The 56,230-nt window shown below is 67.1% G+C and carries 55 protein-coding genes (1 of these 55 cut by a window edge); 30 read left to right on the forward strand and 25 right to left on the reverse strand.

Annotation, left to right across the window (positions count from 1 at the left end):
- Positions 1-339 precede the first annotated feature (339 nt).
- Positions 340-1,116 (reverse strand): enoyl-CoA hydratase, encoded by a 777-nt coding sequence (locus HWX14_RS34155; protein ID WP_027783444.1) that lies wholly within the window; start codon positions 1,114-1,116, stop codon positions 340-342.
- Between the two features lie 129 nt (positions 1,117-1,245).
- Between HWX14_RS34155 and paaN the strand changes: the two genes are divergently transcribed.
- The 5 genes from paaN to paaK all read left to right on the forward strand — a co-directional run bounded on the left by paaN (position 1,246) and on the right by paaK (position 6,870).
- Entirely contained in the window at positions 1,246-2,952 is a 1,707-nt protein-coding gene (gene paaN / locus HWX14_RS34160) for a phenylacetic acid degradation protein PaaN (protein WP_175886516.1), read from the forward strand.
- An 87-nt stretch (positions 2,953-3,039) separates the two neighbouring features.
- Positions 3,040-4,242 (forward strand): 3-oxoadipyl-CoA thiolase, encoded by a 1,203-nt coding sequence (pcaF, locus tag HWX14_RS34165; RefSeq protein ID WP_175886517.1) that lies wholly within the window; start codon positions 3,040-3,042, stop codon positions 4,240-4,242.
- A gap of 45 nt (positions 4,243-4,287) precedes the next feature.
- Positions 4,288-5,079, forward strand: a complete 792-nt coding sequence (gene paaG, locus HWX14_RS34170) for a 2-(1,2-epoxy-1,2-dihydrophenyl)acetyl-CoA isomerase PaaG (protein WP_175886518.1) — start codon at positions 4,288-4,290, stop codon at positions 5,077-5,079.
- A 1-nt stretch (position 5,080) separates the two neighbouring features.
- A complete protein-coding gene (gene paaI, locus HWX14_RS34175; RefSeq protein ID WP_175886519.1) occupies positions 5,081-5,533 on the forward strand; it encodes a hydroxyphenylacetyl-CoA thioesterase PaaI in 453 nt (150 codons plus the stop codon).
- 38 nt (positions 5,534-5,571) lie between these two features.
- Complete coding sequence (gene paaK, locus HWX14_RS34180; protein WP_175886520.1) at positions 5,572-6,870, forward strand: phenylacetate--CoA ligase PaaK; 1,299 nt, start codon at positions 5,572-5,574, stop codon at positions 6,868-6,870.
- A 285-nt stretch (positions 6,871-7,155) separates the two neighbouring features.
- On the opposite strand, the gene HWX14_RS34185 is transcribed toward paaK, so the two are convergent.
- Positions 7,156-8,280: an MltA domain-containing protein gene (locus tag HWX14_RS34185; RefSeq protein WP_244130402.1), complete on the reverse strand. Its 1,125-nt coding sequence runs from the start codon at positions 8,278-8,280 to the stop codon at positions 7,156-7,158.
- 28 nt (positions 8,281-8,308) lie between these two features.
- On the opposite strand from HWX14_RS34185, the gene HWX14_RS36695 reads away from it, so the two are divergent.
- Positions 8,309-8,452, forward strand: a complete 144-nt coding sequence (locus tag HWX14_RS36695; protein ID WP_244130403.1) for a hypothetical protein — start codon at positions 8,309-8,311, stop codon at positions 8,450-8,452.
- Between the two features lie 21 nt (positions 8,453-8,473).
- Here the strand turns inward: HWX14_RS36695 and apaG are convergent, their stop codons facing one another.
- A complete protein-coding gene (gene apaG / locus HWX14_RS34190) occupies positions 8,474-8,848 on the reverse strand; it encodes a Co2+/Mg2+ efflux protein ApaG (protein WP_006477037.1) in 375 nt (124 codons plus the stop codon).
- 178 nt (positions 8,849-9,026) lie between these two features.
- Between apaG and rpe the strand changes: the two genes are divergently transcribed.
- The 8 genes from rpe (at position 9,027) to HWX14_RS34230 (ending at position 16,329) form a co-directional block, all read left to right on the forward strand.
- Positions 9,027-9,713, forward strand: a complete 687-nt coding sequence (gene rpe, locus HWX14_RS34195) for a ribulose-phosphate 3-epimerase (protein ID WP_011883156.1) — start codon at positions 9,027-9,029, stop codon at positions 9,711-9,713.
- A gap of 4 nt (positions 9,714-9,717) precedes the next feature.
- On the forward strand, positions 9,718-10,482 hold the full coding sequence (locus HWX14_RS34200; protein ID WP_175886522.1) for a phosphoglycolate phosphatase: 765 nt from the start codon (positions 9,718-9,720) through the stop codon (positions 10,480-10,482).
- A 357-nt stretch (positions 10,483-10,839) separates the two neighbouring features.
- Entirely contained in the window at positions 10,840-12,333 is a 1,494-nt protein-coding gene (trpE, locus tag HWX14_RS34205; RefSeq protein ID WP_006477040.1) for an anthranilate synthase component I, read from the forward strand.
- A 13-nt stretch (positions 12,334-12,346) separates the two neighbouring features.
- Entirely contained in the window at positions 12,347-12,946 is a 600-nt protein-coding gene (locus HWX14_RS34210) for an aminodeoxychorismate/anthranilate synthase component II (RefSeq protein WP_175886523.1), read from the forward strand.
- Positions 12,947-12,959: 13 nt separating this feature from the next.
- Complete coding sequence (gene trpD / locus HWX14_RS34215; RefSeq protein ID WP_006477042.1) at positions 12,960-13,991, forward strand: anthranilate phosphoribosyltransferase; 1,032 nt, start codon at positions 12,960-12,962, stop codon at positions 13,989-13,991.
- Between the two features lie 28 nt (positions 13,992-14,019).
- Positions 14,020-14,805, forward strand: coding sequence for an indole-3-glycerol phosphate synthase TrpC (gene trpC, locus HWX14_RS34220; RefSeq protein ID WP_006477043.1), 786 nt, complete (start codon positions 14,020-14,022; stop codon positions 14,803-14,805).
- Positions 14,805-15,431, forward strand: a complete 627-nt coding sequence (locus HWX14_RS34225) for a CYTH domain-containing protein (protein ID WP_175886524.1) — start codon at positions 14,805-14,807, stop codon at positions 15,429-15,431. The genes trpC and HWX14_RS34225 overlap by 1 nt, the downstream gene beginning before the upstream one ends.
- 13 nt (positions 15,432-15,444) lie before the next feature.
- Complete coding sequence (locus HWX14_RS34230; RefSeq protein ID WP_175886525.1) at positions 15,445-16,329, forward strand: uracil-DNA glycosylase; 885 nt, start codon at positions 15,445-15,447, stop codon at positions 16,327-16,329.
- A 120-nt stretch (positions 16,330-16,449) separates the two neighbouring features.
- On the opposite strand, the gene HWX14_RS34235 is transcribed toward HWX14_RS34230, so the two are convergent.
- From HWX14_RS34235 to HWX14_RS34250, 4 genes are all read right to left on the reverse strand, one after another.
- The gene (locus HWX14_RS34235) at positions 16,450-17,046 is read right to left on the reverse strand and encodes an NAD(P)H-dependent oxidoreductase (RefSeq protein WP_175886526.1); all 597 of its coding nucleotides are present in this window, start codon (positions 17,044-17,046) and stop codon (positions 16,450-16,452) included.
- A 147-nt stretch (positions 17,047-17,193) separates the two neighbouring features.
- Positions 17,194-18,996, reverse strand: coding sequence for a PDZ domain-containing protein (locus HWX14_RS34240; RefSeq protein WP_175886527.1), 1,803 nt, complete (start codon positions 18,994-18,996; stop codon positions 17,194-17,196).
- 105 nt (positions 18,997-19,101) lie between these two features.
- Positions 19,102-19,830, reverse strand: coding sequence for a DsbC family protein (locus HWX14_RS34245; RefSeq protein ID WP_175886528.1), 729 nt, complete (start codon positions 19,828-19,830; stop codon positions 19,102-19,104).
- A gap of 90 nt (positions 19,831-19,920) precedes the next feature.
- On the reverse strand, positions 19,921-21,099 hold the full coding sequence (locus HWX14_RS34250; protein WP_175886529.1) for a UbiH/UbiF family hydroxylase: 1,179 nt from the start codon (positions 21,097-21,099) through the stop codon (positions 19,921-19,923).
- A 248-nt stretch (positions 21,100-21,347) separates the two neighbouring features.
- Between HWX14_RS34250 and ychF the strand changes: the two genes are divergently transcribed.
- Positions 21,348-22,442: a redox-regulated ATPase YchF gene (gene ychF, locus HWX14_RS34255; RefSeq protein WP_175886530.1), complete on the forward strand. Its 1,095-nt coding sequence runs from the start codon at positions 21,348-21,350 to the stop codon at positions 22,440-22,442.
- A 73-nt stretch (positions 22,443-22,515) separates the two neighbouring features.
- Here the strand turns inward: ychF and HWX14_RS34260 are convergent, their stop codons facing one another.
- From HWX14_RS34260 to HWX14_RS34280, 5 genes are all read right to left on the reverse strand, one after another.
- Positions 22,516-23,727, reverse strand: a complete 1,212-nt coding sequence (locus HWX14_RS34260; RefSeq protein ID WP_175886531.1) for an MBL fold metallo-hydrolase — start codon at positions 23,725-23,727, stop codon at positions 22,516-22,518.
- 267 nt (positions 23,728-23,994) lie between these two features.
- Positions 23,995-24,408: a lysozyme inhibitor LprI family protein gene (locus HWX14_RS34265; protein ID WP_175886532.1), complete on the reverse strand. Its 414-nt coding sequence runs from the start codon at positions 24,406-24,408 to the stop codon at positions 23,995-23,997.
- A 461-nt stretch (positions 24,409-24,869) separates the two neighbouring features.
- Positions 24,870-26,261 carry a GABA permease gene (gene gabP, locus HWX14_RS34270; RefSeq protein ID WP_175886533.1) on the reverse strand — a complete coding sequence of 464 codons (1,392 nt, stop codon included), beginning with the start codon at positions 26,259-26,261 and terminating at the stop codon, positions 24,870-24,872.
- 380 nt (positions 26,262-26,641) lie between these two features.
- On the reverse strand, positions 26,642-26,986 hold the full coding sequence (locus HWX14_RS34275) for an MmcQ/YjbR family DNA-binding protein (protein ID WP_175886534.1): 345 nt from the start codon (positions 26,984-26,986) through the stop codon (positions 26,642-26,644).
- A gap of 82 nt (positions 26,987-27,068) precedes the next feature.
- Entirely contained in the window at positions 27,069-28,334 is a 1,266-nt protein-coding gene (locus HWX14_RS34280; protein WP_175886535.1) for an MFS transporter, read from the reverse strand.
- A gap of 193 nt (positions 28,335-28,527) precedes the next feature.
- Here HWX14_RS34280 and gcvA point away from each other — a divergent pair, with 193 nt between their 5' ends.
- The 3 genes from gcvA to ettA all read left to right on the forward strand — a co-directional run bounded on the left by gcvA (position 28,528) and on the right by ettA (position 31,690).
- Positions 28,528-29,445, forward strand: coding sequence for a transcriptional regulator GcvA (gene gcvA, locus HWX14_RS34285; protein WP_175886536.1), 918 nt, complete (start codon positions 28,528-28,530; stop codon positions 29,443-29,445).
- A gap of 99 nt (positions 29,446-29,544) precedes the next feature.
- Positions 29,545-29,853 (forward strand): DUF3761 domain-containing protein, encoded by a 309-nt coding sequence (locus HWX14_RS34290; protein WP_124680765.1) that lies wholly within the window; start codon positions 29,545-29,547, stop codon positions 29,851-29,853.
- Positions 29,854-30,022: 169 nt separating this feature from the next.
- Positions 30,023-31,690 carry an energy-dependent translational throttle protein EttA gene (ettA, locus tag HWX14_RS34295; protein WP_175886537.1) on the forward strand — a complete coding sequence of 556 codons (1,668 nt, stop codon included), beginning with the start codon at positions 30,023-30,025 and terminating at the stop codon, positions 31,688-31,690.
- A gap of 130 nt (positions 31,691-31,820) precedes the next feature.
- On the opposite strand, the gene HWX14_RS34300 is transcribed toward ettA, so the two are convergent.
- The 4 genes from HWX14_RS34300 to HWX14_RS34315 all read right to left on the reverse strand — a co-directional run bounded on the left by HWX14_RS34300 (position 31,821) and on the right by HWX14_RS34315 (position 35,158).
- Positions 31,821-32,444, reverse strand: coding sequence for an HAD-IA family hydrolase (locus HWX14_RS34300; protein ID WP_126359507.1), 624 nt, complete (start codon positions 32,442-32,444; stop codon positions 31,821-31,823).
- On the reverse strand, positions 32,441-32,992 hold the full coding sequence (locus HWX14_RS34305; RefSeq protein WP_011546544.1) for a cysteine hydrolase family protein: 552 nt from the start codon (positions 32,990-32,992) through the stop codon (positions 32,441-32,443). The genes HWX14_RS34300 and HWX14_RS34305 overlap by 4 nt, the downstream gene beginning before the upstream one ends.
- 78 nt (positions 32,993-33,070) lie before the next feature.
- Positions 33,071-34,885: an aminopeptidase P family protein gene (locus tag HWX14_RS34310; RefSeq protein ID WP_175886538.1), complete on the reverse strand. Its 1,815-nt coding sequence runs from the start codon at positions 34,883-34,885 to the stop codon at positions 33,071-33,073.
- A gap of 18 nt (positions 34,886-34,903) precedes the next feature.
- The gene (locus HWX14_RS34315; protein WP_175886539.1) at positions 34,904-35,158 is read right to left on the reverse strand and encodes a hypothetical protein; all 255 of its coding nucleotides are present in this window, start codon (positions 35,156-35,158) and stop codon (positions 34,904-34,906) included.
- 171 nt (positions 35,159-35,329) lie between these two features.
- Here HWX14_RS34315 and HWX14_RS34320 point away from each other — a divergent pair, with 171 nt between their 5' ends.
- From HWX14_RS34320 to HWX14_RS34350, 7 genes are all read left to right on the forward strand, one after another.
- Positions 35,330-36,094: a response regulator transcription factor gene (locus HWX14_RS34320; protein WP_175886540.1), complete on the forward strand. Its 765-nt coding sequence runs from the start codon at positions 35,330-35,332 to the stop codon at positions 36,092-36,094.
- Positions 36,095-36,120: 26 nt separating this feature from the next.
- Positions 36,121-37,419 carry a glutamyl-tRNA reductase gene (hemA, locus tag HWX14_RS34325; protein ID WP_175886541.1) on the forward strand — a complete coding sequence of 433 codons (1,299 nt, stop codon included), beginning with the start codon at positions 36,121-36,123 and terminating at the stop codon, positions 37,417-37,419.
- 93 nt (positions 37,420-37,512) lie between these two features.
- Entirely contained in the window at positions 37,513-38,595 is a 1,083-nt protein-coding gene (prfA, locus tag HWX14_RS34330) for a peptide chain release factor 1 (RefSeq protein ID WP_175886542.1), read from the forward strand.
- A 7-nt stretch (positions 38,596-38,602) separates the two neighbouring features.
- Positions 38,603-39,445 carry a peptide chain release factor N(5)-glutamine methyltransferase gene (prmC, locus tag HWX14_RS34335; protein WP_175886543.1) on the forward strand — a complete coding sequence of 281 codons (843 nt, stop codon included), beginning with the start codon at positions 38,603-38,605 and terminating at the stop codon, positions 39,443-39,445.
- Positions 39,446-39,512: 67 nt separating this feature from the next.
- Positions 39,513-39,824 (forward strand): Grx4 family monothiol glutaredoxin, encoded by a 312-nt coding sequence (gene grxD / locus HWX14_RS34340; RefSeq protein WP_006477066.1) that lies wholly within the window; start codon positions 39,513-39,515, stop codon positions 39,822-39,824.
- Between the two features lie 23 nt (positions 39,825-39,847).
- Positions 39,848-40,444, forward strand: coding sequence for a UbiX family flavin prenyltransferase (locus HWX14_RS34345; RefSeq protein WP_175886544.1), 597 nt, complete (start codon positions 39,848-39,850; stop codon positions 40,442-40,444).
- A gap of 204 nt (positions 40,445-40,648) precedes the next feature.
- The gene (locus tag HWX14_RS34350) at positions 40,649-41,440 is read left to right on the forward strand and encodes a class III extradiol ring-cleavage dioxygenase (protein WP_175886545.1); all 792 of its coding nucleotides are present in this window, start codon (positions 40,649-40,651) and stop codon (positions 41,438-41,440) included.
- A 114-nt stretch (positions 41,441-41,554) separates the two neighbouring features.
- Here the strand turns inward: HWX14_RS34350 and HWX14_RS34355 are convergent, their stop codons facing one another.
- Positions 41,555-43,153 carry an APC family permease gene (locus tag HWX14_RS34355; protein ID WP_175886546.1) on the reverse strand — a complete coding sequence of 533 codons (1,599 nt, stop codon included), beginning with the start codon at positions 43,151-43,153 and terminating at the stop codon, positions 41,555-41,557.
- Between the two features lie 419 nt (positions 43,154-43,572).
- On the opposite strand from HWX14_RS34355, the gene HWX14_RS34360 reads away from it, so the two are divergent.
- Positions 43,573-43,776 (forward strand): cold-shock protein, encoded by a 204-nt coding sequence (locus HWX14_RS34360; protein WP_006477070.1) that lies wholly within the window; start codon positions 43,573-43,575, stop codon positions 43,774-43,776.
- 111 nt (positions 43,777-43,887) lie between these two features.
- On the opposite strand, the gene HWX14_RS34365 is transcribed toward HWX14_RS34360, so the two are convergent.
- From HWX14_RS34365 to HWX14_RS34375, 3 genes are all read right to left on the reverse strand, one after another.
- A complete protein-coding gene (locus HWX14_RS34365) occupies positions 43,888-45,138 on the reverse strand; it encodes an Hsp70 family protein (protein WP_175886547.1) in 1,251 nt (416 codons plus the stop codon).
- A 187-nt stretch (positions 45,139-45,325) separates the two neighbouring features.
- The gene (locus HWX14_RS34370) at positions 45,326-45,931 is read right to left on the reverse strand and encodes a nitroreductase family protein (RefSeq protein ID WP_074801443.1); all 606 of its coding nucleotides are present in this window, start codon (positions 45,929-45,931) and stop codon (positions 45,326-45,328) included.
- Between the two features lie 156 nt (positions 45,932-46,087).
- Entirely contained in the window at positions 46,088-47,371 is a 1,284-nt protein-coding gene (locus HWX14_RS34375; protein WP_175886548.1) for an MFS transporter, read from the reverse strand.
- A 219-nt stretch (positions 47,372-47,590) separates the two neighbouring features.
- Between HWX14_RS34375 and HWX14_RS34380 the strand changes: the two genes are divergently transcribed.
- Complete coding sequence (locus HWX14_RS34380) at positions 47,591-48,211, forward strand: TetR/AcrR family transcriptional regulator (RefSeq protein WP_175886549.1); 621 nt, start codon at positions 47,591-47,593, stop codon at positions 48,209-48,211.
- A 76-nt stretch (positions 48,212-48,287) separates the two neighbouring features.
- Positions 48,288-48,860: a DUF1415 domain-containing protein gene (locus HWX14_RS34385; RefSeq protein ID WP_175886550.1), complete on the forward strand. Its 573-nt coding sequence runs from the start codon at positions 48,288-48,290 to the stop codon at positions 48,858-48,860.
- 58 nt (positions 48,861-48,918) lie between these two features.
- On the opposite strand, the gene HWX14_RS34390 is transcribed toward HWX14_RS34385, so the two are convergent.
- From HWX14_RS34390 to HWX14_RS34405, 4 genes are all read right to left on the reverse strand, one after another.
- On the reverse strand, positions 48,919-49,809 hold the full coding sequence (locus HWX14_RS34390) for an SAM-dependent methyltransferase (RefSeq protein WP_175886551.1): 891 nt from the start codon (positions 49,807-49,809) through the stop codon (positions 48,919-48,921).
- Between the two features lie 89 nt (positions 49,810-49,898).
- Complete coding sequence (locus HWX14_RS34395) at positions 49,899-51,032, reverse strand: class I SAM-dependent methyltransferase (RefSeq protein WP_175886552.1); 1,134 nt, start codon at positions 51,030-51,032, stop codon at positions 49,899-49,901.
- Positions 51,033-51,165: 133 nt separating this feature from the next.
- Complete coding sequence (locus HWX14_RS34400; protein ID WP_175886553.1) at positions 51,166-51,498, reverse strand: YegP family protein; 333 nt, start codon at positions 51,496-51,498, stop codon at positions 51,166-51,168.
- Positions 51,499-51,653: 155 nt separating this feature from the next.
- Positions 51,654-52,148 (reverse strand): LEA type 2 family protein, encoded by a 495-nt coding sequence (locus HWX14_RS34405; RefSeq protein ID WP_175886554.1) that lies wholly within the window; start codon positions 52,146-52,148, stop codon positions 51,654-51,656.
- 642 nt (positions 52,149-52,790) lie between these two features.
- Here HWX14_RS34405 and HWX14_RS34410 point away from each other — a divergent pair.
- Positions 52,791-54,959 carry a M1 family metallopeptidase gene (locus HWX14_RS34410; RefSeq protein WP_175886555.1) on the forward strand — a complete coding sequence of 723 codons (2,169 nt, stop codon included), beginning with the start codon at positions 52,791-52,793 and terminating at the stop codon, positions 54,957-54,959.
- A gap of 123 nt (positions 54,960-55,082) precedes the next feature.
- Here the strand turns inward: HWX14_RS34410 and HWX14_RS34415 are convergent, their stop codons facing one another.
- Positions 55,083-56,003, reverse strand: a complete 921-nt coding sequence (locus tag HWX14_RS34415) for a LysR family transcriptional regulator (RefSeq protein ID WP_175886556.1) — start codon at positions 56,001-56,003, stop codon at positions 55,083-55,085.
- A gap of 162 nt (positions 56,004-56,165) precedes the next feature.
- Here HWX14_RS34415 and HWX14_RS34420 point away from each other — a divergent pair, with 162 nt between their 5' ends.
- Positions 56,166-56,230, forward strand: partial view of a zinc-binding alcohol dehydrogenase family protein gene (locus HWX14_RS34420; RefSeq protein WP_175886557.1) — the 5' portion only. 913 nt of this gene lie beyond the right edge of the window; the window shows 65 of its 978 coding nt (coding positions 1-65); its start codon is at positions 56,166-56,168; its stop codon lies beyond the right edge, outside the window.

Here is a 56,230-nt window from a genome sequence, read left to right on the forward strand (position 1 = left end):
TTTCAGCAGCAGAGAAGCGAGATTATGAACCGTGTTTCGCAGTTCGTCAACAACTTTCTGAACCACTTCGTTGCGACTGCGGGGCTCAACTTCCTGCGCCGCCGAGGCTCGCTACAACCCGAACCCCAACAGCACCGCTTCCCTCTCTCCCGCGCTGCGTTTCCGTTAGCGCGAAAGAGGCGTGATTCTAAGCACCCGCCCCCATCCACGCAAGCCCTTTGTGAAGAAAGTTTGAAAAAGCCTCCGTGCGCTGACGCGCACGGAGGCTTTTGAAGAACCGCGCAAAGCAATCGCACCGATGACGGATAGTTATCGGATACCTCGTGCGGCACTGGCCGATCAGCGGTGCTTGAACACCGGCTTCCGCTTCTCGACGAATGCCGCCATCCCTTCCTTCTGGTCTTCGGTCGCGAACAACGAATGGAACAACCGACGCTCGAAATGGACGCCTTCAGCCAGTGTCGTCTCGTACGCGCGGTTCACCGACTCCTTGACCATCATGACCGCCGGCAGCGAAAACTCGGCGATCGTCGTCGCGGCGGCAATCGCCTCGTCGAGCAGCTTGTCGGCCGGCAGCACGCGCGATACGAGCCCGGCACGCTCGGCCTCGGCGGCGTCCATGAAGCGCGCGGTCAGGCACATGTCCATCGCCTTCGCCTTCGATACCGCGCGCGGCAGACGCTGCGTGCCGCCCGCGCCCGGCATGACGCCCAGCTTGATTTCCGGCTGGCCGAACTTGGCTGTATCCGCCGCGAAGATGATGTCGCACATCATCGCGAGTTCGCAACCACCACCCAGCGCAAAGCCCGAAACCGCGGCAATGATCGGTTTGCGGATCTCGCGGACCGTCTCCCAGTTGCGCGTGATGTAGTCGCCCCGATAGGCATCCATATAGGAGTAGGTCGCCATCATGCCGATGTCCGCGCCCGCCGCGAACGCCTTCTCGCTCCCGGTCACCACGATCGCCCCGATATCGTCGTCCGCATCGAACGCCTTCAGCGCAGCGCCCAGCTCGTCCATCAGCGCATCGTTCAGCGCATTCAGCGCTTTCGGACGGTTCAGCGTCACCAGACCGACACGCCCCCGGGTCTCCACCAGGATGTTCTCGTAAGCCATCTATTTCTCCTCGATCAATGAAATGAGAAACGCCTCGCACATGCGAATAGTTTGATGCTACCATTCTCCGACCAACCGGTCGGTTAATTAATCGATCCGATCCCTCTCAATGTTCATCAGGCCGCCGCCATGACCCATGCCCTGTTCACGAAGCACGAAGACACGCTGAAACACGCACTCGCCGCCATCGAGAGCCGCGGGTACTGGAGCCCGTTCGCCGAAATGCCGAGCCCCAAAGTGTACGGGGAAAGCGCCAGCGCGGACGGTGAGGCCGCGTTCAAGTCGCACCTCGACAAGACCTTCGTGCTCGACCAGCCGGCGTCCGGTGAAACGGTCGGCGCCGAGCGCTCGCCGTACGGCATCGCGCTGGGCATCCGGTATCCGAAATCGACGCCCGACGCACTGATCGCCGCCGCAGCCGCCGCGCAACGCACGTGGCGCGAAGCCGGCCCGCGCGCGTGGGTCGGCGTCAGCCTCGAAATCCTTGCGCGCCTGAACCGTGCAAGCTTCGAAATTGCCTACAGCGTGATGCACACCACCGGGCAAGCCTTCATGATGGCGTTCCAGGCCGGCGGCCCGCACGCGCAGGACCGCGCCCTCGAGGCGGTCGCCTATGCGTGGGACGAACTGCGTCGCATCCCGGCCGACGCGCACTGGGAAAAGCCGCAAGGCAAGAACCCGCCGCTCGCGATGCACAAGCGCTATACGATCGTGCCGCGCGGCACTGGCCTCGTGCTCGGCTGCTGCACGTTCCCGACCTGGAACGGCTACCCGGGCCTGTTCGCCGACCTGGCAACCGGCAATACCGTGATCGTCAAACCGCACCCGGGCGCGATCCTGCCGCTCGCCATCACGGTGCGGATCGCACGCGACGTGCTGCGCGAAGCCGGGTTCGATCCGAACGTGGTCACGCTCCTCGCGACCGAACCCAACGACGGCGCCCTCGTCCAGGATCTCGCGCTGCGCCCCGAGATCAAGCTGATCGACTTCACCGGCAGCACGCAGAACGGCACGTGGCTCGAACGCCATGCCCATCAGGCACAGGTCTATACCGAGAAAGCCGGCGTCAACCAGATCGTGATCGACTCGACCGACGATCTGAAGGCCGCCGCCAAGAACATCGCGTTTTCGCTGGCGCTGTACTCCGGCCAGATGTGCACGGCGCCGCAGAACATCTACGTGCCACGCGACGGCATCCGGACGGCCGACGGCCATGCGAGCTTCGACGAAGTCGCGCAAGCGATCGCGGTTGCCGTGCAAAAACTCACCGGCGACCCGGCACGCTCGGTCGAACTGATCGGCGCGATCCAGAACGACGGCGTGACCGCACGCATCGACGACGCGCGCAAGCTCGGCCGCGTACTCGCGGACAGCGTGACGCTCCAGCATCCCGCCTTCCCCGATGCGCGCGTGCGCACGCCGCTCGTGCTGCAGCTCGACGGGGCCGACCGCGAGAAATTCACGCAGGAGTGGTTCGGACCGATCTCGTTCGTGATCGCGACCGACTCGACCGCGCAATCGCTCGATCTCGCCGGTGAAATTGCCGCCGAGCATGGCGCGCTGACCCTCTCCGTCTACAGCACCGACGACGCAATCGTCGACGCCGCGCACGACGCGGCAGTACGTGGCGGTGTCGCGCTGTCGATCAACCTGACGGGCGGCGTATTCGTCAATCAGTCGGCCGCGTTCTCCGACTTCCACGGCACGGGCGCGAACCCGGCAGCCAACGCCGCGCTGGCCGACCCGGCGTTCGTTGCCAACCGGTTCCGCGTGGTGCAAAGCCGCGTCCATGTTGCCCCGAAGGCGGTACCAGCGGAAGCTGGCCAGACGGCATAACCCGAACGGCCGAGGTGCAAACGCCGTCACGTTCTCTACCATGAACGAATCCGCCACCCGGCGGGCTCGTCACTCACCGATACGCCCATGACAGACGCCTACATCTGCGATGCGATTCGCACCCCCATCGGCCGCTACGGCGGCGCCCTGAAAGATGTCCGCGCCGACGACCTCGGCGCGGTGCCGCTCAAGGCGCTGATCGAGCGCAACCGCAACGTCGACTGGGCGGCGATCGATGACGTGATCTATGGTTGCGCGAACCAGGCCGGCGAGGACAACCGCAACGTCGCGCGCATGTCGGCGCTGCTGGCGGGCCTGCCCATTGCCGTGCCGGGCACGACGCTGAACCGGCTGTGCGGCTCCGGAATGGACGCGGTCGGCACGGCCGCGCGTGCGATCAAGGCAGGTGAAGCGCGCCTGATAATCGCAGGTGGCGTCGAGAGCATGACGCGCGCGCCGTTCGTGATGGGCAAGGCCACGAGCGCGTTCGCGCGGCAGGCCGACATCTTCGATACGACGATCGGCTGGCGTTTCGTCAATCCGCTGATGAAGCACCTGCATGGCGTCGATTCGATGCCGGAAACCGCGGAGAACGTCGCGGTCGACTACCACATCAGCCGCGCCGATCAGGACCTGTTCGCGCTGCGCAGCCAGCAGAAGGCCGCGCGGGCGCAGCAGGACGGCACGCTCGCTGAAGAAATCGTCGCGGTCACGATTGCGCAGAAGAAAGGCGACGCCATCGTCGTATCGCGCGACGAGCATCCGCGCGAGACGTCACTCGAAGCGCTTGCGAAGCTCAAGGGTGTCGTGCGCCCGGACGGCTCCGTGACGGCCGGCAACGCGTCGGGCGTCAACGACGGCGCCTGCGCGCTGCTGCTCGCCAATGCGCAGGCGGCCGACCAGTATGGCCTGCGCCGCCGCGCACGCGTCGTCGGCATGGCGACCGCCGGCGTCGAGCCACGCGTGATGGGCATCGGCCCCGCGCCGGCCACGCAGAAACTGCTGCACCAGCTCGGCATGCGCATCGACCAGTTCGACGTGATCGAGCTGAACGAAGCATTTGCGTCGCAAGGTCTCGCGGTGCTGCGCATGCTCGGCGTCGCCGACGACGATCCGCGCGTGAACCCGAACGGCGGCGCGATCGCGCTCGGCCACCCGCTCGGCGCATCGGGCGCGCGGCTCGTCACCACGGCGCTCCATCAACTGGAACGTACCGGCGGCCGCTTCGCGCTCTGTACGATGTGCATCGGCGTCGGCCAGGGCATCGCGCTCGCGATCGAACGCGTGTAACCGACGCGCCGCGCGCCTATAACGAAGTCATGACGGAGATACTGCATGTCCTATCAGGCGATCCAGCTGGATATCGATCAGGCCGCGCGCGTGGCCACGATCACGCTCAACCGCCCCGACAAGCTGAACAGCTTCACGCGGGCGATGCATCGCGAACTGCAGTCGGCGCTCGATGAAGTCGAGGCGGCCGGTGCACGCGCGCTGATTCTGACGGGGGCGGGGCGCGGCTTTTGCGCGGGCCAGGATCTGGCCGACCTCGACTTCACGCCGGGCGCGTCCACCGACCTCGGCACGCTGATCGACGAGCATTTCAATCCGCTGATCCGCCGCCTGCAGCGTCTGCCGATTCCGGTGATCGCCGCCGTCAACGGCACGGCGGCCGGCGCCGGCGCGAATCTCGCACTCGCTTGCGATCTCGTGTTCGCCGCCCGCTCGAGCAGTTTCATCCAGGCCTTCGTGAAGATCGGGCTGGTACCCGATTCGGGCGGCACGTGGTTCCTGCCGCAACGCATCGGCATGGCGCGCGCGCTGGGGCTCGCGCTGACCGGCGACAAGCTCGGCGCCGAACAGGCCGAACAGTGGGGCCTGATCTGGCGTGCGGTCGACGACGACACGCTCGTCGCGACGGCCCGCCAAATCGCCACCCAGCTCGCGCAGCAGCCGACGCTCGCCATCGCATCGATCAAGCAGTCGATGCGAGACAGCGTCACGAACACGCTCGATCAGCAGCTCGACCTGGAGCGCGACCTGCAGCGCAAGCTCGGCCAGTCGCACGACTATACGGAAGGCGTGAAGGCCTTCATCGAGAAGCGCGCGCCGCGCTTCGAGGGGCGTTGACATGACGAACGCCACCGCCACGCTCGACCCCGATTCGCTCGCCCGCGCCACCGCGCAGGCCATGTACGACGCCGATGCCTGCAGCCGCGCGTTCGGCATGGAAATCGCCGAAGTCCGCGCCGGCTACGCCCGCCTGCAGATGCGCGTGCGGCCCGAATTCCTGAACGGGCATCAGACCTGCCACGGCGGGATCATCTTCACGCTCGCCGATTCGACGTTCGCGTTCGCATGCAACTCGTACAACCTGAATGCGGTCGCGGCCGGATGCTCGATCGAATTCCTGCGCCCCGTGCACGGCGGCGACATGCTGACGGCCGAGGCGATCGAACAGGCGCGTGCCGGCCGCCACGGCATCTACGACATCCGCGTCACGAACCAGACAGGCGACACGGTTGCGATGTTTCGCGGCAAATCCGCCCAGATCAAGGGCACGGTCATCCCGGAAGACCGCTGACGTCGACGGGTCGCCCATAACAAACACTGGAGACATGCATGACTACCCCGCTACCGCTCGAGCCGATCGAGACCGCCTCACGCGACGAGCTGACCGCGCTGCAGCTCGAACGCCTCAAGTGGTCGCTCCGGCACGCGTATGACCATTCGCCCGTCTATCGCCGCAAATTCGACGAAGCGGGCGTGCATCCGGACGACCTGAAAACGCTCGCCGACCTGTCGCGCTTTCCGTTCACGACCAAGGGCGACCTGCGCGACAGCTATCCGTTCGGGATGTTCGCGGTGCCGCAGGACCAGATCTCGCGCATCCACGCGTCGTCGGGCACGACGGGCAAGCCGACGGTCGTCGGCTATACGGCCGCCGACATCGATACGTGGGCGAATCTCGTCGCGCGCTCGATCCGCGCGGCCGGTGCGCGTCGCGGCGACAAGGTGCACGTCAGCTACGGCTATGGCCTCTTCACGGGCGGGCTCGGCGCACACTACGGCGCCGAACGCGCGGGCCTCACCGTGATCCCGTTCGGCGGCGGCCAGACCGAAAAGCAGGTACAGCTGATCCAGGATTTCCGGCCCGACATCATCATGGTCACGCCGAGCTACATGCTGTCGATCGCCGACGAGATCGAGCGCCAGGGCCTCGATCCCGTGCAGAGTTCGCTGCGCATCGGCATCTTCGGCGCGGAGCCGTGGACCAACGACATGCGCGTCGCGATCGAACAGCGGATGGGGATCGACGCGGTCGACATCTACGGGCTGTCCGAAGTGATGGGCCCGGGCGTGGCGTCCGAATGCGTCGAGACCAAGGACGGCCCGACCATCTGGGAAGACCACTTCTATCCGGAAATCATCGACCCCGAAACCGGCGAAGTGCTGCCGGACGGCGAACTCGGCGAGCTCGTGTTCACGTCGCTGACGAAGGAAGCGCTGCCGATCGTCCGCTACCGCACCCGCGACCTCACGCGCCTGTTGCCGGGCACCGCCCGGACGATGCGGCGAATGGAGAAGATCACCGGCCGGTCGGACGACATGATGATCGTGCGCGGCGTCAACGTGTTCCCGACGCAAATCGAGGAGCAGTTGCTCAAGCAGCGCGCGCTCGCGCCACACTATCAGATCGTGCTGACGAAGGAAGGTCCGCTCGACGTGCTGACGCTCAACGTCGAACCCTGCCCGGAGACCGCGCCCGATACCGCAGCGATCCAGACGGCCAAACAGGCGCTCGCGTACGACATCAAGTCGCTGATCGGCGTGACGGCCGTGATCAACGTGCTGCCGGTGAATGGCATCGAACGTTCGGTCGGCAAGGCGCGCCGCGTCGTCGACAAACGCAAGGGCTGAGGTCACCTCGCCGCGCAGGCGATGGGGGTGGACTTCGCGTACTCGCCGCGCGCACGCCGCGCAGCGGCGAATCCGAGCCTGCAAACGAAACAGCCCGGTCGGCCAACGCCAATCGGGCTGTTTTACGCCAAGGCGTCGTTCGACACGTGACGCACGAGCATCACGCGAACCGAAATCACATGGGCACACCGGCGATCAGACCGGCACGCGCCTCACGCATGAGACGCGCCGCGGGTGCCGAATCTTATGCACGGGCCACCCTCCGGGCAACCCACGCCGCCCCAATCACGAATTCGGGAACAGCAGCCACATCCGGCCGACCTGCTTCATCCGGCCGGCCTGGTCGCCGGCATCGTCGCCGAGCCCCCAGAAATAATCTGCCCGCACGCCGCCCTTGATCGCCGAGCCCGTATCCTGCGCGAACACGAGCCGGTTCATCGGCGTATTCGTCAGCGGACGCGTGGTCTGCAGGAACACCGGCGTGCCGAGCGGGATCGACGACGGATCGACCGCGATCGAGCGCTCCGGCGTCAGCGGCACGCCGAGCGCACCGATCGGACCGTCCGCGCCGCCGTGCGGCGCATCCTCCTTGGTCGGCATGTCGCGGAAGAACACGAAGCGCGGATTCGTATCGAGCAGCGCGTCGACGCGCGTCGGGTTCGCCTTCGCCCAGGCCTTGATGCCCTGCATCGTCGCCTGCGCGGGCGTCAGCTCGCCGCGATCGAGCAGCCACTTGCCGATCGAACGGTACGGCTGGTTGTTGGTGCCGCCGAAGCCGACCCGCATCACCGAACCGTCGTCGAGCAGCACGCGGCCCGAGCCCTGCACCTGCAGGAAGAATGCCTCGATCGGATCGTCGACCCACACGAGTTCGTTGCCGTTCAGGATGCCGGCGCGCTCGAGCTGCGCGCGTGCCGGCAGCGCGGCGCCCGCGCGATAGCCGGCCGGCCAGCGATAGAGCGCGTACTGATACGGGCCGCGGCGCACGCGCGAACCGTGCAGCAGCGGCTCGTAATAGCCGGTCACGAGCCCGTCGAGCGTTCCGTCGGTGTTCGCGAACTGGAACGGCGTGAAATACGTTTCGAAGAAGGCGCGGGCGCTGCTGACGTCGAGCTCGTCGAGCCGGTCGGCGGCCGCGCAAGCGCGCGCCCAGGCCGGCTGGCGCGCGAGCCGCGCGCAGTTCTGCCGCAGCGCGGCCGTCGCGCCGATCAGCGAATCGTCCTGCCAGCCCGGCACCTGCTGCCACGCGACCGGCGTGAGCCGCTTCGCGGCAACCTGCCCCGGCACGACCGCCGCACCGGTCGGCGGCTTCAGCGCGGAAGTCCGCGTCGGCGCGCCGCCGCACGCGGCGAGCAGCGCCGCTGCCGCGGCTGCGGCCATCCACCCGGCCAGCCGGGGCCCAAACCACATACAATGTCCGTTCTTGATGGAAACCGCCATGTCAGATTTTCTCGACCAATATCCGATGCTCATCTTCGCGCTCGAAGCCTTCGTCGCGCTTGCCCTGCTGATCTTCATCGTCGTGTGGACGTCGTCGGGCAGAAAGAAGCAGGCCCGCCCCAACGACCGCCAGCCGCGCTGACGCGGGCCGCGCGCCGCACGCTCAATGCAGCGTGCGCGGCATGTGCAGGGCGAACTCGTCGACCGGCGCCTCGAAACGCTCGCCGTCCTCCGCCACGCAAAAGTACGCACCGCGCATCGTGCCGACCGGCGTCGCGATCACGGCCCAGCTCGTGTATTCGAAATGCTCGCCCGGCTGCAGCAGCGGCTGGTGCCCGACGACGCCGAGCCCCTTCACTTCCTGCACGTGGCTCTCGCTGTCCGTGATGATCCAGTGACGTGCGATCAGCTGTGCCGCGACCTGTCCCGTGTTGCGGATGGTCAGCGTGTACGCGAATGCGTATTGACGGTGATCGGGGTCGGATTGTTCCGGCAAGTAGCTGGTTTTCACCGAAACGGTGAACTGATACTGACTCATGGTGTGTCCGCTGTAGGTAACCGCGCGCGCCGACTCGAGCGGCCGGGCCGCGGGCGCGCCGCATTGGTTCGGCATTCTATGCGCAATCGGGCCGCAACCGCACGGCCTGCCGCCGCGCACCGGGTCGCCGGACGGTAGAATGACGGTTTTGCGCCGCAACGTCCCCCGCTCCCCTGTCATGACTCAATTCCGCATCGCTCCCAGCATCCTGTCGGCCGACTTTGCTCGGCTCGGCGAAGAAGTCCGCAACGTGGTCGCCGCCGGCGCCGACTGGATCCACTTCGACGTGATGGACAACCATTATGTGCCGAACCTGACGATCGGCCCGCTCGTCTGCGAGGCGATCCGCCCGCACGTGCAGGTGCCGATCGACGTGCACCTGATGGTGCGCCCGGTCGACCGGATCGTGCCCGATTTCGCGAAGGCCGGCGCGAACCTGATCAGCTTCCACCCGGAAGGCTCCGACCACATCGACCGCACGCTGTCGCTGATCCGCGACCACGGCTGCAAGGCCGGTCTCGTGTTCAATCCGGCCACGCCGCTGAACTACCTCGACCACGTGATGGATCGCCTCGACTTCGTGCTGCTGATGTCGGTGAACCCCGGCTTCGGCGGCCAGTCGTTCATCCCGGAAACGCTGAACAAGCTGCGCGAAGCGCGCGCCCGCATCGACGCGTACACCGAGCGCACCGGCCGCGAGATCCTGCTCGAAGTCGACGGCGGCGTGAAGACCGACAACATCGCGGAAATCGCGGCGGCCGGCGCCGATACGTTCGTCGCCGGTTCGGCGATCTTCGGCAAGCCCGACTACCGCAAGGTGATCGACGAGATGCGCGCGGCGCTCGCCACCGTCGAGCGGAGCTGACGCCGTGGCCGACTCGTCGTTCGCCGGCCACGCGCCGGCCGGGGCCGCCACGGCGGCTGCGCCGATCCGCTTCGCCGCGCCGCGCATCGACGCCGCGCTGATCGACCTCGACGGCACGATGGTCGACACGGCCGACGATTTCACGGCCGGCCTGAACGGGATGCTCGCGCAGCTCGGCGCGCCGGCCACGTCGCGCGACGAGGTGATCGGCTACGTCGGCAAGGGCTCCGAACACCTGATCCAGAGCGTGCTGAAGCCGCGCTTCGCGCCTGACGAAGCGCACGCGCGCTTCGACGACGCGCTCGCGATCTACCAGACCGAATACGCGAAGATCAACGGCCGCCACACGCGTCTCTATCCGGACGTGGCGGCCGGGCTCGACGCGCTGCGCGCGGCCGGCATCCGGCTCGCGTGCGTGACGAACAAGCCGCACCGCTTCGCGGTCGAGCTGCTCGAACAATACGGGCTGGCCGGCCGCTTCGGCATCGTGCTGGGCGGCGACAGCGTCGCGCGCAAGAAGCCCGATCCGCTGCCGATGCTGACGGCCTGCGACGCGCTCGGCGTCGCGCCGGACGCGGCAGTCGCGATCGGCGACTCGGAAAACGACGCGCTGGCGGGCCGCGCGGCCGGGATGGCGACGCTGACGGTGCCGTACGGCTACAACCACGGCAAAGCTATACAAACGATAAATTCGGATGGTATAGTCGATTCGTTGCTGGTCGCGGCTCGCGCAATTTCCGCGCACAACGCCGCCCGGCCAACCGTCTGATTATTTCTTCCATCCGCATGTTTCTGAATAAAAAACGGAGTCTGAGCAGCATCGACCGGGGAGCCTGGCCCTGGCGTCGCTGGTCGCGCTAACCTCTTCGATGAGGTACGCTGAAGCACGTCTTCAGCGCCGTTTTTTATCTCGCTGCGCATCCGCGCGCCGACCGTCGCACCACCTCGAGTTCCACCGCGCCCGAACGCTTGCGTTCAGGATCGGCCGCAGGCTCGCGACGTTCACGCCCGGAGTGCCGGCCGGCAACAGGCACTTCTCGATCGACCGCCCTTTCGCCGACGGCCACCCGCGCAGCGTCAAATGATCCCTGGCGCACGCGCCGCTCGTCCCGAACAGGACCGGAACATGACCGAACTCGAATTCCAATCGCTCGCGAACGAAGGCTACAACCGCATCCCGCTGATCGCGGAAGCCCTTGCCGATCTCGAAACGCCGCTGTCCCTCTACCTGAAGCTGGCCCAGCCCGAACGCGCGGGCGCCAACTCGTTCCTGCTCGAATCGGTGGTCGGCGGCGAACGTTTCGGCCGCTATTCGTTCATCGGCCTGCCCGCCCGCACGCTCGTACGTACCCGCAACGGCGTGTCGGAAGTCGTGCGCGACGGCCAGGTCGTCGAGACGCACGACGGCGACCCGTTCCAGTTCATCGAATCGTTCCAGGCGCGCTTCAAGGTCGCGCAGCGCCCGGGCCTGCCGCGTTTCTGCGGCGGCCTCGCCGGCTACTTCGGCTACGACGCGGTGCGCTACATCGAGAAGAAGCTCGCGAACACCGCACCGCGCGACGATCTCGGCCTGCCCGACATCCAGTTGCTGCTGACGGAAGAAGTCGCGGTGATCGACAACCTCGCCGGCAAGCTCTACCTGATCATCTACGCGGATCCGGGCCAGCCCGAAGCGTATGCGAAGGCGAAACACCGCCTGCGCGAACTGAAGCAGCGCCTGCGCACGACCGTGCAGCCGCCCGTCACGTCGGCGAGCGTGCGCACCGAGACGTTCCGCGAATTCAAGAAGGACGACTATCTGGCTGCCGTGCGCCAGGCGAAGGAATACATCGCCGCCGGCGAGCTGATGCAGATCCAGGTCGGCCAGCGGCTGACGAAGCCGTACCGCGACAATCCGCTGTCGCTGTACCGCGCGCTGCGTTCGCTGAATCCGTCGCCGTACATGTATTACTACAACTTCGGCGATTTCCACGTGGTCGGCGCGTCGCCGGAAATCCTGGTGCGCCAGGAAAAGCGCGGCGAAGACCAGATCGTCACGATCCGGCCGCTCGCCGGCACGCGCCCGCGCGGCAACACGCCCGAGCGCGACGCGGAACTCGCGACCGAGCTGCTGAACGATCCGAAGGAGATCGCCGAGCACGTGATGCTGATCGACCTCGCGCGCAACGACGTCGGCCGCATCGCGGAAATCGGCTCGGTGCAGGTGACCGACAAGATGGTGATCGAGAAGTACTCGCACGTGCAGCACATCGTCAGCTCGGTCGAAGGCAAGCTGAAGCCCGGCATGACGAACTACGACGTGCTGCGTGCGACGTTCCCGGCCGGCACGCTGTCCGGCGCGCCGAAGGTGCGCGCGATGGAACTGATCGACGAGCTCGAGCCGGTCAAGCGCGGGCTGTACGGCGGTGCGGTCGGCTACCTGTCGTTCTCGGGCGAGATGGATCTCGCGATCGCGATCCGCACGGGCCTGATCCACAACGGCAACCTGTACGTGCAAGCGGCGGCCGGCGTCGTCGCGGATTCGGTGCCCGAATCCGAATGGCAAGAGACCGAGAACAAGGCGCGCGCGGTGCTGCGTGCGGCCGAACAGGTCCAGGACGGCCTCGATAGCGACTTCTGACCGGAGACTGACCATGCTGCTCATGATCGACAACTACGACTCGTTTACCTACAACCTGGTCCAGTACTTCGGTGAACTCGGCGAGGACGTGCGTACCTACCGCAACGACGAAATCACGCTCGACGACATCGCGCGCCTGAACCCCGACACCATCTGCCTGTCGCCCGGCCCGAGCAATCCGCAACACGCGGGCATCACGCTCGACGTGCTGCGCGAATTCGCGGGCCGGAAGCCGATCCTCGGCGTCTGCCTCGGCCACCAGGCGATCGGCGAAGCGTTCGGCGGCCGCGTCGTGCGCGCGAAGACCATCATGCACGGCAAGGTGAGCCGGATCGAAACCGACTGCCGCGGCGTGTTCGCCGACCTGCCGAAGCATTTCGACGTGACGCGCTATCACTCGCTCGCGATCGAGCGCGAATCGCTGCCGGACTGCCTCGAGGTGTCCGCGTGGACCGACGACGGCGAGATCATGGGCGTGCGTCACAAGACGCTGCCAATCGAAGGCGTGCAGTTCCACCCGGAATCGATCCTGTCCGAGCACGGCCATGCGCTGCTCGAGAATTTCCTGAAGCAGCATCGCGCAGCGGCCCATGCCGCGGCACCGGCTGCCTGACGGGAGACGCACGATGACGATTACCCCGCAGGAAGCGCTGCAACGCACGATCGAGCACCGCGAGATCTTCCACGACGAAATGCTGCACCTGATGCGGCTCATCATGCGCGGCGACCTGTCGCCCGTGATGGCGGCCGCGATCATCACCGGGCTGCGCGTGAAGAAGGAGACGATCGGCGAGATCGCCGCCGCCGCGACCGTGATGCGCGAATTCGCGAACCACGTCGAGGTGCAGGACAACTCGAACTTCGTCGACATCGTCGGCACCGGCGGCGACGGCTCGCACACGTTCAACATCTCGACCGCGTCGATGTTCGTCACGGCGGCCGCGGGCGCGAAGGTCGCGAAGCACGGCAACCGCGGCGTGTCCAGCAAGTCCGGCAGCGCCGACGTGCTCGAGGCGCTCGGCGTGAACATCGACCTGCAGTCGGAGCAGGTCGCCGCGTCGATCGCCGAAACCGGCATGGGCTTCATGTTCGCGCCGAACCATCACCCGGCGATGAAGAACATCGCGGCCGTGCGCCGTGAGCTCGGCGTGCGCACGATCTTCAACATCCTCGGCCCGCTGACCAATCCGGCCGGCGCGCCGAACCAGCTGATGGGCGTGTTCCACCCCGACCTCGTCGGCATCCAGGTGCGCGTGATGCAGCGCCTCGGCGCACAGCACGTGCTCGTCGTGTACGGCAAGGACGGCATGGACGAGGTGTCGCTCGGCGCCGCGACGCTCGTCGGCGAGTTGCGCGACGGCAAGGTGCACGAATACGAGATCCATCCGGAGGACTTCGGCCTGCAGATGGTGTCGAACCGCACGCTGAAGGTGGAAAATGCGGACGAATCGCGCACGATGCTGCTCGGCGCGCTGGACAACCAGCCGGGCGTCGCGCGCGAGATCGTCACGCTGAACGCGGGCACCGCGCTCTATGCGGCCAATATCGCCGAATCGATCGCGGACGGCATCCAGCTCGCCCGCGAAGCGATCGCGAGCGGCAAGGCCCGCGCGAAGGTCGACGAACTCGTGCGCTTCACGCAGCAGTTCAAGCGCTGACCCTCTTACGAATCAAGCAGGAACCCCTATGAGCGACATTCTCGACCGAATCATCGCCGTCAAGCGCGAAGAAATCGCGGCGGCCCTGCGCAGCACGCCGCTCGAGGCACTGAAACTGGAAGCCTCCGCGCGCGACCTGCGCGACTTCGTCGGCGCGCTGCGGGCGAAGCATGCGGCCGGCAACGCCGCCGTGATCGCCGAAATCAAGAAGGCGAGCCCGTCGAAAGGCGTGCTGCGCGAGCATTTCGTGCCGGCCGACATCGCGCGCTCGTATGCGGCGCACGGCGCTGCGTGCCTGTCGGTGCTGACCGACGAGCAGTTCTTCCAGGGCGGCGTCCGCTACCTTGAGGAAGCGCGCGCGGCCTGCACGCTGCCGGTGCTGCGCAAGGACTTCATCGTCGACGCGTACCAGATCGTCGAAGCCCGCGCGATGGGCGCCGACGCGATCCTGCTGATCGCCGCCGCGCTCGACACGCCGCTGATGCAGGATCTCGAAGCCTACGCGCACTCGCTCGGCCTCGCGGTGCTCGTCGAAGTGCACGACCGCCACGAGATGGAACAGGCGCTGACGCTCAAGACGCCGCTGCTCGGCATCAACAACCGCAACCTGCGCACGTTCGAAACGTCGATCCAGACCACGCTCGACATGCTCGACATGATTCCGGCCGATCGCATCGTCGTGACCGAATCGGGCATCCTGTCGCGCACCGACGTCGACACGATGCGCGCGGCGAACGTGAACACGTTCCTCGTCGGCGAGGCGTTCATGCGCGCCGAGCAGCCGGGCGAGGAACTCGCACGGATGTTCTTCTGATGGCGATCGAACAGGAAATCAAGCTCGCGCTGCCGGCCGGCCAGGCCGACGCCGCGCGCCGCTTCTTCGAGACGCTGACCGGCGAACCCGGTCGCGCGATCACGCTCGCGAACGTCTATTACGACACGCCCGATCTCGCGCTGGCACGCTCGAAGAGCGCGGTGCGCGTGCGCCGCACGCCCGACGGCTGGCTGCAGACGTTCAAGACGGTCGGCAGCGCGGAAGGCGGCCTGCATAGCCGCCACGAATGGGAACTGCCGGTCGCCGGCGACGCGCTCGAAATCGACGCGCTCGTCGCGGCCTGCGACGTGCCGGAAGCCGCCGCCGCGCTGAATGACGCGGCCGGCGCGCTGCACGCGCTGTTCCGCACGGATTTTTCGCGTACGCTGTGGCGCATCGCAATCGGCGGCGCGACCGTCGAGGCCGCGGTGGACCTCGGCGAGATCGTCGTCCAGGCGGACCACGAAACGCGCCGCGAACCGATCAGCGAAATCGAACTCGAACTGATCGACGGCCCGGAAACGGCGCTCGCGACGCTCGCCGCCGAACTGCAGCAGGCGCTGCCGGGCCTCGTTCCCGAAAACATCAGCAAGGCGCAGCGCGGCTACCGGCTGCGCGCGCAATAAACACGCATCACGCATGGCAACCCGCAAGACTTCCCGCGCGCCGCAACAGGCGTCGCTGTTCGACGATCCCGTGCCGGAAACGGCACCGGCCGATATTCCGTCCCCGGCTTCCGAGCCGCCCGCGGCCCGGCGCAAACCCGCGAAGCAAACCGCGGCACCGCGGCCCGTTGCCGCCGACGTGCCGCATCTCGCCGCGCAATTCGACGCGCTGCCGGCCGTCTGGCGCGACGTGCTGAAGCCGTTCACCGACAGCGACGCGTACGCGCCGCTGTGCCGCTTCGTCGATGAAGAGCGCGCCGCCGGCAAGACCGTCTATCCGACCGACGTGTTCCGCGCGCTGCGCCTGACGAGCCCCGACGACGTGAAGGTCGTGATCCTCGGCCAGGATCCGTACCACGGCGACGACCGCGGCACGCCGCAGGCGCACGGCCTTGCGTTCTCGGTGCCGCCGGCCGTCCGCACGCCGCCGTCGCTGCGCAACATCTTCAAGGAAATCGCCGCGAACTTCGGTCACGACACGCCGCGTCACGGCTGCCTCGACACGTGGGCGCGCCAGGGCGTGCTGCTGCTCAATACCGTACTGACGGTCGAGCGCGGCGCGGCCGCGAGCCATGCGAAGCGCGGCTGGGAGCAATGCACGGACACGCTGATCCGCGAGCTCGCCGGCCGCCATCGCGGCCTCGTGTTCATGCTGTGGGGTGCGCACGCGCAGGCGAAGCGCGCGCTGTTCGACGCGAACGCGCATTGCGTGCTCGAGGCGCCGCATCCGTCGCCGCTGTCCGCACACCGCGGCTTCCTCGGCTGCCGCCATTTCGCGCTCGCGAACGACTATCTGGCCGCCGCGGGCCGCGAACCGATCGACTGGCGCCTGCCGGACGTAGCCGAAACGCTCGCGTAACGGCCTCCGCGGCGAGTTCGCCGGCCGAATGCAAAAACGCCGCGTCCCTTTCGTGAAGGGCGCGGCGTTTTTTCATCGGGCGACATGGCGGGTGCGTCGCACCCGCATCGACCTCACGCGTTACGCGGCGGCGATCGCTTCGCGTGCGCTGGCCAGCGCGGCGCTCTGCGCGTCCGGGCCGAGGTTCAGGCCTTCCGCGTGGATGAAATTCACGTCGGTCAGGCCGATGAAGCCGAGGAACGAACGCAGGTACGGGGTCTGGCTGTCGTTCGGCGTACCCAGGTACTTGCCGCCGCGCGCCGTCACCACGTGAACCTTCTTGCCCTTGATCAGGCCTTCCGGACCGTTCTCGGTGTAGCGGAACGTGACGCCTGCGCGGGCGATCCAGTCGAAGTACGTCTTCAGTTGCGACGAGATGCCGAAGTTGTACATCGGCGCGCCGATCACGATGATGTCGGCCGCTTGCAGCTCGGCGATCAGTGCATCGCTCTTCGCGACGATCGCATTCTGTTCCGCGGTGCGCTTGTCGGCCGGCGTGAAGAACGCGCCGAGCACCGATTCGTCGAGGTGCGGCAGCGCATCGGTCAGCAGGTCGCGAACCACGACCTTCGAACCGGGCTTCGATTGTTGCAGCTTTGCCGTCAGTTCGTTGGACAGCAGCGTGGATTGCGCACCTTGCGAACGCGCGGCGGAATTGATTTGCAGAATGGTCGTCATGTCAGGCTCCGGTAGGGTTGCGCTTCGGTAGCGCGAGTGACGCCATTGTGCGTGGCCGCATGACCGCGAAAAAGCGGGTTCCGGGCGACGGATTGTTGCAGCAGCAGAACAATCCTTGATCGCGCCCCGATCCCCGCTTTCGTCCGATTATCCCTTCAGCCAGGCTTCGCGGGCCTTCGTGGCCGCGGCCGGCTTGGCGGCCGCCGTCAGCCGGTAGCGCGTGATGTCCGGGCCGTCGAGCTTCAGTTTCGCGGTGCGCAGCTCGTCGCGGCGGAACGCGTGAACCTCGACCTTGTCGCCCGGCCGGTAGCGTGCGAGGAGCGCCTCGAGGTTCGTGCCCGTCACGCGCAACCCGTCCACCGCGATCAGCGTGTCGCCGGCCGACAACCCCGCGCGATGCGCGGCGCCGCCTTCGTAGACCGCCGCCAGCGTGCTGTCCGCGCCGCCGCGCAGGCGCGCGCCGATGGTCGGCTTCGCGGCCGCGCCGAGCGCGACGTCGGGGGCCAGCGTCACGCCGAACGGCGCGAGCAGTTCGCCGAGCGGCAGGTCGCGCGTGCCGTGCACGGCGTCGGCGAACAGACGGCCGAGCGCGACGCCCGTGGCCGCTTCGATCAGCGCCTCGACTTCGCTTTCTTCGACGCCCGCCTGCTTGCCGCCGCGATAGAAGTCGCGGCCGTAGCGTTGCCACAGCAGGCGCATCACGTCGTCGAGCGACTTCCGGTTGCGCGTTTGCGCGCGGATCGCGAGATCGAACGCCAGCGCGACGAGCGAGCCCTTCGTGTAGTAGCTGACGATCGCGTTGGTCGCGTTCTCGTCCTGGCGGTAGTACTTGATCCACGCGTCGAACGAGCTTTCGGCGACGCTCTGCTTGAGCCGGCCCGTGCCGCGCAGCACGCCGCCAACGGTGCGGCCGAGCGCCGCGAAATATTCGTCCTGCGACATCAGCCCGCTGCGCACCAGCATCAGGTCGTCGTAATACGACGTGAAGCCCTCGAACAGCCACAGCAGCGACGTGTAGTTCTCGCGCGTGAGGTCGTACGGCACGAACGCCGCGGGCTTGATGCGCTTCACGTTCCACGTGTGGAAATACTCGTGGCTGCACAGGCCGAGATACGTGCGATAGCCTTCGGTCGTTTCCGGGCGCCCCTTCACCGGCAGGTCGGTGCGGTTGCAGATCAGCGCGGTCGACGCGCGATGCTCGAGGCCGCCGTAGCCGTCGCTGACCGCGAGCGTCATGAACACGTAGCGATCCATCGGCGCCTTCTTCGACTTCGGCTCGAACAGCGCGATCTGCGCTTCGCACACGCGCTTCAGATCGGTACGCAACCGCTCCAGGTCGAGCTGCGTCACGCGCCCGGCGATCACGATGTCGTGCGGTACGCCATGCGCGTCGAACGTCGCGAGCGCGAATTCGCCGATCGTCACCGGATGGTCGGACAGCTCGTCGTAGTTCGCCGCGCGATACGCGCCGAAACCGTAACGTTTGGTGCCGCGCGCCTCGGGCAGCGACGTGCCGACGCGCCACGTGCGGAACGCCGGGCCGGCCGGTTTCGCGATGTCGACTTCGCACGGCGCCTCCTCGCGGCCGGCGACGCTCAGGAACACGGCCGTCGCGTTGAAGAAGCCGCCCGAATCGTCGAGATACGCGGAGCGCACCGACAGGTCCCATGCATAGACGTCGTAACGCAGCGTCAGCGCGCCGGTCACGGGCGCGGCCTGCCACGTGTGCTTGTCGGTCTTCGCGATGCGCACCTTGCGGCCCGCGTCGTTGAACGCGTGCAGCGTCACGATGTTGCGCGCGAACTCGCGCACGAGATAGCTGCCGGGAATCCACACCGGCAGCGAGAAACGCTGGCCTTCGGGATCGGGATCGGCAACCGTCACCGTCACTTCGAACAGGTGCGCGGCAAGATCTTTCGGGGCAATCGAATAGCGGATCGGCTGGGTCATCGTGGCAATCGGTCGGTCGAATACGGCGGCGAAAACGAAGAGAGGCGCCGGCAGATCATGCGGGCGCCCCTCGCTGGCCGGGCGATGCGCCCGGCGTGCAGTCGGTTACTTGCTCGAGGCGAGCGCCTGGTTGAGCTGGTCGGCCGATACCGCGCCCGGCAGGCGACGGCCGTCCGGCAAGAAGATCGTCGGCGTGCCCGTGACGTTCATCCCGCGGCCGAGCGCGAGGTTCTTGTCGAGCGCGGTGGTGTCGCAGGTGCCGGCGCCGGACGGCGCGCGGTGGTCGAGCATCCAGCCTTCCCACGTCTTCGCGCGGTCGGTCGCGCACCAGATCGCCTTCGACTTCGCGGTCGAATCCGGCGACAGCACCGGGTACAGGAACGTGTAGACGGTCACGTTGTCGACCGACTGCAGCGTCGTCTCGAGCTTCTTGCAGTACGGACAGTTCGGATCGGAGAACACCGCGATCTTGCGCGCGCCGTTGCCCTTCACGACCTTGATCGCATTCGCGAACGGCAGGCTCGCGAAATCGATCTTGTTGATTTCGGACAGGCGGGCGTCGGTCAGGTTCTTGTGCGTCTTGGTGTCGACGAGATCGCCGAGCAGCACGTAGTCGCCCGCCGCGTCGCTATAGATGATCTGCGAGCCGAGGTTCACTTCGTAAAGGCCTGCAACCGGCGATTTCGACACGCTCTTGATCGGCGCGTCGTTGCCGAGACGGGCTTGCAGCGTGGCCTTCAGCTTGTCGGTGGTCTGGTCGGCCTGCGCGGTGCAGCCAAGCGTCGCCATCGTGACGGCCAGCGCCAGCGACGCGATGCGGATCGTTTTTTTCATTGAAATCTTCCTTCAGCTCAATCGGAGTGCACGGCACAGTGTACGCCGTAACGGAACCGTCTCCGACCCGCGCGGCGGCAGAAGGTTCGGTCAGCCGAGCGCGGCCGACACGAGCCAGCGCTTCACGAGCGGCTGCGCGCCGACGAAGGCCATCCCCGCATTGCGCACCGCTTTCGCGAGCGAGCCCGGCACCGCGAACAGCCGCTGCAGGCCGTCGGTCGCGACCATCAAGGCACGGATGTCCTCGCGGCGCGAACGCTCGTAGCGGCGCAGCAGCACCGGATCGCCGAGGTTGCGGAAGCTTTCCTTGGACGCGATCGCGTCGGCGAGCGCGGCAACGTCGCGCAGCCCGAGGTTCATCCCCTGGCCCGCGAGCGGGTGGATCAGGTGCGCGGCATCGCCAACCAGCGCGACGCGCGGCGCGATCAGCTTGTCGACCGTCTGCAGCGCCAGCGGGAAGCCCGCGGCCGGCGTCACGCATTCGAGCGTGCCGACCTGGCCGTGCGACACGCGCTCGACCTCGGCCGCGAGCTGCGCCGGATCGAGCGCGAGCAGTGCGTCCGCATGCGCGGTGTGCGCGGACCATACCAGCGAGACGTGACCGTCCGGCAGCGGCAGCAGCGCGACGATCTCGCCTTCGTGGAACCACTGGTACGCCGTCTCGCGGTGCGGCAGCGACGCCTTGAAGTTCGCGACGACGCCCGTCTGCCGGTAATCGCGCCGCTCTACCCTGGCCCCCATTTGGGAGCGCACCCACGAATGCGCGCCGTCAGCGCCGACGACGAGATCCGCTTCGAGCACCTGCCCCGACGACAGCGTGAGCACCGCCGCGTCGTCGCGCACGTCGAAGCCCTGCGCACGCGCGTCGAACCACGTGAGGTTCGGCTGGAACCGCAGCGCGGCGTCGAGCGACGCTTCGACCAGCGACGATTCGGCGATCCATGCGAGCTGCGGCACGGACGCCTGGTAGGCGGAGAAATGCAGTTCGGCATGCGCATCGCCATACACGCGCATGTCGTAGACCGGCGCGAGCCGGCCGTGGTCGAGCGCCTGCCAGACCCGCAGCCGCTCGAGCAACGCCTGCGAACTGGACGACAGCGCGTAGACGCGCGTGTCGAACGCGAGATCGGCGGGGCGCGGCGTGGCCGGCTGGGCGAGCAAGGCGGTCTTGTAGCCGGACTGGGTCAGCGCGAGCGCGGCCGTCTTGCCGACGAGCCCGCCGCCGACCACGGCGACGTCGAAGGAGTGGTGGGCAGTCATGGCGGGCATTATAGCCGTGGGGCCAAACCCTTACGCGGCCGGACTTTGCGGGAAATCAGCAGAATCGCAGGCCGGTGCGCCCGCGCGGCGGCCCGCCGCGTCGGCCGTTCGGCGCCAGGCCCGGAATCCGGAGCGCCGGCACGGTACAATAGCGTCTTTGACCGTCGGCCCGCCGCGCTCCACGCGCCGGCCGCCCTTTTTTCCCGCGCCGCCGTGCCCTGTCCGGCCGCGCCGCCTCACCCCGTCCGAAGGATTCCATGAGTCTCAAATGCGGCATCGTCGGCTTGCCCAACGTCGGCAAGTCCACCCTGTTCAATGCGCTGACCAAGGCCGGCATCGCCGCCGAGAACTACCCGTTCTGCACGATCGAGCCGAACGTCGGCATCGTCGAAGTGCCGGATACGCGCCTGAAGGCGCTTTCCGAGATCGTCAAGCCGGAGCGTGTCGTGCCGGCCGTCGTCGAATTCGTCGACATCGCGGGCCTCGTCGCGGGCGCGAGCAAGGGTGAAGGCCTCGGCAACCAGTTCCTCGCGAACATCCGCGAAACCGACGCGATCACGCACGTCGTGCGCTGCTTCGAGGACGACAACGTCATTCACGTCGCCGGCAAGGTCAGCCCGATCGACGACATCGAAGTGATCAACACCGAACTGGCGCTGGCCGACCTCGGCACCGTCGAGAAGGCGCTCACGCGTTATTCGAAGGCGGCGAAGTCGGGCAACGACAAGGAAGCGGCGAAGCTCGTCGCGGTGCTCGAAAAAGTGCGCGCGCAGCTCGACCAGGGCAAGGCCGTGCGCGGCCTCGCGCTGTCGGACGACGAAGAAGCGCTGATCAAGCCGTTCTGCCTGATCACCGCGAAGCCGGCGATGTACGTCGCCAACGTGAAGGACGACGGCTTCGAGAACAACCCGCACCTCGAGGCCGTGCGCAAGTACGCGGAAAGCGAAAACGCGCCGGTGGTCGCCGTGTGTGCGGCGATCGAGGCGGAAATCGCCGATCTCGACGACGCGGACAAGGAAGCGTTCCTTGCCGACATGGGCATGGAAGAGCCGGGCCTCGACCGCGTGATCCGCGCGGGCTTCAAGCTGCTCGGCCTGCAGACCTACTTCACCGCGGGCGTGAAGGAAGTGCGCGCGTGGACGATCCACATCGGCGATACCGCTCCGCAGGCGGCCGGCGTGATCCACACCGACTTCGAGCGCGGCTTCATCCGCGCGCAGACGATCGCGTTCGACGACTTCGTCACGCACAAGGGCGAGCAAGGCGCGAAGGAAGCCGGCAAGATGCGCGCGGAAGGGAAGGAATATGTCGTGCACGACGGCGACGTGATGAACTTCCTGTTCAACGTCTAAGCGTTGCTGCTGCATCGAGCATAAAAAAGCCCGCTGAATGCGGGCTTTTTCTTTTCGGTGGCGGAAGACCGGCTCATTCCCGACCGACGATCTTCAGCGTCCCGGACATATGCAGGAACTGTCCGTCCTTCGTCGCGATGTTCGTATCCACCGCGCCGCGCTCGAAATCCTCGACGTGCACGACGTTCGAGCCGGTGGACGGCTCATGCCAGTACACCATGTACACCTGCGGACGGATTTCGCGCGCCGTGTACTGCACCGTATCGGTCACACCGTTGAATTGGCCGGCCGTGCCGACGAACGACATCGTCTTGTCGTCCTTGAAGTGCAGGTCGAACGCGGTCGCGCCGAACTGCACGCGCACCGTCTTGCCCGCCGCGGGGAACGGCGCCGGCGCGGGCCACTGCATCTCGCCCTTGGCAACCTTCGCGCTCAGCTCGAGCGACGACTTCTCGCCGAGATCCGGGTAGCGCGCCTCCATCGCCGCGATCAGCGTCGCCGAATCCTTCGCGCGCGCCGCTTCCTCGTCGAACGCCTTCACGTAATTGCGCGTGAACGCGACGCCGGTGGTGAACGGCTGGCTGCCGTCGCGGTTCGGCAGGAAGTGGCCGGGCACGACGCGCGCCGGCTTCAGCGCGTCGATCCGGTCGAGCGTCGCCAGCCAGTTCGCGTGCGACAGCGGCGTCTGCGTGTCGGCCATCCACACGTGGATGTTCGCGGCGACCGGGATGCCACCCACTACGGTCCGCGTGGAGGGAATCCACACGAACGTGCGGTCGGGCGTCGGGCCGTCGAGCCCGACGATGCGCAGCGGCTCGCCGTCGACGCGCAGCGTATTGCCGTCGAGCGGCTGCGGCACGATCACCGAAGTCGGCGCGTTGTCCTTCAGGATCGGGCCCCAGTAGGCGAGCTTGCCGTCCTTGCTGGCCTCGATCGCGGCGACGGTTTGCGGCGTCGCGACGATCTTCGCATCCGGGAACGCCGCGTGAATGGTTTCCAGCCCGAAGTAATAGTCGGGGTCGCTGTGGCTCACGTAGACGGCCTTGAGCGTCTTGCCGGTCGCCTTGATTCGGCTCACCAGCGCCTGCGCATCGTTGCGCTGGAACTGGGCGTCGATCAGGATCGCCTCGGTCTTGCCTGACACGATTTCGGACGAAACCGGGAAAATCGCATGCGCGCCCGGATTGTAGACATCGACGGTCAGCGGGGCGGCGATGCTCGCGGATGCGGCACCGAGTAGTGCAGTCGCCGCGAATGCGGAAGAAAACAGATGACGGATCGACATGGTCGGACTCTTGATTGATGGTGAGCCCGTAGAATAAGTGAAACTGCTTCGGTAACAAATATCCCAGTTGTCGATGATTTATTTCCCAGCAGGAATGAATCGATCGTCACACATCGGGGCATGGCCGTTTGAGCGGACGCGGGCCGCTCTGATCTCCTGATAACAGGACGCGAGTACGCCAGGGCACCACTCCTGCATGACATAGCGAATACGCATCGGCAGTGACGAGATCGCGAACGCAGCGGCCTTTTGTCATGTCGGGCCGGTTCATGAGGGTTTGCGGGAAGCGCGAGCGGACAACCTTTTCGCCATTTCCTTCGTTGCCTCCGTTGCACAGATCGCCTGTGCCGCAGGTCGCATCGAACCATCGCCCCATGCGTGACGCGCCGATTTTTCGCAGGATGTGTCGCGCGCTTTCTTCCACTTCGCCATCTGCGCGTCGAGCGCCGCCTTGCGCCGTGGCTGCTCGCTCACCTGTTTGTCGACGATCCGCTGCAATTCCCGCTCGGCGACGAGCTGATCGCGCCACGCGCAAAAATTCATGCTCGTCTGGCTCGATTCACAGTCGCTGAGCAGCGCGTTGACCTCGCTTGCCGGCAAGCCGCTGCGCGCCGCTATCTCGTCCGCTGCCGTCGGGCCGGCAAATGCATGCGTCGACGCCAGCACGAGCAAACCGATCATGGCCGTTCTCACGGTGCCCTCTGTTGTGGCTGGAATGGCGCCGATTCAAGTCGGCGCCGGTTGACAAGCCCGTTTGAACGAACGGGCGCCAGACGACGCCCGTCAACGTCTCGCGGATGAATCCAGACGCGCTGATTCATGTGCGACACGACGTCCGCGTCGCCGCTCTGGTTCGCTGAACGGAACACGGCCAGCGCACCTGTGTTGCCGGTACTAACCTCATCATTCACCGCGGTTCTCGAAGCGATCAATGTATGGCGTTGCCGTTGGCAATGAAATCGGACGAGTTCGATTTTGACGCGTCGTACATCAACGATCGCGAGGTACGAAAGACCGGGCAGCGTGACGCTACGTGTATCCGCGCACCCGCGCAAAAAAGCAAATGGCCCGACCAGCAAACGCCGATCAGGCCATATTCACGCCCGGGACTTCGCGCCCCGTCGTCACATCACTCGATCAGATCACGTCGCCGACACCCGCCGCCCCGCATCCGCCTGCGCATCGCGCCCACGCTTGTTCAGCCACGACGCGAGCAGCACGATCAACGCCAGCACGGCCGTCGCCCCCACTTCCATCCGGTGTTCCTCGCTGACGAACATCACGGTCAGCGTGCCGCAGATGAACAGGATCACCGCCCACGTGAGCCACGGGAACAGCCACATCCGCAGCGTCAGGTCGGCGCCGCCCGATTCGAGCGTCTTGCGCATGCGCAACTGCGAGATCGCGATCACGAGATACACGAGCAGCGCGATCGCGCCCGACGTCGCGAGCAGGAAGCCGAACACCTGCTCCGGCATCAGGTAGTTCGCGATCACCGTCAGGAAACCGAACGCGGTCGACGCGAGCACGGCCGCGCGCGGCGTGCCGGTCGAATCGGTGCGATGCAGGAAGGCGGGCGCGTCCTTGCGCCGGGACAGCGAGAACAGCATCCGCGACGCCGTGTACAGCGCCGAATTCAGGCAGCTCGCGACCGACACCAGCACGATCACGTCGATGATCGCCTTCGCGTTCGGGACGCCGATCAGTTCCATCGCGCGCTGATACGAGCCGTGCTTCGGCAGCAGCGGGTCGTTCCACGGCACGATGGCCGCGACGACGAGGATCGAGCCGAGATAGAACAGCGTGATACGCCAGATGACCGAGTTCGTCGCACGCACGATCTGACGTTGCGGGTTGTCCGATTCGGCGGCCGCGATCGTCACGATCTCGGTGCCGAGAAACGAGAACATCGTCGTCAGCATCGCCGCGAGCACCGCGCTCGCGCCGTGCGGCATGAAGCCGTCATGCACGAACAGGTTCGACACGCCCGACACGGCCGGCGCAGGAATGATGCCGACGATCGCCGCGCCGCCGATGCACAGGAACACGACGATCGCGACGACCTTGATCAGCGCGAACCAGAATTCGAATTCGCCGTAGTTCTTGACGGAAAAGAGATTGGTGACGGTGAGCAGCAGCGTGATGCCGAGCGCGAAGATCCACGTCGCGATACCCGGGAACCACGCATTGAGAATGGTCGCGGCGGCGGTCGCCTCGATCGGGATCACCAGCACCCAGAACCACCAGTACAGCCAGCCGATCGTGAAGCCGGCCCAGTGGCCGATCGCACGATCGGCATAGGTCGAGAACGACCCGCTGTCCGGATGCGCGACGGCCATCTCGCCGAGCATGCGCATCACCAGCACGACCAGCACGCCCGCGATCGCATACGCGAGTATCGATGCCGGCCCGGCTTCCGCGATCGCGTGGCCGGAGCCGACGAACAAGCCCGCGCCGATGACGCCGGCAATCGACATCATCGTCACGTGACGCTGCTTCAGGCCGGTGCCGAGGCCTGTGTTGCTTCCACTCATCTGTCTCTCTCCAAAAAACGGTTCCGGTACGACCGGTGTCGCGTGAAGGCGGCGCGGGGAGTTGTCGTTGTTGAATCCGGCTGCGGCCGCGCGTGCGTCGCACGCGGGCAGGAGACCGGATGGGGCCGTTCAGGTCGGGGCGTCCGCGCAGTCTGCGAAGCTGCGGGTGCAATGCGGCGCGCGGGGCGCCGGCGCATCGCGTACGTCCGTTCCGTCGGCTGTCGTCAGCCGCCTTCGAAGCGAAGGAGTGTAAGCATCAAACGGTTCTTCACTAAGAACCAATTGAAGAATTTCGATGGAACCACTCGTTGCATCGATATGAACCGATGCAACGCTTGATCCGGTTCGACAGCCCGCGTCGCGCGCGAGGTGGGCGCGATTCAGTGCGTGTCGCGGGCGGCTTCGTCCCGCCACTTCGCCGGCACGATTGCGCGCCATTCTCGCAGAAGCAGGTTTTTCACCGCGTCGGGATGCGCGGCCGACAGGCGCACCAGCACGATCGGCCAGCCGACATAGTGATCGGTCACGTAGTACACGTCGGGCGCCGATTCGATCAGCCACGCGCGCTCGTCGGGGCCGACGCCCTTCACGACGAGCGTGTCGCCGTCCTCGCGCAACCGCGCGAGCATCTTGCCCCTCACCTTGAGCGCGGGCGTGCCGTACGACGTGCCTTCCTCGACGCCGCGCCACGCCAGTGCGATCTGCCGGACTTCGTCGAATGTCACGATGGCCTCCCCGACCGTGCGTCGATGGTTGATGGTCCGGCCACCCTACCGGAAACGGCGCGACGTGCCCAGCGATGTGGCGTTATCCGCCGGCCGCTCGTGCCGTTGCCGGCGCACGCCCGGTGGTCGCGACGATCGCGAACGCGATCGCATTCGCGGCGGCGCTCGCGAGGATCGGCACGAGATAGCCGCCGCCCGCGTCGTAGATGAAGCCGGCGGCGGCCGGCCCGATCAGCGTGCCGAACGCGACGCTCGTGTACAGGATGCCGACGATCGCGCTCACGTTGCGCCCGCCGAAATAGTCCATCACGACCGCCGGCAGCACGGCGACCCAGCCGCCGTAGAACACGCCGAACACGAGCGCGAACGCGGCCAGCGTCGCGACGGTGCCGGCGCCCGCCCACGCGACCAGCGCGACGGCCATGCCGGCGAACATCGCGAGCAGCGACGCGCGGCGGCCAAAGCGGTCGGCGAGGCCGCCGAGGAAGAAGCGGCCGGCCGTGCTGCCCACGCCGATCGCGCCGAGCAGCAGCACGGCCGTCGACGGCGCGACGCCATGATCGAGCGCGTACGGCACGAGGTGAACGAACGGGACGAACACGCCGAACGAGCAGACGAGGCAGGCCGCGTAGAGGCTCGCGAACGGCCGCGACGTGACGGCTTCGCGCACCGTCGCGCCGGCATGCACGTTCGCGCCGGTCGACGCGACAGCGGCTTTCCGGCCGTCGTCGCCGGGTGCGTCGCCGTCCGGCAGCAATCCGCGCCTGCGCGGATCGTTCTCGATCAGCAGCGACATGCCGGCTCCCAGCACGATCGCGATCGCGGCCAGCGTGAAATACGCGCCGCGCCAGCCGACCTGCGCGATCAGCGCGGATGCGAGCGGCGGCATCACCAGCGTGCCGACGCCGATCCCCGCGACCGCGAGCCCCGACGCGAACCCGCGCCGGCGCACGAACCAGCGCTGCACCGCGCCGACAGCCGGCACGTACGCGCAGCCGACGCCGAACCCGACACCGAGCCCGTACGCGACATACACCTGCAGCAGCGTATGCGCCGCACCGGCGGCCGCGAGCCCCGCGCCGGTCAGCAGCATCCCGGCGACGGCGAGCCGCCGCGAGCCGAAACGATCGGCGAGCGGCCCGCTGACGATGCCGAAGCCGAAGTACAGGAAGCCGGCGAGCGAGAACACGAGCGAGATCTGGCCGCGCGACGCGGCGAAATCCCGCTGCAGCGATTCGACGAACGCGCTGAACGTATACGCGCTGCCGAACCCGACGAACGTGACGGCGAACGCGGCCGCCACCACGTACCAGCCATGGAAAAGGCGCGACGCGCCCGGGCGGTTCATGACGATGCTCCTTTCGGGTTCCACCGGCTGCCGGGCGGCGTCCGGATTGCCCCGTGGATATAGTTGAACTATGTTGATCGCATCGGCCGCCGACGGGCAGCCGCGAAACCAGCGATCCGATGGGTCAACGGTACTCGCGCGTGCGCGTCGCCGCAAACGATATTTCGTCGACCTTTCGCTTTAGAAAAACTGAATGAATCGTTCCCGCCTGCCGCCGCTCAACGCGTTGCGCGCCTTCGAAGCCGCCGCCCGCCACCTGTCGGTGAAGTCGGCGGCCGAGGAGCTGTCGGTCACGCCGGGCGCGGTCAGCCAGATGATCCGCACGCTCGAGACGCACCTCGGCGTGCAACTGTTCGAGCGCGTGAACCGCGGCATCCTGCTGACGGCCGCCGGCCGCGACTACCTGCCGCCCGTGCGCAACGCGTTCCGGCAGATCGCCGATGCGTCGCAGCGCGTGTCGGGCGCCGCCGACAGCGGCGTGCTGACGGTGAGCGTCACGCCGTTCTTCGCGTCCGCGTGGCTCGTGCCGCGCCTCGCGCAGTTCCGGCAGGCGTGCCCGGACGTCGACCTGCAGGTCGTCACGAGCCACGCGCTCGCGGATTTCGCGCGCGACGGCGTCGACGTCGCGATCCGTCACGGCCTCGGGCGCTACATCGGGCTGTGCAGCGAACGCCTGCTGACGGTGGAAATCGTCGCGCTCGCGTCGCCGGAACTCGTCGCGCGGCTCGGCATGCCGGCGACGCCGGCGGAACTCGTCGGCTGGCCGCAGCTACACGACGCCGAACGCAAGGGCTGGCACATCTGGTTCGGCGCGCAGCGGATCGACGATTTCGGCCCGCCGCGCGGCCCCGCGTTCGACGACTCGGGCCTGCTGCTGCAGGCGATCGTCGCCGGCCAGGGCGCCGGGCTGCTGCCGGCCGCGATGGTGCGCGGCGAGCTGGCGAGCGGCCGGCTCGTGCAGCTCGCCGACGTCGCGTGGCTCGACGATTTCGCGTACTACCTCGTCTATCCGCCGCATCACGCGGAACGGCCGAAGGTTGCCGCGTTCCGCCGGTGGATTCTCGACGCCGCGCAGGCCGACGGCGCGGCGTCGATGTCCGGCGCGGCGTAGCGTCGCGCGGGTACCCGGCGCCGATCCGCTAACATGCGGCGCGGGCGATCGGCTCGCCATCGCCCGACCTCGATAACAACGAACCGAACGAGAGAGACCATGCGTGCCCTGCTCCGCCGCGCGACCCATGTCGCGACCCTGTCCGCCGCGCTGTTCGTCGCGGGCGCCGCATTGCCCCCTTCCGCGCACGCCTACCGCGCGCCGCCCGGCTACGGCAACGAAGCCGATCTCGACCGTCACGACACGTATCGCAACCGCGACGGCGAAACCGTGCATGCGCCCGCGCATTCGAAATCGGGCCGCGTGCCGGACGGCGCGAGCGCGCGTTGCCGCGACGGCACGTACAGCTTCAGCCGCCACCGGCGCGGCACGTGCTCGGGGCACGGCGGCGTGGCCGCGTGGCTGTGAGCGCGGGTCGGCCGAATGGCCAGCGCCGCGCCAGCGGCAGCCGGCGGCGAAGTACAATACGCGCTCGCACCGCCGCGCCCCGCGCGGCACGCTCCGTACCGAATCCCGACGCCGCCACGCCCGCGCGCGCTGCGCGGCAGTCTCAACCACTTCTGACTTTCACACCGAAATGGCCCAATACGTTTTCACGATGAACCGGGTCGGCAAGATCGTGCCGCCCAAGCGCCAGATCCTGAAGGACATCTCGCTGTCGTTCTTTCCCGGCGCGAAGATCGGCGTGCTCGGCCTGAACGGCTCGGGCAAGTCGACGCTGATCCGCATCATGGCGGGCGTCGACAAGGACATCGAGGGCGAAGCCACGCCGATGCCGAACCTGAACATCGGCTACCTGCCGCAGGAACCGCAGCTCGACCCGACGAAGACCGTGCGCGAAGCCGTCGAGGAAGGCCTCGGCGACCTGTTCCAGGCGAACAAGAAACTGGAAGAAATCTACGCGGCTTACGCCGAGCCGGACGCCGACTTCGACGCGCTCGCAGCCGAGCAGGCGAAGTATGAGGCGATCCTCGCGTCGAGCGACGGCGGCAGCCCCGAGCAGCAGCTCGAAGTGGCCGCCGACGCACTGCGCCTGCCGTCGTGGGACGCGAAGATCGAGCATCTGTCGGGCGGTGAAAAGCGCCGCGTCGCGCTGTGCAAGCTGCTGCTCGAAAAGCCCGACATGCTGCTGCTCGACGAACCGACCAACCACCTCGACGCCGAATCGGTCGACTGGCTCGAGCAGTTCCTGGTGCGCTTCCCGGGCACCGTCGTCGCGGTCACGCACGATCGCTACTTCCTCGACAACGCGGCCGAATGGATTCTCGAACTCGACCGCGGCCACGGCATTCCGTGGAAGGGCAACTACAGCAGCTGGCTCGACCAGAAGGAAGAGCGGCTGAAGCAGGAAGAAGCGTCGGAATCGGCACGCCAGAAGGCGATCAAGAAGGAACTGGAGTGGGTGCGCCAGAACCCGAAGGGCCGCCAGGCGAAGTCGAAAGCGCGTATCGCGCGCTTCGAGGAGCTGAGCAGCCAGGAATACCAGAAGCGCAACGAAACGCAGGAAATCTTCATTCCGGCCGGCGAACGCCTCGGCAATGAAGTGATCGAGTTCAAGAACGTCAGCAAGTCGTTCGGCGACCGCCTGCTGATCGACAACCTGAGCTTCAAGATCCCGGCCGGCGCAATCGTCGGCATCATCGGCCCGAACGGCGCCGGCAAGTCGACGCTGTTCAAGATGCTCACCGGCAAGGAACAGCCAGATTCGGGCGAAGTCGTGATGGGCCCGACGGTGAAGCTCGCATACGTCGACCAGAGCCGCGACGCGCTCGACGGTTCGAAGACGGTGTTCGAGGAAATCTCGGGCGGCGCCGACGTGCTGACGGTCGGCAAGTACGAAACGCCGTCGCGCGCGTACATCGGCCGCTTCAACTTCAAGGGCGGCGACCAGCAGAAGGTCGTCGGCAACCTGTCCGGCGGCGAACGCGGCCGCCTGCACCTCGCGAAGACGCTGATCTCGGGCGGCAACGTGCTGCTGCTGGACGAACCGTCGAACGACCTCGACGTCGAAACGCTGCGTGCGCTGGAAGACGCACTGCTCGAGTTCGCGGGCTCGGTGATGGTGATCTCGCACGATCGCTGGTTCCTCGACCGGATCGCGACGCACATCCTCGCGTTCGAAGGCGATTCGCAGGTCACGTTCTTCGACGGCAACTACCAGGAGTACGAAGCCGACAAGCGTGCACGCCTCGGCGAGGAAGCCGCGAAGCCGAAGCGCCTGCGCTACAAGCCGATCAGCCGCTGACCGGCGCGGCCCGGGCGCCCGGCGCCGCGATCACGCGGGGCCGGTGCCGAAGCGGGCCGCTTCCGGAACGGCACAACGAAAAAGCGGGCTCATAGCCCGCTTTTTTTCCGCCTGGCGCTCGCTCCGCCGCTTACACCAGCGCGCCCAGTTCACGCAGCCGCGCTTCGGTCGCCGCCGCGCTCGTGTGATGAATGCCGTGCCAGCCGAGCGCCGTCGCAGCCGCCGCGTTGTGCGCGTTGTCGTCGATGAACACGAGCTCGTGCGGCGCGATGCCGGGCAGGTGCGGCTCGATCCGCGCATGCATCTCGCGGTAGATCGCCGGATCGGGTTTCACGAGCTTCACGCGGCCCGACACGACGATGTCCTTGAAGCGGCGCAGCACCGGGAAGTTGTCCCATGCATACGGAAACGTCTGCGCGGACCAGTTCGTCAGCCCGAACAGCGGCATCCCCTGTGCGTCCAGCCGGTCGACGAGCGCCGCGCCCTCGTCGAGCACGCCGCCGATCATCTCGTGCCAGCGCGCGTAGAACGCGCGGATCAGCGCTTCGTGCTCCGGAAACTTCGCGACGAGTTCGGCCGTGCCTTCCTCGATCGTCTGCCCGCCGTCCTGGCGGACCACCCAGTCCATCGCGCACACGTGCGTGAGGAACCAGCGCCGCTCGGCGGCATCGGGAATCAGTTCACGGTACAGGTACTCGGGACTCCAGTCGATCAGCACGCCGCCGAAATCGAACACCACTGCCTTGATCGTCATGCGAACTCCGTGGCGAGCACGTCCGCGAGCGGACGCGGCGTCACCGCGTTGCCCGACAGCGAATTGTTGTTCCAGATGAAGTGATGGTGCGCGACGATCTGCGCCGCCGACAGGTGGGCGCGCTCGTTCGTCGTGTGCAGGTCGGACACGACGGTCGTCCGGTAGCCGAGCAGCGCGGCACGGCGCGCGGCCGAATCGACGCAGAACTCGGTCGCATAGCCGCAGATCAGCACCGAACGGATGCCGTGGCGATCGAGCTGCGCCGCGAGCGGCGTGTCGTGGAACGCGTCGCTCGCCTGCTTGCGCACGCGCCAGTCGTCGCGACCGACGACCAGCCCTGCGTGCAGTTCCCAGCCCGGCGTGCCGGGCACGACGTCGTCGTCCGCGTCGCCGTCGTGCTGCACGAAGCACACCGGCGCGTTCGCCGCGCGCGCCGCCGCCGTCAACCGGTTGATGCCCGACACCACGTCGTCGAGCCGGTACGCGGGCTGCGCCCGCTCCACCAGCCCGCGCTGCATGTCGACCACGATCACCGCAGTGTCCGCCATTGCTTGCCCTCGTCGTTATTGTCCGGCCGTCGTTCGGTCGTTACCGGATCGCTTATCCGGCCGCTACCGCGCGTTGCGTCAGATCGGCTGCGTGCGCGCGTCGAGCCACGCCTTCGCGTCGCCGCTCACGTGCCGGCCGACGCGCTCGCGCACCGTCGCGTGATATGTGTTCAGCCACGCGCGCTCTTCGTCGTGCAGCATCTCGATCAGCACACAGCGCGTGTCGATCGGGCACAGCGTCAGCGTCTCGAACGCGAGGAAATCGCCGAATTCCGTCTTCCCGGCCGCCCGGTTCACGACCAGGTTCTCGATCCGGATGCCCCACTGGCCCGGACGGTACACGCCCGGCTCGATCGACGTGATCATCCCCTCTTCCATCGCCGTGTACGGCTCGGCCGGCGCGTAGTGCGAAATCACCTGCGGCCCTTCGTGCACGTTCAGGAAGTAACCGACGCCATGCCCGGTCCCGTGGCCGTAGTCGAGCCCGGCCGCCCACATCGGCGCACGCGCGATCGCGTCGAGCATCGGCGAGCGGATGCCGCGCGGGAAGCGGGCGCGCGACAGCGCCATCATCGATTTCAGCACGATCGTGAAATCGCGCCGCTGCAGGTCGCTGACGGTGCCGACCGGCACGACGCGCGTGATGTCGGTCGTGCCCGTCATGTACTGGCCGCCCGAATCGATCAGCAGCAGGCCGTCGCCGGCGATCGTCGCGTGCGACTCGCGCGTCGCGTGGTAGTGCGGCATCGCGCCGTTCGCGTTGAAGCCGGCGATCGTCGCGAAGCTCGCCGACACGTAGCCGGGGCGCCGCGCGCGCGCGGCCGTGAGCTTTTCCTCGATCGTCAGTTCGGTGATCGTCTCGCGGTTCACCGCCTGTTCGAACCACGCGAAGAATTCCGCGAGCGCGGCGCCGTCGTGCTCCATCGTCACGCGCACGTGCTCGATCTCGGCGGAAGTCTTGCGCGACTTCGCGAACGTCGACGGATTCACGGCCTCGACGAGCTTCACGCCGGCCGGCACGGCCTCGAGCGTGCCGAACGTCACGCGGCGCGGGTCGATCAGCAGCGTCGCGCCGTCGGGCAGCGCCGCGAGCGCCGCACGCGCCGCGTCGTAGGCGCGGACCTCGACGCCATCCTGCGCGAGCGACGCGGCCAGCGCCGGCGGCACCTTGCCGTCGGCGATGAACAGCGTCGCGCGATCGGCGCCGATCATTGCGTGCGCAACGAACACCGGATTGAAGTTGACGTCGGCGCCGCGCAGGTTGAACAGCCACGCGAGATCGTCGAGCGTCGACACGAAATGCCACTGCGCGCCCTGCGCATGCATCGCACGGCGCACGTCGGCCAGCTTGCTCGCGCGCGTCGTGTCGGCCTGCGGCGCCACGTGCTCGAACACCGCGTCGGCCGGCAGCCCCGGCCGCTCGGGCCAGATCGCGTCGAGCAGGTCGACGTCGGTACGCAGCGCGATGCCGCGCGCGCTCAGCGCGGCCGTCAGCCCGCGCGCGGCCGCGACGCCGAGCACGGCGCCGTCGACGCCGACCGTCGCGCCGGCCGCCACGTTCTGCGCGAGCCAGTCGACGTGCGGGGCGCTCTGCTGCCCGCCCGTCATCTTCATCAGTTGCACGCCCGTGCCCGCCAGTTCGGCGTCGGCCTGCACCCAGTAGCGGCTGTCGACCCACAACCCCGCGAAATCCGCGGTCACGACCAGCGTGCCGACCGAGCCCGTGAAGCCCGACAGCCAGCGGCGCGCCTGCCAGCGTTCCGGCAGGTATTCGGACAGATGGGGATCGGCGGACGGCACGAGATAGGCGGCCAGGTTCTCGCGGGCCATGGCGCCGCGCAGCAGCGCGAGACGGGCCGGCACCGGCGAGACTTCGGGGAGACGGGCATTCATGATTTCACCTGAGAGCATTCAGCGACGGGCCGACAGCGCGACCGTCACGGCTACGGCGAGGAACGCGACGCCGGTGCAGACCGGCCATTCGAGCGTCTCGCCATCGTAAAACAGTCCCGAGAGATTGCCGGCCATGCGGGCGGCGGCCGCGCCCACGATGCCGACGAGCACCGCGATCCACCACGCCGGCCGGCTCGTGCGCCGCATCGGATGCAGCCAGCGGCCGAACAGCCCGACGGCCGCTCCCAGGACAAGGATTCCAAACCAGTTCATTCAACGCCTTCTATAAATTCGGATTCGTCCCATAGGCGTGAACATTGCCAGCGGCTAGCATCGATTCATCCATCGAACCCGAGACCAGCCGGGCGCCGCGAACGTTCGAGTTTAGGGGCCGACTCGACGTTATGGCAAGCGCACACCGGCTGCCGTATTGAAGAAATCGTCATGCGAATCGCTCTGATCGATCCGGAGTCGCGCCATACCGCACTCCTGAACCGCCTGCTCTTCGCGGGCGGTCATGTGTGCCATGCGTTTCCGTCCAGCACCGCCTTCTTCGAGTGGCTCGCCGCCGACAACACCTGCGACATGCTGGTCACCGGCCACTGGGCCGGCGACCGGCCGGCGCAGGAAGTCATCCCGCGCGCGCAGGCGATCCTGCCCGGGCTGCCGGCCATTGCCATGATGCAGTCGGCGCGCGAAAGCGAAATCGTGTCGTGCCTGCACGCGGGCGCCGACGATTGCCTCGTGCGCCCCGTGAGCGGGCCCGAGTTTCTCGCGCGCGTCAACGCACTGAGCCGGCGCGCCGGCGTACGGCGGGCGCCCACCCGCTCGCGCGAAATGTATGGCGAATACGCATTCGACGCGACGCATTGCCTCGTGCGTTTCGGCGACGCAATCGTTTCACTCACGCCGAAGGAGTTCCGTTTCGCGCAGTTGCTGCTCACGAACGTGGCGCGGCCCGTGTCGCGCGCCCATATCCTCGAAACGGTATGGGGCCGCCGCCGCGACATGAAGTCGCGCACGCTCGACACGCACGCGTCCCGGCTGCGCAGCAAACTGCAGCTGCTTCCGGAGCGCGGCTACCGGTTGTTGCCGCTCTACGGCTTCGGCTATCAGCTCGATCGCGTGCCGATCGAGCCCCCAAATTCGCGGCCCCGCCACGCCGATGCCCGGTATGCAGCGAGTGAGGAAATCGCTGAAACGCTATAATATGGGGCTAAACGATAGCCCTCGATATGCAACTCCTCACGATCGGAATCAACCACCACACTGCGCCTGTCGCCCTGCGCGAACGCGTGGCGTTTCCGCTCGAGCAAATCAAGCCGGCTCTCGTCACGTTCAAGAACGTGCTTCTCGGCCCGCAGGCGCCCAATACGCCCGAAGCGGCGATCCTCTCCACCTGCAACCGCACCGAACTGTATTGCGCGACCGACGATCGCGCGGCCCGTGAAGGCGCGGTCCGCTGGCTGTCGGAGTATCACCGGATTCCGGTCGACGAACTCGCGCCGCACGTCTATGCGCTGCCGCAGTCGGAAGCGGTCCGGCACGCGTTTCGCGTCGCGTCCGGCCTCGATTCGATGGTGCTCGGCGAAACCCAGATTCTGGGCCAGATGAAGGATGCCGTTCGCACCGCGACGGAAGCGGGCGCGCTCGGCACCTATCTGAACCAGCTGTTCCAGCGCACGTTCGCGGTGGCGAAGGAAGTGCGCGGCACGACCGAAATCGGCACGCAGTCGGTGTCGATGGCCGCCGCCGCGGTGCGCCTCGCGCAGCGAATCTTCGAAAAGGTGTCGGATCAGCGCGTGCTGTTCATCGGCGCCGGCGAAATGATCGAGCTGTGCGCGACGCACTTCGCCGCGCAAGGCCCGCGCGAACTCGTCGTCGCGAACCGCACGGCCGAACGCGGGCAGCGGCTCGCCGAACGCTTCAACGGCCGCGCGATGCCGCTGGCCGACCTGCCCGCCCGCATGCACGAGTTCGACATCATCGTGTCGTGCACCGCGTCGACGCTGCCGATCATCGGCCTCGGCGCGGTCGAGCGTGCGGTGAAGGCGCGCCGTCACCGGCCGATCTTCATGGTCGACCTCGCGGTGCCGCGCGACATCGAGCCCGAAGTCGGCAAGCTGAAGGACGTGTTCCTCTACACCGTCGACGATCTCGGCGCGATCGTGCGCGAAGGCAATGCATCGCGCCAGGCCGCGGTCGCGCAGGCCGAAGCGATCATCGAGACGCGCGTGCAGAATTTCATGCAATGGCTCGACACGCGCAGCGTCGTGCCGGTGATCCGGCACATGCATACGCAGGCCGACGCGCTGCGCCGGGCCGAAGTCGAGAAGGCGCAGAAGCTGCTCGCGCGCGGTGACGATCCGGCTGCCGTGCTCGAGGCGCTGTCGCAGGCGCTGACCAACAAGCTGATCCACGGCCCGACGAGCGCGCTCAACCGCGTCAACGGCGCCGATCGCGATTCGCTGATCGACCTGATGCGCGGCTTCTACCAGCACGCACCGCGCTCGAACGACCAATCCGGCCACTAGCGCCGGCCGGTCGCCCTGCCGCCGGCCGGTCGTTGTCCCGCCGCCGGCCTATCCTTTCCGAATACCCCTTGCCCGGGAGCGTCGCTCCACACCATGAAGACGAGCATGCAACGCAAGCTCGACCAGCTGTCCACACGGCTGGCCGAACTGAACGACCTGCTGAGCCGCGAAAACGTCACGGCCGACCTCGACCAGTACCGCAAGCTGACGCGCGAACATGCGGAACTCGGCCCGGTCGTCGAGCAATACGCGTTATGGCGCCAGGCGCGCGGCGACGAGACGGCCGCGCAGGAGTTGCTCGCCGATCCGTCGATGCGCGATTTCGCGGAAGACGAAATCCGCAGCGCGCGCGAGGGCATGGCGCGTCTCGAGACCGAGCTGCAGAAGATGCTGCTGCCGAAGGATCCGAACGACGACCGCAACATCTTCCTCGAAATCCGTGCGGGCACCGGCGGCGACGAATCGGCGCTGTTCGCGGGCGACCTGCTGCGCATGTACCTGCGCTTCGCGGAACGCCAGCGCTGGCAGGTCGAAATGATGTCGGAGAGCGCGTCGGACCTCGGCGGCTACAAGGAAGTGATCGTGCGGATCGCGGGCCAGGGCGCGTATTCGCGCCTGAAGTTCGAATCGGGCGGCCATCGCGTGCAGCGCGTGCCGGCCACCGAGACGCAGGGGCGCATCCATACGTCCGCGTGCACGGTCGCCGTGATGCCGGAAGCCGACGAGATCGGCGAGGTCGAGATCAATCCGGCCGACCTGCGCATCGACACGTTCCGCGCGTCCGGCGCGGGCGGCCAGCACATCAACAAGACCGATTCGGCGGTGCGCGTCACGCACATTCCGACCGGGATCGTCGTCGAATGCCAGGACGATCGCTCGCAGCACAAGAACAAGGATCGGGCGCTGAAGGTGCTCGCCGCGCGCATCAAGGACAAGCAGTATCACGAACAGCACGCGAAGGAAGCGGCGACACGCAAGAGCCTGATCGGCTCCGGCGACCGCTCGGAGCGAATCCGCACGTACAACTTCCCGCAGGGCCGGATGACCGACCACCGGATCAACCTGACGCTGTACCGGCTCGAGGCGATCATGGACGGCGATCTCGACGAACTGATCGGCGCGCTCGTCGTCGAGCACCAGGCCGAGCTGCTCGCGTCGCTCGGCGAAGCCGACTGAGGCCGCGATGCCCGACACCACCGCCGACGCGCTGCTGCGCGCATCGCCGCTCGACCCGGTCGATGCACGCGTGCTGCTCGCGCATGCGCTCGGCTGGACCCGCACGCAACTGATCACGCGCGGCGACGCGCCGCTCGACGCCGCCGCGATCGAACGCTATCGCGCGCTCGAAGCGCGTCGTGTCGCCGGCGAGCCCGTCGCGCAACTGGTCGGGATGCGCGAATTCTTCGGTCGCCCGTTCGACGTGACGCCTGACGTGCTGATCCCGCGCCCCGAAACCGAACTGCTCGTCGAAGCCGCGCTCGACGCGATCGACGGACGGCCGCACGCAGCCGTGCTCGATCTCGGCACCGGCAGCGGCGCGATCGCGGTGTCGATCGCGGCCGAGCGCCCCGATGCGCGCGTCTGGGCGCTCGACCGTTCGCCGGCCGCGCTCGCGGTCGCGCAACGCAATGCCGGCAAGCTGCTCGACGCGCGGCGCCCCGGCGGCCCGCTGCACTGGCTGCAGAGCGACTGGTATGCGGCGCTCGATCCCGCGCTCGCGTTCGACGCGATCGTCAGCAACCCGCCGTACATCGCGCAGCACGATCCGCACCTCGCACAAGGCGACCTGCGTTTCGAGCCGCGCGGTGCGCTCACCGACGATGCCGACGGCCTCAGCGCGATCCGCACGATCGTCGCGGGCGCCGGCGCGTATCTGAAACCGGGCGGCACGCTGTGGATCGAGCACGGCTACGACCAGGCCGAAGCCGTCCGCGCGATACTGGCGTCACACGGCTTCGTCGCGGTCGAATCGCTCGCCGATCTCGCCGCCATCGACCGCACGACCGGCGGCCGCCTGCCGGGCTGATGCCCGGCCCGCCCGGTTGAAATCCGCTATCATTTCGATCTAACGCCCCGCAAACGCAAGGTCAGTCATGGACACCCAACAACGTATCAAGCAAATCGTCGACGAAAACCAGGTCGTGCTCTTCATGAAGGGCAACGCGCAATTCCCGATGTGCGGCTTCTCGGGCCGCGCCGTGCAGGTGCTGAAGGCCTGCGGCGTCGACCAGTTCAAGACGGTCAACGTGCTCGAGGACGACGAAATCCGCCAAGGGATCAAGGCATTCTCGAACTGGCCGACCATCCCGCAGCTCTACGTGAAGGGCGAATTCATCGGCGGCTCGGACATCATGATGGAGATGTACCAGTCGGGCGAACTGCAGCAACTGTTCGCCGCCGCGTAACACGCGGCACCCGCCCCCTTTCGATGGCATCTCCCAGCGCGCCGCCGCGCCGGCTGATCGTCGCGATCACCGGCGCCACCGGCGTGATCTACGGTGTGCGGCTGCTCGACCTGCTGCGCGCCGCCGGCGGCGTCGAAACGCACCTGCTGATTTCGAACGCCGGCTGGCTCAACATCCAGCATGAACTGAAGCTGCCGAAGGCCGATGTCGAAAGCCGTGCGGACGTCGTGCATTCGGTGCGCGACGTCGGCGCGACGATCGCGTCGGGCTCGTTCGCGACCGACGGCATGGTGATCGCGCCCTGTTCGATGAAGACGCTCGCGAGCGTCGCGCACGGGCTGTCCGACAACCTGATCACGCGCGCGGCCGACGTCACGCTGAAGGAACGTCGCCGTCTCGTGCTGATGGTGCGCGAAACGCCGTTCAACCTCGCGCATCTGCGCAACATGACCGCCGTCACCGAAATGGGCGGCATCGTCTTTCCGCCGCTGCCCGCGTTCTACGCGATGCCGAAGACGATCGAGGAACTCGTCGACCAGACCGTCACGCGCGTGCTCGACCTGTTCGCGCTCAGCGCGCCGCTCACGACGCCATGGGCCGGTATCCGGCACACGCAGTAACACCCCCCTTCTCCGCACATCTGCGCCGAACTGAGCGGCAACTCAGTCGATTTCCCGTCTTCCGATGGATGCAAAGCCGCAGCCGATCGTGCTCCATTGTGAGCATTATCAACAAACAAGCGTCAATCAAATTCCAAAGCACGGATTTATCAATGCACGGTACGCGCCTATAGTCACAGGCAAACCCTTTCGCAGGTCACCACCATGAACCGCTTGCCTTCGCTGTACCTGTCTCACGGCGCCCCGACGCTGCCGATCGACCCGACGCTGCCGTCCGGCGCGTTCACCCACCTCGGCGCCGAACTGCCGCGCCCGCGCGCAGTGCTGATGCTGTCCGCACACTGGGGCACGCAACAGCCGGTCGCGAGCGTGGCCGCCCATCCGGACACGATTCACGACTTCTACGGTTTCCCGCAGGCGCTGTACGACATCCGCTATCCGGCGCCGGGCGCGCCCGACGTCGCCGAGCGCGCGGCCGCGCTGCTGAACGCGGCCGGCATCGCGACCGCGACGACCGAACACGGGCTCGATCACGGCGCGTGGGTGCCGATGCTGCTGATGTTTCCGGAAGCCGACGTGCCGGTCGCGCAACTGTCGATCCAGCCGCGCGCGGACGCCGCGCATCATTTCGCGCTCGGTCGCGCGCTGCGGCCGCTGCGAGACGAAGGCGTGATGGTGATCGGCTCGGGCCAAATCACACACAACCTGCGCGCCGCCGATTTCGGCGCGGCGCCCGAGGATGCGGACCCGCGCGTCGCGGAATTCACCGACTGGTTCGAGGCGAAACTGGCCGCGCGCGACGTCGACGCGCTGCTCGACTACCGCCGCCAGGCGCCGCACGCGGCGCTGATGCATCCGACCGACGAGCATCTGCTGCCGGTCTTCACGGCGCTCGGCGCAGCGGACGACGACTACCGGCTCGGCATCCAGTCGCTCGGCACCTACCAGCGCGTGCTCGCGATGACGAACTACGTGTTCGCGAGTGCCGGCGCCTGAACCCGGACGGCGGCGCAACCGCCGAACCAGCAAAAAGCCCGCCCGAGCATCGCGCTCGGGCGGGCTTTTTTGCGCTGCATCCTGCCGCCGCCGAATCCGGCGACAGGTCAGGCGTCAGGCACCGATCCCTTCGAGGATCTCGTCGTGCGACTCGCGCTCGTCGAGATACTGTGTCCGGTAACCGGTATTCACGCCCCAGAAGTAGAACACCAGCGAGATCGCCGCGACGATCAGCATGTCCCAGCCATACGGCAGATAGCCGTGACCGCCGAATTCCTTGCTGCCGATCAGCGACAGCACGGCCATCGTCGGCAGGTACGCGACCAGCCACCATGCGGCCTTCAGGTCGGCGCCCCAGCCGGTCCAGCCCGACTTCGCCTGGAAGTAGAAATACACCGGCAGCGCGACGATCATCAGCAGGATGATTTCGCCCGTCAGCGGCCACTTCGCCCAGTACAGGATCAGCGACGCGCACACGAACGCGAATGGGGCGATCAGCTTCATCAGCGGAATCGACAGCGGACGCTCGATGTCGGTCGCCGAACGGCGCAGCGCCATCAGGCTGATCGGGCCGGTCAGGTACGAGATCACCGTCGCGACCGAGATCACCGCCGCGAGCGAGCTCCAGCCGCGGAAGAAGAACAGGAACACGAACGACACGAGCAGGTTGAACCACATCGCCTGACGCGGCACGCCGTAGATCGGGTGCACGTTGCCGAACATCTTCGGCATCGTGTTGTTGCGCTCCATCGCGTAGATCATGCGGGTGGTCGTCGCCATGTAGGTCGTACCGGTGCCGCTCGGGCTGATGAACGCGTCGACATACAGCAGGATCGCGAGCCAGTTCAGGTTCAGCGCGATCGCGAGTTCCGCGAACGGCGACGAGAAGTTGAAGTGCGCCCAGCCCTTCGCGACGTCGGCCGGATTCACCGAGCCGATATAGGCCATTTGCAGCAGCACGTAGATCACGAGCGCGAGCAGGATCGACGTGATCACCGCGAACGGCACGCTGCGTGACGGATTGCGCGCTTCGCCGGCCAGGTTCACCGGGCTCTGGAAGCCGTTGAACGCGAACACGATGCCGCTCGTCGCGACCGCGGTCAGCACGGCCGACCAGCCGTACGGCGCGAAGCTCGCATTCGATGCGACGCCGAGGTTCTCCGAGTGGAAGCTCGTCAGCATCAGGCCGAGGATCGTGAGGCCGGGGATCAGGAACTTGAAGATCGTGATCGCGGTGTTCGCCCGCGCGAAGGCCTTGACGCCCCAGTAGTTCAGCATGAAGTAGATGACGACCAGCACGGCCGACAGCAGCAGGCCGAGGGTCTGCAATTCGCCGTTCACGAACAACGCGTGCGCCCACGGATACGGCCATGTGCTCATGTACTGGATCGACGCTTCGGCCTCGATCGGGATCACGGATACGATCGCGATCCAGTTGGCCCATGCACTGATGAAACCCACCAGCGAACCGTGCGAGTAGCGCGCGTAACGCACCATGCCGCCCGACTCGGGGAACATCGCGCCCAGTTCCGCATACGTCAGCGCAATCGCGAGAATCACGACGGCGCCGATGATCCATGCGCAGATCGCCGCCGGACCGGCGATCTTCGCGGCTTTCCAGGCACCGAACAGCCAGCCCGAGCCGATAATCGAACCCAGCCCCGTCAGCATCAATGCAAACGGGCCGATGTTCCGTTGAATAGAACTCTTCACATCCTCTCCTGTGTCTCAAAAAGCATGGTCGGCTTGCGGTCCGGGATCGGCTCGGACAGCACCGCGCACGCATTCTTGGGGGGAGGGTTACCCGATCGGGGCAACCCGTCCACGCGGCGCGTAGTTTAACGGTTGCACCTCGAACGTGGCGCCAAAATCGATCGCCCCCTACAAAAAAGTCGCATCGCTTGCAAGCTTTGTAAACCTGATCTCCGCAATAACCCTGAGAGCACGGGAATACGGTTGACCGTCAGACGGATTAGCCGTATAAAGGACTTCGCAGGATTTCAAGCGGCGAGTGAATTGGTTCTTTCGTAGTTCGCCCATCAACGGTACTCCGGTTGGTCCTATTACCCCTTCCTTGATTTTCCGCACCCCATGGGCCTCGGCCCCGTTTTATTTTTTTAGGAACAAGTAACATGGCAACCGGTACCGTCAAGTGGTTCAATGACGCAAAGGGCTTCGGCTTCATCACCCCGGAAGGCGGCGGCGACGATCTGTTCGCGCACTTCTCGGAAATCCGCGTCGAAGGCTTCAAGACGCTGCAAGAAAACCAGAAGGTTGAATTCGAAGTGAAGACGGGCCCGAAGGGTCTGCAAGCTGCGAACATCCGTCCGGTCTAAGCTGGCGCGATCATTCGTGTAAAAAAGCCCCGCTTCGGCGGGGCTTTTTGTTTTTGGGCGCCGGTCGGTCGATCGTCCGTCCGGCTTGGCGGCCCTTCAGCCGTCGCCCATTCAGCCGAACAATCGCTGCGCGTGAATGCCGAGACCCGTCGCGACACTCGCGAGGCGATCGCCGAACACCGGCTGCGCATCGGGGAACGCGCCGGCGAGCGCGCCCGACAGGAACGCGAGCCCCGTCGAACCGCCGGTGAAATACAGCGCACCGACATCGCGCGGCGCCACGCCCGCGAGCCGCACCGTCTCACGCGCGGCGTCGACGATGCGCGCGGTATCGTCGCGGCTCGCGTCGACGAGGCGATCCGCGTCGAATGCGATCAGCAAGTCTTCTTCCACGTCGTTCAGGTCGATCATCGTCTCCCCGCCCGCCGCGACGCCGATCTTCGCTTCTTCCGCGCGCGCCATCAGCGCGTGCCCCAGCCGCTGCTCGACCACGCTCGTGAGCCGGTCGTACTGCCGCACATCCTGGTACAGGTGCTTCATCAGCTTCAGCTCGCCGACGCGCTTCGGCGTGTAGACGGTATTGATCAGGTGCCAGGTCGCGAGATCGAAGTAGATCTTGTTCGGCAGTTCGCGCCCTTCCGGGTCGAGCGAACGGTAGCCGAATGCGGGCAGGATCGCCGCCAGTTCGACACGCCGGTCGTAGTCGGTGCCGGCGACGTGCACGCCGTGGTGCGCCAGCACGTCGTCCTTGCGCTCGAGCCGCGCCATCCGCTCCGGCCCGACACGGACCAGCGAGAAGTCGGACGTGCCGCCGCCGATGTCGGCGACGAGCACGAGACGCTCGGCCGGCTGGCGCGACTCGTAGTCGAACGCGGCGGCGATCGGTTCGTACTGGAAGTGAACGTCCGCGAAGCCGACCGATTGCGCGGCCGCCTCGAGCTGATCCTGGGCAAGACGGTCGGCGCGCGGATCGTCGTCGACGAAGAACACCGGCCGGCCGAGCACCGCGCGGCCGATCGGCGCGCCCGCGCGCGCTTCGGCCTTGCGCTTCAGGTGGGTCAGGAAGCGCGCGATGATGTCGGTGTACGCGATCGCGCTGCCGTCGCCGAGATCGGTCGTCGTTTCCGCGAGCGGCGAGCCAAGGATGCTCTTCATCGAGCGCATCAGCCGGCCGTCGAAGCCGTCGATATAGGAGGCCAGCGCCGCCCGGCCGTATTCGACCGTCTCTTCGTCGTTGTTGAAGAAGATCGCGGTGGGCAGCGTCAGATGGTCGCCCTCGACGGGCGCGAGGCGCATGCCATCGCCGTCGGGCAGCGCCACGGCGGAATTGGACGTGCCGAAATCGATCGCGCAGTAAGTCATGGGAAATTGCCGCAGCAGGGCCGGCGCGAAAACGGAAAGGACGGGCTTTTTAACATGAAGCCCGCGCGATCACAACCGGGGGCGGCCACCGGGGCCGCGCAACGGGCGCCGGGGCGACGGCGCGCGGCGTGGCGCGCCGGAAACAGGCGCGGACAGGATGCGCGACGCAGCCTGCCCGCCCGCGGGGTCAGGCCGCCGCGTCGAAGCTCTTCTTCCACGCCCCCGCGTAGACGACTTCGCCGATCGCATGGCGCGTGCGCGGCGCCTTCTCGCGATCGCGCAGCACGGGATCGAGCTTGTCGACGTTGCCGTAGTGGCCGAGCGAGATGATCGACGCGATCGCGACGTCCGCCGGAATCTCGAACGCATCACGGAACGCCTTCGCGTCGAACCCGCTCATCTGGTGCGCGGCGAGGCCGAGCGCGTGCGCCTGCAGCACCAGCGACATCGCGGCGGCGCCGGCGTCGTACAGCGCGGTCGGCGCCGGCTCGCCCTTCGGCGTCAGCGTGTGCGCGGTGACCGCGATCAGCACCGGCGCCGGTGCATTCCAGCCCTGGTTGAACGGCACCAGCGTCGCGAACGCGCGTTTGAACGCGTCTTCGTCCTGGGTGCGATCGAAGACGATGAAACGCCACGGTTGCGCGTTGTACGCGGACGGGGCCCAGCGTGCCGCTTCGAGCACCGCGTGGAGATCGCCGGCGCTGACGGCTTCATCCGAATACGCGCGGGGGCTCCAGCGGCCCGCGATCAGATCGTGAATCGAAACAGTGGTGGGAGCAGGTTTGACAGACATGCGGTTCCTCGCTGACATCGATGAAGGGGCGCGAACGCCCGGCAAACCGCAAGCATACCCGCTTGAGCGGCGGCGCGCCCGATCCTGCCGCGCTATGCAAATCTCCGTGCGTGCAATGGCCGGCCGCGGCGTGTGCGGCCGGCCGATCCGCCCCGATCAGGCGGCCTGCGCGGCCGCGCGTGACGGGCCGCGGTTGATCCGCAGCACGATCAGCGCGCCGATGATGCACAGCCCGCCCGAGATCATCGACGCGATCGTGTAGGTGCCGAGGCTCGCGCGCAGCAACCCCGCGCCGAGCGCCGCGAATGCCGCGCCGAGCTGGTGGCCGGCGACGATCCAGCCGAACACGACCGGCGCCGCGGCCTTGCCGAATACGTCGGTCGCGAGCCGTACGGTGGGCGGCACGGTCGCGATCCAGTCGAGCCCGTAGAACATCGCGAACAGCGGCAGCCCGAAGAAATCGATCCCGAACGCGTGCGGCAGGTAGATCAGCGACAGCCCGCGCAGCCCGTAATACCAGAACAGCAGCACGCGGTTGTCGTAACGGTCGGACAACCATCCCGACAGCGTCGTGCCGAACAGGTCGAAGATGCCCATCGCCGCGAGCAGCGACGCGCCCTGCACTTCGGTCATCCCGTAGTCGCTGCACATCGCGATCAGGTGCGTGCCGACATAGCCGTTGGTGCTCGCGCCGCAGATGAAGAAGCTGAAGAACAGCAGCCAGAAGTCGCGCGAGCGGCTCGCCATCAGCAGCGTGCGGAACGCGACCGCGAGCGGGTTCTCCTTCGTCGCGTCGGGCGCGGGCGGCGCATCGGCCGGCTCGCCGTACGGGCGCAGCTGCACGTCGGCCGGCCGCTCGGGCAGCAGGAACGCGACGAGCGGAATCACGATCGCGGCCGCCACCGCGACGACCAGCACGACCGGCCGCCAGCCGTGGCGCTGCGCGATCGCCGCGAGCATCGGCAGGAACACGAGCTGGCCGGTGGCCGTGCTCGCGGTCAGGATGCCCATCACGAGGCCGCGCCGCGCATGGAACCAGCGCGTGACGAAGGTCGCGGACAGCGTCAGCGCGACGACGCCCGTCGAGCAGCCGACCATCAGCCCCCAGATCACGACCATCTGCCAGCTCTGCGTCATCATCGACGACAGCGCGACGCCCGCGCTCATCGTCACGAGCGCGGTGAGGATCGTCGGACGCAGCCCGAAGCGCTGCATCGCGGCGGCCGCGAACGGGCCCGTCAGGCCGTATAGCGCGATGTTCACCGAAATCGCCAGCGAAATCGCCGCGCGGCTCCAGCCGAGCTCGCGTTCGAGCGGCACCATCAGCACGCTCGGCGTCGCGCGCGTGCCGGCCGCCGCCAGCAGGATCAGGAATACCACCGCCGCCGCGAGCCATCCGTAATGGAAGCGCCCGCCGATTCGTGTCACTGCCCAGTTCATCTTCGCGTTCTCCAGTTGGCGGCGCCGGCACCTTCGCGCCTGCTCCGCCCCGACCAGGCCACCTCCGCCGCGCATTTCAACATCGGCTGACCCGGGCCGACGCTTGGCATTCGTCTGTCGATCCGGCCGCGATTGTTACCGACCGGTCACAACTGTGTTGCGATCGTAGTTACCAGTCGGTAACATGTCAAGCAATCCATTACGTAGTCGAGGGTCATCATGTCGGGCATCGAGGTCGCCAAACCGCTGGCGCGGCGCACGCGCCGGCCGATCGACGGCGCCACCGCGCAGGAGCATCTGCTGCGTGCCGCCGAGGAGCTGTTTTACAGGGAAGGCGTGCGAACGGTCGGCGTCGAGGCGGTGGTGGAGCGCGCGGGCGTCAACAAGATGAGCCTGTACCGCCAGTTCTCGTCGAAGGACGAGCTGATCCTCGCGTATCTGGAACGGATGGACGCGTGCTTCTTCGAGCGGCTCGACACGAGCGCCGCGAAGCATCCGGGGCAGCCGAAGGCGCAGTTGATCCAGTACTTCGTCGATCTCGCCGAGCGCGCGACGCAAAAAGACTATCGCGGCTGCCCGTTCGTCAACGTCGCCGCCGAATTCCCGGATGCGTCGCATCCGGCGCGCGAACGCGTCGCGCAGAACAAGGAACAGCTGATGAAACGACTCGTCGCGCTTTGCGAAGGCGCCGGCGCGCGACAGCCGCAGGCGCTCGCCGATGCGCTCGCGCTGGTGGTCGAAGGGATCTACGCGGCGAGCCAGACCTACCGGCACGGCGAAACGCCGATCGGCATCGCGCCCGCGCTCGTCACGCAGCTGATCGAAGCGGCCTGCGCGTGACGGGCCCCGCGCGTTCGCCGGCGGCGCGCCCGCTACAATGCGGCCCTCGCCGCCCTTCCGCCCGACTGGTATCACGATGACCGACGCCCGCCCCGACTCGCACGACGACATCCTCGCCGCCACGCGGCACTGGCTCGCGCGCGCGGTGATCGGGCTCAATCTGTGCCCGTTCGCGAAAAGCGTCTACGTGAAGGAACAGGTGCGTTACGCGATCAGCGAAGCGACGACGCTGGAAGACGCGCTCGCCGACCTCGAAACCGAGCTGCGCACGCTGGAAGCGGCGGACCCGCAGCAGGTCGATACGACGCTCGTGATCTACCCGCACGCGTTCGCCGATTTCGTCGACTACAACGATGCGCTGTTCTTCGCCGAGCGGCTCGTGCAGCAGTTGCGGCTCGACGGCGTGCTGCAGATCGCGAGCTTCCATCCGCAATACCAATTCGACGGCACCGAACCCGACGACATCGAGAACTACACGAACCGCGCGCCCTACCCGATCCTGCACCTGCTGCGCGAGGACAGCATCGCGCGCGCGGTCGACGCGTTCCCGGACGCGTCCGCGATCTACGAAAGGAATCAGGAAACGCTGCGCCGCCTCGGCCACGAAGGCTGGCGCGAATGGATGCGCCGGCCGGGCGACGACGTGTGACACGGCGTGCAACGGGCGCGGCGCGGGCGCCATGCCCGTACGTCCGTGCAGCCGCGCGTCAGCCTTCGGCCGGCTCGACGGCGTCGCCGCCCGCCGCGGCGGTTTGTGCGACGAAGAAGCGCTCGTTCAGCTCGGCGAGCCCGAACATCCCGAGGATCTCGTTCAACCGCTCGCCGGGCTTGCGGCGCGGCAGGTTCTTGTACTGCGCGATGATCAGCTCGTTCTTCATCGAATGCTCCCAGCCGACCAGCTCGGTCACGCTGACCTGGTAGCCGTGCGCCTCGAGCTGCAGGCAGCGCAGCACGTTGGTGATCTGGCTGCCGAATTCGCGCGTATGCAGCGGATGCCGCCACACCTCGGTCAGCGCATTCGCGAGCGACTTGCCCTTGTTCTTGCGCAGCACGCCCGCGACTTCCGCCTGGCAGCATGGCACCAGCACGATGTGTTGCGCGCGCTTCGCGAGCGCGAAGCGGATCGCGTCGTCGGTCGCCGTGTCGCACGCATGCAGCGCGGTGACGACGTCGACCGTGTCGGGCAGCTTCGGCGACGTGATCGAATCGGCGACCGACAGGTTCAGGAACGACATGCCGCCGAACCCGAGCCGCGCGGCGAGCTCGGTCGAGCGCGTGACGAGTTCCTCGCGCGTCTCGATCCCGTACACGTGCGACGCGAACGCCGGCGTGCCGTGCCCCGGCTGCTGCTTGAAGAACAAGTCGTACAGGATGAAGCCGAGATACGACTTGCCGGCGCCGTGATCGACGAGCGTCACGTGGCCCTTGTCGGCCTGCACGCCGGCGAGCAGCGGCTCGATGAACTGGAACAGGTGATAGACCTGCTTCAGCTTGCGGCGGCTGTCCTGGTTCAGCTTCCCGTCGCGGGTGAGGATGTGCAGTTCCTTCAGCAGCTCGATGGACTGCTCCGGGCGGATTTCGTGGGTCTTGTTCGACATCGGGAAGCGCCGCCGGGCCACGGTCGGTCGACCATGGCCCGGCGGCGGAAATTCGTGAGGAATGGCGGTAGTTTACCGAAAATACGCGGTCAGGCCCGGGCGCCGAGCCGCCACAGGGACGTGACCTCGGCGCGGCGCGCCGCATGCAGCGGATCGTCGGCATCCGTCGACTTCGGATGCGCGGGGCGGATGTCGTCGCGGCCGAGCACGACGAGGCCGGCTTCGTCGATCCATTGCAGCAAAGTGTCGCGCGGCCGCAGCCCGAGATGCTCGGCGAAATCGGACAGGATCAGCCAGCCCTCGCCGCCCGGCTCCAGATGCGCGGCCAGCCCCGCGAGGAAACCGCGCAGCATGCGGCTGTCCGGGTCGTAGACCGCGTATTCGATCGGCGCGCTCGGCCGGGCCGGCACCCACGGCGGGTTGCAGACCACGAGCGGCGCACGGCCGGGCGGAAACAGGTCGGCCTCGACGATCTCGACCTGGCCCGCATGACCGAGCCGCGCGACGTTCTCGCGCGCGCAGGCGAGCGCGCGCGGATCCTGGTCGGTCGCGACGATGCGCTCGACGCCGCGCGCGGCGAGCACGGCCGCCAGCACGCCGGTGCCCGTACCGATATCGAACGCGAGCGACGTCGCCGGCAGCGGCGCACGCGCGACGAGCTCGACGTATTCGCCGCGCACCGGCGAGAACACGCCGTAGTGCGGATGGATCGGCGCGCCGCCAAGCGCCGGGATCGGCACGCCTTTCTTGCGCCATTCGTGCGCGCCGACGAGGCCGAGCAGTTCGCGCAGCGACACGACCGACGGCGCGCCGCCGGGGCCGTACGCCTCCTCGCAGGCCGCCCGCACGTCGGGCGCGCGGCGCAGCGGGATCGCGTAATCGGCGTCGAGCGGGATCAGCAGCATGCCGAGCGTGCGGGCGCGCTGCGATTGCGCGAGACGATGCAGGTTGAATGCTTCGACGCCCGCTGCGGCTTTCGCCTTCTTCGGCTTGCGTTCGACACGGCGCGCCATCGCCTGCACGAGCTGGCGCGCATTCTGGAAGTCGCCCTGCCAGACGAGCGCGGTGCCCTCGCAGGCGAGGCGGTAGGCCGCGTCGGCGGTGAGGCGGTCGTCGGCGGGCACCGCGCGCTTCGGCGGTTGCACGCCGGCTTCGGAGCGCCAGCGCACGGCATGATCGACGCCGTCGGCGTCGGTCCAGTGGAAAAGGGGGAAATCGGTCACGAACTCGGTACGGTTGGCTTCAACGGCGGCGAGAATTCACCGCGCGGCCCACACCATACCGCGCTTTGCCCGACCCGGCAAAACAGGCGCCGCGACGGCCGCCCGAAAGCGTTCGTCGCGGCGCAACCGTCGATCAGCCGAGATCGACGGTTTCCGCAACGGGCGCATCGCGCTTGACGGCCGCGATGCCGTTCTCGCGCCCTTGCACGGTTTTGTACGTCTCGCTCGTGCCGATGATCTGGTGGTTGGCTGCCTTCAGATTGAACATCGGTTCACCGTTGTGCGCGAGCTTGCGCTCGTAGCGCGCGTCCAGCGGCGCGTTTTCCCGCACGGACGCGATCCCGTTTCTCGCGCCGCTTTTCTCTTCGTACCGCTCGCTCGCGAGGATGATCTCGCCGTTCGCCGACTTCAGGTGGAAGTAGTACTGGCCGTTCACGGCCTTCTTGAGCTCGAATTTTGCCGCCATGGATTTCCCCTCAAAGAATGTCCGACCCTCGGACATCGACGAGTGTAAGGGGCGCGTCGACAAAAAATCGACATTTCGTGGAGATAAGCATTAACGACTGTCAAATGGTGAATTTTTCGACACATTTGACCGACGTTGAATTCCGACCGAAGGACCTACCCGCCCCATCCCGGCAGGGTCGGCAGACGCAGCGTGCCCGCGTCGTTGAAGTGCACGGTGCCCAGCACGCTGCCGGCGAGCCGGCCGCGCAGCGCGTAGGGCAGCTCGCCGTTCGCGGCCGCGCCGGGCAGGTTCCACGCCTGCCGCGCGGCCGCGAAGGCCGACACCGAAACCGGCACGTCGAGCACGGCCTCGCCGAACCGCGGCACGGTGCCCGCCCGATCGCTGACGCCGCTCGCGAACGGCGTGCCGTTCAGGTCGAGCGCGACCGAGATGCCGTCGTAGTCGATCGGCGCATCGGTCGGATTCTGCACGCGCAACTTCAGGCTGAAGCGCATCTCGAGGCCCTGCCCGACCAGCGGATCGAGCCCGGCGACCGACACGCGCACCGGCTCGCGCGTGAACCCCGCGCAACCGCCCAGCAGGAACACGGCCGCGAACAGCAGCAGCACGGCGCGCAGCGGCGCGATACGGAACAGGGCTCGCGGCATGGGGCGGTCTCCTCGCGGCAATCGGTGAACGGGTCGTCGATGCATTGTACCGACCGTACCGCCCGCCATTGGATTTCGTAGTTTCCGCGGCGCCGCAAGATCGTTAATAGATTAAAACTACGAAATTACCGGCCAAACGGAAAGCGTATTAATGACTTTCAGCATTCAATGAAGCGCCCGGAATTCAATAGACGCGCTTTCTAAATTTTTCGTTTCCTTTACCCAAAACCATCAAGTATATTTACGCATCCTTGGAGCAAGCCGACAAACCTTGAAGCCGCATGACGGCGAATTTACGGGACGGCGACACGCTGTCCTTCCGTCCTGCGGACTGGCCCGGCCAGCCCCGTAGGTCGTCGGTTCAAAGGGATTGCGCGCCCGCGCCGGGCGTGCGGCCCCGTGTCGTGCGCGCGAAATCAATTCAGTACAACACGCGCCCGGCCATTTTGAACCGGCCAGTTAACCGACATCCGGAAATTCAGAGGGGGCAGTAAACCATGATTACCTTTACGTAGTCGGCGCCGTCTTTTTCGAATAATCCGTCATTGGCATTTTTTCGCTGTTGATTAAACGGCGAGGGGATTGCTTTTGCCGGCGTTTTCGCAGCACTGAACGATTCTTTCAACAATCGAGGTTTCAGTCATGTCGATTCATATTCGCAAGATGCGTTATCTGCCGCTCGTCGCCGCACTCGCGCTCGCCGGGTGCGGCGGCGACGACGGCGGCGCGGGCTCCGCTTCCGCGCTCAGCTCCGCCGGCGCGCCGCATACCAGTTCGTCGCCCGCCGTCACCGCGCCGCCGAGCGCATCGAACGTCGACAAGAGCGTCTCGCCTGTCGAATTGCCGGACACCGTGGTGCCCGTGAACTACCGGCTGTGGTTCCGCCCGAACGACGCGCTGAACGCGTTCGACGGCCGCGCCGACGTCGAGATCAAGGTGCTGAAGCCGGTCAACAACATCGTGATCGCCGGCCACCGGATCAAGTTCACCAACGGCCGCATCACGCTGCAACCGGGCAACATCCAGCTGATCGCGACGCCGCAGGACAAGGGCGACTTCTATCAGCTGCGCCCCACAGCCGGCACGATCGCGCCGGGCAATTATTCGCTGCACATGGAGTGGTCGGGCATCATCAACTTCAAGTCGTACGACGATCCGGCCACGCAGACGGGCGGCAGCTGCGGCGACGATCCGTATCCGGGCTGCTCGGCCGCGGAAGGCGTGTTCCGCGTCGACCTGAAGGGCACCGACGGCAAGACGAGCGGCGCGATCCTGACGCAGGGCGAAACCAACCTGTCGCGCCAGTGGTTCCCCGGCTGGGACGAGCCGGCGTTCCGCCCGACCTATGAAGTGACGGCCGAAGTGCCGCAAAGCTGGCGCGTCGTGTCGAACGCGGCCGAGAAGCCGTCGACCAACGTCGGCGGCGGCTACAAGCTCGTGCAGTTCGAGAAGACCCCGCCGATGCCGTCGTACCTGCTGTTCTTCGGCGGCGGCCTGTTCGACACCTACGAGGACGACTTCACGAGCCCGCTGCCGGGCGGCAAGGGCGGCCTGCACCTGCGCGTGTTCACGCCGCCGGGCATGAGCGAGTGGGCGAAGCCGGCGATGGACCGCACCAAGCAGGCGCTCGACTACTACTACCGCTACACGGGCATCCCGCTGCCGCTGACGAAGTTCGACACGGTGGCCGCGAACGATGCGTTCAAGGACCAGAAGGACCTGAACTTCGGCGGGATGGAGAACTGGGGGTCGATCCTCGAGTTCGCCGACGACATCCTGCCGCAGCCGGGCCAGCCGATGTCGCACTACGGCAACGAAGTGCTGACGCACGAAGTGGCGCACCAGTGGTTCGGCGATCTCGTGACCACCGACTGGTGGGACAACGTGTGGCTCAACGAATCGTTCGCGACGTTCTTCGAGACGAAGACGACGATCCAGTTCTTCCCCAACGAGTTCAGCTGGCTCGACCAGGTGAAGAACAAGTATCGCGTGATCAATCGTGACATCGGCCCGAACGCGTTCCCGGTCGCGCCGAACTTCAACGACTGGGCGTCGAACGACTTCGTGCTGAGCGCGAGCGCGTTCACGTACGACAAGGGCGGCCACGTGCTGAAGACGCTCGAGAACTATCTCGGCGAGCAGACGCTGCGCAAGGGTCTGCAGCAGTACCTGGTCGACTACTCGTTCGGCAACGGGACGCCGAAGCGTCTGTGGGACGCGCTGTCGAAGGAAAGCGGCCAGGCGGTCGGCCCGATCGGCGACAGCTACGTGCGTCAGACCGGCGTGCCGCTGATCTCGCTCGACACGCAGTGCGACCTGACGAAGAACCAGACGGTCGTCACGCTGAAACAGCAGCCGTTCCCGAACAAGAACGCGTATCCGGGCCTGCAGTGGACGGTGCCGATCACGCTTGCGTACGGCCAGGGTCTCGCGAAACGCACGACGCTCGCGCTGAAGGATACGCAGGCGCAGACGCGGATCGACGGCTGCACGGGCGTGGTCGCCGATCCGAGCGGTCTCGACTACTACGTCGTGAACTACAGCGACGCCGCCTGGAGCGGGCTGCTCACGCAGGTCAACAGCTCGACCGATCCGGTGCTGCTGGCGAACCTGAAGAGCGAAGCGGCGCTGCTCGTCGCGAACAACCTCGCGCCGGCCTCGCGCTCGACGTCGATCGGTTCGGTCGCTTCGCCGGCCGCGATGAAGCTGCGCCAGACGCCGACCTTCGGCGGCGTCGAAACGGTGACGAAGGAACGCCCGGCACGGCAATACCAGGGCCTCTTCAAGCCGCGCAAGGTAGTGACGCAGTAACGGTGCGCATCCGGCCGGCGCCGCGCCACTCGCGGCGCCGGCCGGCGTACCGGTTTCTCCGACCTGTTGACGGGCCTCGCATGCGAGGCCCCTTTTTTCATGCGGCGCGGCGTTCGCCGGCCGTCACGCCCACGCGGCATCCCACGCCGGCTGCGCGAACCACGTGGCGAGGAACGCGACGAGCCGCGACGTGCGCGCACTGCCGCGCGCCTGCTGGCGCAGCACGTGAATCGTCGCCGGCTCGGGCGCCGCCGCGTACTGCGGCAGCACCGCACGCAACCGTCCGTCGCGCAGCGCGTCCGCCGCGAGCCAGGTCGGCAGGTGCGCGAGACCGAGCCCATCGATCGCCGCCTCGAGCAACGCTTCCGAATGATTGCTGCGAAACCGCGGCTGCGCCGGTACGTGACGGCGCTCGCCGAAGCGCCAGGCGCCGGGCGGCGGCGCGCCATGCCACGCGAGACAGTCGTGGCCGGCGAGCGCGTCCGGCGATGCGGGCTCGCCGCGCCGGGCGAGGTAGGCTGCGCTCGCGCACAGCACGCGCCGCTGCGGCGCCAGCACCGTCGCGACGAAACGCGTGTCCTCGAGCGGGCCGATGCGCACCGCGAGATCGACGTCGGAGCCGAGCCGCGCGCCCTGCAGGTCGACCATGCTGTCGGTCAGCACGAGGTCGACCTGCAGCGCCGGATAGCGCTGCATGAACGCGGCCAGCGCGGCCATCAGGTGCCGTCGGCCGAAGGGTGCCGGACAGTCGACGCGCAGCAGCCCGCCCGGTTCGTCGTGCTGGCTGTGCAGGTCTTCCTGCAAGCCGCGCAGCTCGGCCAGCATCCGCGTCGCGCGCCCGTACAGCAGCTGCCCGGCCTCGGTCGGCCGCAGCGCGTGCGTGGTGCGATGCAGGAGGCGGATGCCGAGCTGCGTCTCGAGCCGGTCGATGCGGCGCGTGACCGACGACGCGGCGACGCCGAGCCGGCGCGCGGCCGCCGAGAAGCTCTGCTGGTCGACCACGTCGACGAATAGCGCGAGATGCGGGGAAAGGAAGTCGTCCATTCGTGAGCCTGCGAATTTGGCTATGCGGAAAACGCAAAGCAATCATCCGCCTTTGCACGTTTCCGCGTCAAACCGGGCCCACTAGACTGCCTTCACCGGTTTCATCCGCCGCACGCGCCGGCCCGCCGGGCCGGACGGCCGCCATCGTTCATGGAGATCATCATGCGCAGCATCCGCCTCGACACCCCCGCCGCCGACATCGAGTCGCTCGACGCGCGAGTCCGGGA

It is taken from the genome of Burkholderia sp. BCC0044, assembly GCF_902832955.1.
Taxonomy (GTDB): domain Bacteria; phylum Pseudomonadota; class Gammaproteobacteria; order Burkholderiales; family Burkholderiaceae; genus Burkholderia.

Bases quoted from the DNA above. Each gene is read 5' to 3' on its own strand.
- HWX14_RS34320 (WP_175886540.1), top strand. From the start codon at position 35,330: ATGCGAATCGCTCTGATCGATCCGGAGTCGCGCCATACCGCACTCCTG.
- HWX14_RS34245 (WP_175886528.1), bottom strand. From the start codon at position 19,830: ATGAAAAAAACGATCCGCATCGCGTCGCTGGCGCTGGCCGTCACGATG.
- HWX14_RS34405 (WP_175886554.1), bottom strand. From the start codon at position 52,148: ATGCCGCGAGCCCTGTTCCGTATCGCGCCGCTGCGCGCCGTGCTGCTG.
- prfA (WP_175886542.1), top strand. From the start codon at position 37,513: ATGAAGACGAGCATGCAACGCAAGCTCGACCAGCTGTCCACACGGCTG.
- HWX14_RS34235 (WP_175886526.1), bottom strand. From the start codon at position 17,046: ATGACGACCATTCTGCAAATCAATTCCGCCGCGCGTTCGCAAGGTGCG.
- paaN (WP_175886516.1), top strand. From the start codon at position 1,246: ATGACCCATGCCCTGTTCACGAAGCACGAAGACACGCTGAAACACGCA.
- HWX14_RS34375 (WP_175886548.1), bottom strand. From the start codon at position 47,371: ATGAACTGGGCAGTGACACGAATCGGCGGGCGCTTCCATTACGGATGG.
- HWX14_RS34365 (WP_175886547.1), bottom strand. From the start codon at position 45,138: ATGACTTACTGCGCGATCGATTTCGGCACGTCCAATTCCGCCGTGGCG.
- HWX14_RS34385 (WP_175886550.1), top strand. From the start codon at position 48,288: ATGACCGACGCCCGCCCCGACTCGCACGACGACATCCTCGCCGCCACG.
- HWX14_RS34210 (WP_175886523.1), top strand. From the start codon at position 12,347: ATGCTGCTCATGATCGACAACTACGACTCGTTTACCTACAACCTGGTC.
- HWX14_RS34260 (WP_175886531.1), bottom strand. From the start codon at position 23,727: ATGTCGATCCGTCATCTGTTTTCTTCCGCATTCGCGGCGACTGCACTA.
- apaG (WP_006477037.1), bottom strand. From the start codon at position 8,848: ATGAGTCAGTATCAGTTCACCGTTTCGGTGAAAACCAGCTACTTGCCG.
- prmC (WP_175886543.1), top strand. From the start codon at position 38,603: ATGCCCGACACCACCGCCGACGCGCTGCTGCGCGCATCGCCGCTCGAC.
- gcvA (WP_175886536.1), top strand. From the start codon at position 28,528: ATGAATCGTTCCCGCCTGCCGCCGCTCAACGCGTTGCGCGCCTTCGAA.
- HWX14_RS34415 (WP_175886556.1), bottom strand. From the start codon at position 56,003: ATGGACGACTTCCTTTCCCCGCATCTCGCGCTATTCGTCGACGTGGTC.
- HWX14_RS34250 (WP_175886529.1), bottom strand. From the start codon at position 21,099: ATGCCCGCCATGACTGCCCACCACTCCTTCGACGTCGCCGTGGTCGGC.
- HWX14_RS34185 (WP_244130402.1), bottom strand. From the start codon at position 8,280: ATGTGGTTTGGGCCCCGGCTGGCCGGGTGGATGGCCGCAGCCGCGGCA.
- HWX14_RS34155 (WP_027783444.1), bottom strand. From the start codon at position 1,116: ATGGCTTACGAGAACATCCTGGTGGAGACCCGGGGGCGTGTCGGTCTG.
- gabP (WP_175886533.1), bottom strand. From the start codon at position 26,261: ATGAGTGGAAGCAACACAGGCCTCGGCACCGGCCTGAAGCAGCGTCAC.
- HWX14_RS34410 (WP_175886555.1), top strand. From the start codon at position 52,791: ATGTCGATTCATATTCGCAAGATGCGTTATCTGCCGCTCGTCGCCGCA.
- HWX14_RS34230 (WP_175886525.1), top strand. From the start codon at position 15,445: ATGGCAACCCGCAAGACTTCCCGCGCGCCGCAACAGGCGTCGCTGTTC.
- HWX14_RS34225 (WP_175886524.1), top strand. From the start codon at position 14,805: ATGGCGATCGAACAGGAAATCAAGCTCGCGCTGCCGGCCGGCCAGGCC.
- HWX14_RS34350 (WP_175886545.1), top strand. From the start codon at position 40,649: ATGAACCGCTTGCCTTCGCTGTACCTGTCTCACGGCGCCCCGACGCTG.
- grxD (WP_006477066.1), top strand. From the start codon at position 39,513: ATGGACACCCAACAACGTATCAAGCAAATCGTCGACGAAAACCAGGTC.
- HWX14_RS34370 (WP_074801443.1), bottom strand. From the start codon at position 45,931: ATGTCTGTCAAACCTGCTCCCACCACTGTTTCGATTCACGATCTGATC.
- trpD (WP_006477042.1), top strand. From the start codon at position 12,960: ATGACGATTACCCCGCAGGAAGCGCTGCAACGCACGATCGAGCACCGC.
- HWX14_RS34390 (WP_175886551.1), bottom strand. From the start codon at position 49,809: ATGTCGAACAAGACCCACGAAATCCGCCCGGAGCAGTCCATCGAGCTG.
- HWX14_RS34310 (WP_175886538.1), bottom strand. From the start codon at position 34,885: ATGAATGCCCGTCTCCCCGAAGTCTCGCCGGTGCCGGCCCGTCTCGCG.
- trpC (WP_006477043.1), top strand. From the start codon at position 14,020: ATGAGCGACATTCTCGACCGAATCATCGCCGTCAAGCGCGAAGAAATC.
- HWX14_RS34400 (WP_175886553.1), bottom strand. From the start codon at position 51,498: ATGGCGGCAAAATTCGAGCTCAAGAAGGCCGTGAACGGCCAGTACTAC.
- HWX14_RS36695 (WP_244130403.1), top strand. From the start codon at position 8,309: ATGTCAGATTTTCTCGACCAATATCCGATGCTCATCTTCGCGCTCGAA.
- ychF (WP_175886530.1), top strand. From the start codon at position 21,348: ATGAGTCTCAAATGCGGCATCGTCGGCTTGCCCAACGTCGGCAAGTCC.
- HWX14_RS34290 (WP_124680765.1), top strand. From the start codon at position 29,545: ATGCGTGCCCTGCTCCGCCGCGCGACCCATGTCGCGACCCTGTCCGCC.
- HWX14_RS34305 (WP_011546544.1), bottom strand. From the start codon at position 32,992: ATGGCGGACACTGCGGTGATCGTGGTCGACATGCAGCGCGGGCTGGTG.
- HWX14_RS34315 (WP_175886539.1), bottom strand. From the start codon at position 35,158: ATGAACTGGTTTGGAATCCTTGTCCTGGGAGCGGCCGTCGGGCTGTTC.
- paaK (WP_175886520.1), top strand. From the start codon at position 5,572: ATGACTACCCCGCTACCGCTCGAGCCGATCGAGACCGCCTCACGCGAC.
- pcaF (WP_175886517.1), top strand. From the start codon at position 3,040: ATGACAGACGCCTACATCTGCGATGCGATTCGCACCCCCATCGGCCGC.
- HWX14_RS34360 (WP_006477070.1), top strand. From the start codon at position 43,573: ATGGCAACCGGTACCGTCAAGTGGTTCAATGACGCAAAGGGCTTCGGC.
- hemA (WP_175886541.1), top strand. From the start codon at position 36,121: ATGCAACTCCTCACGATCGGAATCAACCACCACACTGCGCCTGTCGCC.
- trpE (WP_006477040.1), top strand. From the start codon at position 10,840: ATGACCGAACTCGAATTCCAATCGCTCGCGAACGAAGGCTACAACCGC.
- HWX14_RS34280 (WP_175886535.1), bottom strand. From the start codon at position 28,334: ATGAACCGCCCGGGCGCGTCGCGCCTTTTCCATGGCTGGTACGTGGTG.
- HWX14_RS34240 (WP_175886527.1), bottom strand. From the start codon at position 18,996: ATGACCCAGCCGATCCGCTATTCGATTGCCCCGAAAGATCTTGCCGCG.
- HWX14_RS34345 (WP_175886544.1), top strand. From the start codon at position 39,848: ATGGCATCTCCCAGCGCGCCGCCGCGCCGGCTGATCGTCGCGATCACC.
- ettA (WP_175886537.1), top strand. From the start codon at position 30,023: ATGGCCCAATACGTTTTCACGATGAACCGGGTCGGCAAGATCGTGCCG.
- HWX14_RS34300 (WP_126359507.1), bottom strand. From the start codon at position 32,444: ATGACGATCAAGGCAGTGGTGTTCGATTTCGGCGGCGTGCTGATCGAC.
- HWX14_RS34380 (WP_175886549.1), top strand. From the start codon at position 47,591: ATGTCGGGCATCGAGGTCGCCAAACCGCTGGCGCGGCGCACGCGCCGG.
- paaI (WP_175886519.1), top strand. From the start codon at position 5,081: ATGACGAACGCCACCGCCACGCTCGACCCCGATTCGCTCGCCCGCGCC.
- paaG (WP_175886518.1), top strand. From the start codon at position 4,288: ATGTCCTATCAGGCGATCCAGCTGGATATCGATCAGGCCGCGCGCGTG.
- HWX14_RS34265 (WP_175886532.1), bottom strand. From the start codon at position 24,408: ATGATCGGTTTGCTCGTGCTGGCGTCGACGCATGCATTTGCCGGCCCG.
- rpe (WP_011883156.1), top strand. From the start codon at position 9,027: ATGACTCAATTCCGCATCGCTCCCAGCATCCTGTCGGCCGACTTTGCT.